Here is a 56,483-nt window from a genome sequence, read left to right as displayed (position 1 = left end):
CGTAGTGGGCCACCGGTTCGAGGCGGCCGTTGACCACCTCGACGTCCATCGAACTGGCGCCGAGGTCGACGGCGGCGAAGCGCAGCTTCGGGTTCAGCTCGACCAGAGTCGAGCGACGCCCGCCTCGGGATGCGGCCAGCCCGGCCTCGGCCACGTAACCCAACGCCACCAGACGATCCAGCTCGGCCAGCATGCGCGGTCGGGGCATCTGGAGCCGGTCGCCCAGCTCGGCCCGGGAGACAGCGCCCTCATCGCGGAGCAGCCGTAACAGGCGCACGTGCAGGGGGTCGACGGTGCGCACCCGGGCCCCCTCTTCATTGGCAGCGTTCACATCGACGCAATGTCGGTGTGTTGTGTCCGACACAGTAGGAGCGGTCGGATCGCCTGTCCAGAGCTTCGGCTGTTCCGACGCTAACTTTTGCTCAAACGGACAGAAGTTTCGGTCGCGCTTGCGACGGGATGGATCGGTTTCGCTGCGCACCCCGCCGCACCGACGCCCGCCGAGCGGGTGCGGCGAGCGCCGAGAAGCCCCGACCGCGCCGCCGCGCCGCCGCGCCGCCGGGCTCCGGGAGTGCCCGACCGGCGAGCGCGAATCTCCATCGATGGCCATCGGTACGTCGGCACCGACGCGCTCAAGCAGCGATTACGCGACCGAGGCGGGTGCCCGCGACACGCCAAATCAACGACTGCGACGTCGCCATAATTGGAAGGGACGTTGACAGTCGTCTACATGGTCGTTAACGTTCCTCAGCATCGACAGCTACGGGGCGAGTCGCGCACCGCAATTCTCCAATCGCGATGACCTTCCGTTCTTTCGTGCCCGAATACCCCGACGGGAAGGACCCCAATGAAACGACCGACGCGCTTTATCGCGGCCATGTCCGCAGTAGCGTTCGTCGCGCTGTTCTCACCATCGGCAGCCCAGGCGGCACCGTCCTCGACCAGCTCTGACGTGGGCATTGCCGCTGCGGCACCCGTCCGGCAGGCTGCTTCCAGCACTGCCGAGGGCGACTTCGGCACCCTCGGAAACTGCACCGCGGGGATTTTCTGCGGCGAGGTGAAGAACCGCCTCGGCCGATCCATCAAACTTTCGGGCAACTGGCCGACCAACAGCAAGACGATGTGGCTTCCAGCCGGCCAGGGCAGCGCATCCGATTCGAGGTACTACTACGAATTCCGGGACACTGACGGTTTCCAGGTGCCGAGCGGATACATTTACTACGACAGCGTGGGTAACAAGTATTACCCCGGCTGGCACAAGGTGAACGACCTCCAGGTGGTCACGCTCAACGGCTGGTGCCTCACCACCGCCTGTAGCTGACGCTCAACTCCTGACAATGGTCGTCAGTGGCTGTCGGACCCGTGATGGGTCCGACAGCCACTGACGCGTCGCCTCAACCGGCCGCACCGCGCTGGTTGCGCTTCTTCTTGAGCTTGCGGTCGTCGCGCAGCTCCACGTACGGCTCGTCGTCCACCGAGTGGCCGGCCGCGATGGCCCGGCCACGCTCCAACTCCGCGTCGAACTCCGCCCCGAGCAGGATCGCGATGTTGCTCAGCCAGAGCCAGACCAGGAAGACGATCACCCCAGCGAGGGTCCCGTACGTCTTGTCGTACGAACCGAAGTTGCTCACGTAGAAGGCGAACAGGCCGGAGATCACCAACCAGATCACCACGGCCAGCACTCCGCCCGGACTGACCCAGCGGAAGCCTCCGTGCCGCGCGTTCGGTGAGGCCCAGTAGAGAATCGCGAACATCAGACTGACCAGGATCAGCAGCACCGGCCACTTGGCGATGTCCCAGACCGCGACCGCCGTCGAGCCGAGCCCGATCACGTCGCCCACCGCCTCGGCGAGGCGGCCGGTGAAGACCACGATCACCGCGCAGACCAGCAGCAGCACGCCGATCACCGCTGTCACGCCGGCCCGGATGGGCAGCGTCTTCCAGATCGGCCGGCCCTCCGGCACGTCGTAGATGGTGTTGGACGCGCGCATGAACGCGCCGACGTAACCGGACGCGGACCAGAACGCGGCCAACAGACCGATGATCGCCGCGATGCTGGCCAGGCCGCCGTTCTTGTCCGCGACGCCGATCGCGTCCGTGATGATCTGCTGAATGCTGTCGTTCGGCACCGCCTGGTTGACGGTGTCCTTGACGCCTTCGGTGGCGCTCTCGCCGAGCAGACCGAGGATCGAGATCAGCACCAGCAGGCCGGGGAAGATCGACAGCACCCCGTAATAGGTGAGCGCAGCCGCCCAGTCGGTCAGGCTGTCGTCCTGGAATTCGGTGATCGTCCGCCGCAGCGCCGCCTTCCAGCCGCTGCCGGGCAGGTCGGTCGGGCTGTCCGGCCCCGCGTCGGGCCCGACCGGTGTGGTGGCGGGATCACGGTCACGCTCCCGCTGGGCGGAAGACTCGTTCGAGGCCATCGCCCCTCCTCTTCGTCGGCGGTGTCACCTCCGGCTCTTCGTCGGCGGTGTCACCTCCGGACATGCCCCGTCGACGGGCGCGGATAACCCCTACCTGTAGAGCAACCTCGCCATCCGGCGCGAGGCCACCAGCAGGCCGAACGCCATCATCGCCAGCAGGTAGAGCACGTCGAGCAGCCAGACCCAGCCACCGCTGCCCAGCGTGACCCCCCGGATCAGGTGCACCGACCGGTACAGCGGGGTGACCTCGACGAGCCAGTGCAGCAGCGGCGGATAGGCCTGCGCCGGTACGAAGGTGCCGGAGAAGAGGAAGAGCGTGAACTGCGCGGAGGCCATCAGGTCGAAATCCTGCCAACTGCGCATGAAGGTGGAGATCGTCATGCCGAGTGCCCCGAACGCGAAACCGACAAGCACCGCCGCCGGGAGAGCGGTCAACGCCCGGGTGACGCTGGTCAGGTCCAGCGCGACCATCACCCCGAGGAACGCGGCCGAGTAGGCGCTGCCCCGCAGCATCGCCCACGCCAACTCGCCCACGGCGATCTCGAACGGCCGTACCGGGGTGGCGATCATCCCGTCGTACAGCTTCATGTATTTCATCTTGCCGAAGAAGTTGAAGGTCGTTTCCGAGAGCGCCCCGGTCATCGCCGAGGAGGCGAGCATCGCCGGAGCCACGAACGCGGCGTACGCGACCAGCCGCCCGTCGGGCAGCGGCAGATCGCCGACCAGCGCACCGACGCCCACCCCGATGGAGAGCAGGTAGAGCAGCGGCTCCACGAAGCCGGAGAGCAACAGCAGCCAGTAGGCCGGCTTCAACGCCGCGACGTTGCGCCCAACCACCGACGCCGACCGCCGGGACGCGGCGGAGACGTCGACCAGGCGGGGCAGGATCAGCGTGACCACGACACCCTCTCTGCTTGCTGTCGGGAAGACGAGCCGCTGCTCAGACGACGAGCTTGCGACGGAACGCGCGCACCGCCAGCAACCAGCCGGCGACCGCCCAGGCGGCCAGGTAGAGCAGGTGCCCCACGACCGACCACTGTGGGGCTACGCCGAGCGTGGCCGCGCGGCACAGGTCGACGGCGTGCCACAGCGGCGTCGCGTACGCCAGCCAGCGCAGCGGGTCGGGCAACGACTCGACCGGGAAGAACACCCCGGCGAAGAGCGTCATCGGGATGACCGCGAACCGGAACAGCATCGCCAGCCAGTTGTCGCCCGACACCGACGCGGAGTACGCGAAGGTCGGCGCGGCGACGGCCAGCGCGAGCAGGGCGACCACCGGCAGGGTGGCCACCGCCCACGGCGACCGCAACGCCCCGAACAGGCCGGTGACCAGCAGGAACGCCACAATCGTGGTGAGCACCCGGAACAGCACGAAGGCCAGGTGCCCGGCCACGATGTCACCCACCCGCAGCGGCGACGCGCCCTGCGCGAAGTAGGTCCTGACCCACTGGAAGTTACTGAACACCGGCCAGGTCGAGTCACCGACCGTCACCTGGAGCGCGGTCGAGGCGATCAGCCCGGGGACCAACCAGTCGAGGTAACGCACCCCGCCGACGCCCTGGTCGATGTAGGCGCCGACGCCCAGCCCGAACCCGACGACGGTCAGCAGCGGCAGCAGGAACGACGAGAACACCCCGGCCCGCCAGGTGCGCCGCAGACCCACCAGGTAGTGCTCGAACACCGCATACGCCGGCACCCAGGGAAACCGCGCCGACCCCGTCGCACTCACCCGATCACCCCGCCCACCGCGCCGACCACCACGACCTGTCTACCCAACGGGTACGACAGACCGCCGGTCACCCTACGACGACCCCGCCGACGTGTCGCCCGGGTTTCGCCGCGTCCCCCTGGGCCCCGCTCGTTGATCGACCCGGTTGTTGATCGACTCGGTTTTCAGGAAGCCGCGGTGTCAGAGCCGCCCCAACACCCCGACTTCCTGGAGAGCGGGGTGGGTTCGTGATCACCGCACCAACTAGCGGCGGACGGCGTCGGACCCGACGAACGCGCGCCACGTGTCGGGCGCGAAGACCAGCACGGGGCCGGTCGGGTCCTTGGAGTCCCGGACGGCCACCACCCCAGGCAGGTTGCCGGCAACCTCTACACAGTTGCCGCCATCTGGGCCACTACGAATGCTCTTGCGCCACCGGGCACCGGTTAAATCCATGTCTCCGCCACTTCCGCCATGAGATCGAGAGATTGCCCGTGCGATAGTGCCTCACCGCGGATCGACTCCCATACCTCGACCATCTGACGGACGTAGTCGGCCCGGTCGATGACCTGCCCGTGACGCTGTCCAGCGAGGTAGACAAGGTCCTCCCCCTGCGACGAGCTTGCGATCACGAAAGGCCCTCCGAGGCCAGCGTAAGCACCGGCGGGAGTCGGCACTACCTGGATCCGGACCCTCGGGAACGCCGTGCCAACCTTCACGAGGTGCTGAATCTGCTCGCGCATGACGTCCGGCCCACCAACACATCGGCGCAGCACGTGCTCGTCGATCACGGCAGTGAGCAGCGGAGGCCGGTCTCGGGTGAGCAGTCTCTGACGGTCCAGCCGGGTTGCCACCTGCTGCTCGACTTCGTCCGCCGCGAACAAGCCGCCGCCGGCCAGTAGCGCGCGGGCGTACCCCTCGGTTTGCAAGAGGCCCGGCACGCACAGCGGCTCGAACGAGCGCAGCGCTGTGGTTTCCTGCTCGATGCCGGCCAGTCGCGGAACCACGGCACCACCGCCTCCCGGCTGATCCGTCGCTGGATGCGCTCGAACCGACCGTCGGCTGCGAACACGGCGTCACACCGGCGGGCGAAGTCCAGACTCGGGCGGCGCTCGGATGTCTCCACCTTGGCGACCAACGCCCCGGAATAGCTCAACGCCTCGGCCAGCGCGGCCTGTGACATCCCGTTGGCGGCCCGGGCCAGTCGCAGCTCCTCGGCGAAGTGCTCCAGCATGGACGAACTCTCCACGGACACCCTCCGTACATTCCCGTACCGTGCCGGGCCGATTGCCGTACGCGCTGGTCGTCGGCGTGCAGAACCTCCCACAGTAGTCGGGTCCTCAGCAGACTGTCACGCAGCGGGACCGCTCACGGGATCCAGACGGCGGGCGGAACCAGGCCGGGAGCGCCCCGTGACCCCCGATCCGGGGCGCTCCCCACCCACCCGATGGAGGTTCTCTCCCGTGCGACTCACCTGGTCGGCTCACGACGGCGGCAGGCTGTGATGCCGCGGTACCGCCCGCACGTAGCGGCCCGCCCGTCCTGGCGCTGCCGGGTCTGCGGCGCGGCGTGGCCCTGCTCACCGGCCCGGCTGGCGCTGCTGGGCGAGTACCGGGAGGACCGGATCGGTCTGCTCATGTTCCTCGCCACGGTGATGTCCGAGGCGGCCGGGGACCTCGCCGGCCAGGCCGGTCAGGACCGGTTGACCGATCGGTTCATCACCTGGGCCAGAGCCCGTTGAGCGGTCATCGTTGGCAGCTCAGCAGCTCGACACGCCGGAACGGTTGCTGCTGAGCTGCCAACGATCGGACGGTTGAACCGTGGTCGGACCGGCTGCTCAGTGGGCCGAGTCCGAGGTGTCGACGGGCGGGCGGCCCCGACCTCGGCGAGCTGTGCCGGTCAGGCCGGCCGGTAGCCGCGGATCAACGCCTGCACGGCGTAACCGAGCAGCAGCACTCCCGCGCCGACGCCGACCACCAGACCGGCGGAGACCGCCGAGGCGAGGCCGGTGACGAGGCCCGCCACCGCCACCAGGCACAGCGCGGCACCGAGCGGGCGGAGCAGCGGATCCCGCAGGAGCGGGGCAAGCGGGAAGAAGTGCAGACCGACCACCAGGCAGACCAGCACCGGAACGTACTCGGACCAGTTGGCGGCGACCAGCACGGCCGCACCCAGCCCGGCGGCGGCGAACTCGGCCAGGACGATGAGCAGGTACGGGCGGTCGGCGGCCCGGTCTCGAGGGCTGGCGGCCCCCCGCAGTCGGGCGGACAGCACACCGCCCAGCACGGCGGTGAGCAGTGCGACGAGGCTGCCCACCACGAGCAGGGCCCGCAGCGGCTGCTCCGCCGCCGGCACACTGAACCACACCATCGCGAAGACACCCAGGTAGAGGGCGGTCAGCCCGGCCTGACGTCGGTTGGCGGTCACCAGCTCAGACATGAAACTCCCCCGGGGAACGACAGACGGCCGTCACCCTACGGTCCTGGCCGCTGCGTGATCGACTCGGGTTTCAGGAAGTCGCGGTGTCAGAGCCGCCGTATGACCCCGACTTGCAGGAAACCGAGTGGATCAGTCGATCAGGGTGCGGCCGGTCAGGTGCAGGAAGACATCCTCCAGGCCGCTGCGCCGGACCAGCACGTTAGCCGGCTGGAGCCCCAGCGCGGTGACCTCGGTGACCGCCGTGTCGCCGTCGGGCACGTAGAGCAGGACCCGGTCGGGCAGCACCTCGACCCGCTCCCCCAGCCCGGCGAGCTTGCCGGCGTTGGGCTCCTGCGACTCGGCGGCGAAGCGCAGCTCGACCACCTCACGGGTCGAGTGCTGCTCGATCAACGCGCGGGGCGAGCCCTCGGCGACGATCCGGCCGCCGTCCATCACCACCAGCCGGTCACAGAGCTGCTCGGCCTCGTCCATGTAGTGGGTGGTGAGCACCAACGTGACGCCCTGCCGCTTGAGCCGGAACAGCCGCTCCCACACCAGGTGCCGGGCCTGCGGGTCGAGCCCGGTGGTCGGCTCGTCGAGCAGCACGATCTCCGGATCGTTCACCAGCGCGCGGGCGATGGTCAGTCGACGCTTCATGCCACCGGACAGCGGCTCGACCTTGCTGTCGGCCCGCTCGGTGAGCTGGACGAAGTCGAGCAGCTCGGCGGCGCGCTCCCGGGCCGCCCGGCGGGAGATGCCGAAGTAGCGGGCGTAGACGGTCAGGTTTTCCCGGACGGTCAGCTCCGGATCGAGATTGTCCAGCTGGGGGCAGACCCCGAGGCGCGCCCGGATGGCCGGCCCGTCAGCCACCGGATCCAGGTCGAGGATGCGCAGCTCACCCGAGCTCGGTGGGGAGATGCAGCCGATCATCCGCATGGTGGACGACTTGCCCGCGCCGTTGGGCCCGAGGAAGCCGAACGCCTCACCCGGGCGAACCTCGACGTCGATGCCGTCCACGGCGGTGAAATGGCCGAACCGCTTCACCAGCCCGCGAGCCTGAATGAGTGGTCGCCCCGCAGTCACCGCCCGACCCTAACCGCCCGGTCCGACACCCCTGCACGCATTTATTCGCCGGCGGCCGGCCGATCACCCCGGTTTCCGGACCACCGGCGGCGAAACGCCGATCGATGCCCCACCCGTCAGCCAATCGACGTGTATCGTCCTTTTGTGCCGCCCATCAGCTCGCCCGATGGTTCACAGTCACGTGCCCTACCAGCCAACTCCTCCGTCGACGGGCCCGCAGCGAGCCCCGCCGGGCCGCCCCGACCGCGACCTGACGCCGACCCGAGCGACCCGACCGACCCGACCGACCCGACCGACCCGACCGACCCGACCGACCCGACCGACCCGACCCACCCGACCCACCCGACCCACCCGAGCGTCGCCGAGCAGGCGACTCGGGACCTGGCCGCCCAGTTCGAGGACGAGAAACCAGGGCGGGTCCTCTCCGGGCCGGCGGGTCTGCTCCTCACCGGGGCGGCGCTGGCGGTCGGCGCTCTCGCCCTCTGGCAGGTGTTCCGCCCCCTGTCGCAGGGCAGCAAGTATTACCTGATCATCTTCCTGGCCGGCGTACTCCCGCTGGTCTTCCTCGCCTACCCGGCCGACCTGCGGCTGCCGGCCCGCCTACGCGCCCGACGACCACGCGCCCGACCACCACGCGCCAACCGGGCCGAGGCCACTGGGAGCGACAGCGACAGCCGCGTCCCGGCACCCGCGTCGACGCGGCCCACCGTGACCGACTGGGCGCTGAGCGCCCTGGCGGTCGCGGCCTGCCTCTACCCCGTCCTGCCGATCCGGATCGGCAGCGGTGGCGGCGGCTACAACGCGTTCCTCGATCGGCAGGGTCTGCTGGCGGCGACGGATCTGGTGCTGGGCACCGTCCTGCTGCTCCTGCTGCTCGAAGCGTGCCGACGTGCCACCGGTTGGATCCTGCCGGCGGTCTGCCTGCTGTTCCTCGGCTACGGCTACTACGGCGGGTTGTTGCCGCAGTCCTGGCCGGTCGCGCACGCCGGGCTCGACTTCAGTCAACTGGTCGACGCGTTCTACAACTCCGACAGCGGGTTCTACGGCACGCCGCTCGACGTGGCCGCCTCGTACATCGTGCTGTTCACCATCTACGGCGCGGTGCTGGAGTTGTCCGGGGCCGGGCGGTTCTTCGTCGAGTTGTCGGCCGCGGCCTTCCGACGTTCCCGGACCGCCGCCGGCCGGACGGCGGTGGCCTCGGGTTTTCTGCTCGGCACCGTCTCCGGCTCCGGCGCGGCGACGACGGTGAGCATCGGCGCGGTCACCTGGCCGCTGCTGCGCCGCGCCGGCTACCCGCCGGAGCGGGCCGGCGGCATGTTGGCCGCGGCCGGGGTGGGCGCCATCCTCTCCCCGCCGACCCTGGGCGCGGCGGCGTTCATCATCGCCGAGTACCTGGGCGTGTCGTACCTCCAGGTGCTGGGCTGGGCGACGGTGCCGACGGTGCTCTACTACCTCGGCATCCTGCTGGCGGTGGAGATCGACGCCCGCCGCTCCGGCGTACGCCCGGTGGTGATCGACGTCGGCTCGCCCTGGCGGCTGCTGGCCCGGTTCGGCTACCACTTCGCCTCCCTGATCGCCATCATCGTGTTCCTCGCCATCGGTGTGTCCGCGACGCGCGCCGTCGTGTTCGCCATCGTCCTCGCCGTCGTGCTCTCCTACCTGGACCGCACGCACCGACTCACCCCGGGCCGGCTGGTGACCGCGCTCGTCACCGGCGTACGCGGCGTCCTCGCCGTCACCGCGGTCTGCGCCGCCGCCGGCATCATCACGGCGACCACCACGAAGACCGGCCTCGGCCCGCAGGCGGCGGCGCTGCTGATCGGCGGGGCGCAGGCGGCCACGTCGGACCCGACCCTGGTGCTGGTGCTCACCGCGCTGCTCGCCGCCGTCGCGCTCAGCCTGCTGGGCCTGGCCGTGCCGGTCACCGCGTCGTTCGTGATCGGTTGGGTGATCGTCGGTCCGGCCCTGCTCGACCTGGGCGTCACCGCGCCGGCGGCGGCCATGTTCGTCTTCTACTTCGCGGTGCTGTCCGAGGTGTCCCCACCGACCGCGCTCGCCGCGGTGGCCGCCGCCGCGGTCACCGGCGGCCGACTGGTGCCGACCATGTGGCAGACCCTGCGGTACGCGCTGCCGGCCTACCTGACCCCGATCGCGTTCGTCATCACGCCGGCCGGGCTCGGTCTGCTCGGCATCGGTGGCGTCCAACGGATCGCCTTCGCCGCCGGCATCACCGCGCTCAGCGTGGCGGTGCTCGCCGTCGCCGCCGGCGGTTGGCTGCCCGGTGTGGGCCCGGCCGGCGTGCCGGAGCGGGTGCTGGGCGCGCTCGCCGGCGTCACATTGCTCTGGCTCGAACCCGTGCCGGTCACGGTCGGCACGGCGCTGGCCGCCGTGGCGGCGGTGGGTGTCCTCGTCCGACGCGGATCCGCCAGCCGTTCATCGTCCGATCCTGTGGAGGAACAACTGTGAGACGAATCGACGTACGGCTCGCGGCGGGCCTGGGGGTGCTCGCCCTCGTCGCGGGTTGCGGAGGTCAGCAGGGCGGCGCGGCCACCGACGACACGGCCAGCGAGGTCACCTGCGAGGTGACCAAGGAGACCCGCGTGGGCATCGCCACCGGCAACGCGACGGGCGTCTACTACGTGGTCGGCAACGCCCTGGCCGGGCAGTTGTCCGGGGCGACCGGCGGCAAGCTCACCGGCACCGCCGCCGAGACCGGCGCCTCGGTGCAGAACGTCGAGCAACTGGTCGGTGGCCAGTACGACGTGGCGTTCTCACTGTTCGACACGGCGGTCAACGCGGTGGAGGGCACGGGCAGCTTCACCGCGCCACAGCCGGTGCAGGCGCTGACCCGCATCTACGACAACTACACGCAGGTGGTGGTCCGCAACGACTCGCAGATCACCTCGGTGGCCGGCATGCGCGGCAAGCGGATCTCCACCGGCTCACCGAAGTCCGGCACGGAGGTGATCGCGAACCGGCTGTTGCAGGCCGCCGGTCTGGACCCGGCGAAGGACATCCGGGCGCAGCGACTGGACCTCACCAAGACTGTCGAGGGGATCAAGGACGGCAGCGTCGACGGCTTCTTCTGGTCCGGTGGTCTGCCGACCGGTGGCATCACCGACCTGTTCACCACGGCCGGGGGCTCGGTGAAGTTCGTCGACATCTCGCCGTTGCTGCCCAAGATGACCGTGCTGAGCCCCGGCTACCAGGAAGGCACGATCGGCCGGGACGCGTACAAGACGGCGAGCGACACCCCGACCATCGTCGTACCCAACGTGCTGCTGGTCCGCAAGGATCTGGACGCCAACGTGGCCTGCGCTATCACCAGGACGGTGTTCGACAAGCGCGACGCTCTGGCCCAGGCCAACCCGGCGGCCAAGGGGATCTCGCTGGAAAAGGCCCGCAGGACGCTGCCGGTGCCGCTGCACCGGGGCGCCGAGAAGGCGTTGAAGGACCTGGGCGCGAACTGACCCGACCGGTCAGCCGTCGGCCGGCGCGGTGGCGGCGCGGGCCACACCGACCAGCCGGTCGGTGTCGGCGAGCACGGCCTCGTCGTCGGTCGGGGTGCCGGCGTCGAGTCGGACCGTCCAGGTCAGACCGTCGACCCCGGCCACGCGTCGGGCCGCGACCCGCGCCGCGCCGCCGGGCACCGGCTGGTGCTCGGTGTACGCGACCGAACGGGTCACCCGGGCCCGCACCTGGTGCGGCAACTCCCCCGGGTCGAGCAGCAGGTACGTCTCGGCCGGCCCGTCGGCGACCACGGTGTAGCCGTCGCGCTCGACGACGGGCTCGGCGGGGGTGACCGTCAACTCCCGGCCGGACCAGACCGCCTTGAGGATGGTGTGCCAACCGAACCGGTGCCCTCGACCGGGCAGCCACAACCCGAGGTTGGTGGCGACCACCACCCCGTCGCCCTCGCCGTTTCCGGCGGCGGCCCAGGCGAGCACCCGCTCGTCGGCGTCCAGCGGCGGCCGGTCGGCCGGCGGCAGCTTCGGCTTGCGGCTGAACAGTCCCATCTAGAGGCCTCCCGCAGCCTGCTCGCGCAACGCCCGGGCGTGCTGCTCCAGGGACAGCAGCTCACCGAACGCGGCGAAGTACTCGTCCTTGTTGTTGACCGGGTTGATCCGCTGGATGCGTGACTTGAGGTCGCGGACCCGGGCGGTCACCGACCCGAACTGCACCCGGGCCATGGTGATCGACACGTAGCGCGGGTCCGGTTCGCCGTCGATCCGCAGTGGTTCGACGGCCAACTCACCGACCAGCGCCGCGGCCGCCAGGTCGTCGCAGGCGTCGCGGACCGACTCGATCCAGACCGCGCCGCCGGTCGCCGACGCGGCACCACCGGCCGCCGCGATGGCCGTACGCACCGCGACGTGCACCGGGTGGCGGTATTCGGTGGCCTCGACCGTGTCGAACATCGGCCCGGCCAGGACCGGTTGCTGGAGGGCGAGTTTGAGCGCCTCCCGCTCGACCATCGACTGCGGGCTGTCCACCGCCGGCTCGGGGCGGGCCGGGGTCGGCCGGGCGGCGGGGGTGGCCTCGCGGGTGCCGGACGGCGCGGTGTTGCCGGCGGCGAGCACCGCCCGCTGCACCGGCTCGATCTCCATGCCGAGGTCCATGGCGAGCTTGCGGACGTACTCCGGGCGCTTCTCCCGGTCCTTCAGGCGCGCGACCAGCGGCGCGGCGTGGCGCATCGCCTCGACCCGGCCGTCGACGGTGTCCAGGTCGAAGCGGCTGATCACGTGCCGCAGCGCGAAGTCGACGAGCGGCTCGCGGCGGGCGACCAGGTCACGGACCGCCAGGTCGCCCTTGGCCAGCCGCAGGTCGCACGGGTCCATGTTGTCGGGGCTGACCGCGATGAACGTGCGCCCGACGAAGCGCTGGTCGTCTTCGAAGGCGCGCAGCGCGGCCTTCTGCCCGGCGGCGTCACCGTCGAAGGTGAAGATGATCTCGCCGGCCACCTCGTCGCTGTCGAACAGGAGCCGGCGCAGGACGGAGATGTGGTCCGCGGCGAAGGCGGTGCCGCAGGTCGCCACCGCGGTGGTCACCCCGGCCAGGTGGCAGGCCATCACGTCGGTGTAACCCTCGACGATCACCGCCCGACCCTGCTTGGCGATCTCCCGCTTGGCCTGGTCGATGCCGTAGAGCACCTGCGACTTCTTGTAGATCGGCGTCTCGGGGGTGTTCAGGTACTTCGGGCCGTCGTCGTCGTCGAAGAGCTTGCGCGCGCCGAAACCGATCACGTCGCCGGCCAGGTCGCGGATCGGCCAGAGCAGCCGGCGGCGGAACCGGTCGATCAGCGAGCCCGAGCGGGCCTCCCGGGACAGCCCGGCGGTGACCAACTCCTGGTGGGTGAAGCCCTGCTGGCGCAGGTGCTTGGTGAGCGGGTCCCACCCCTCCGGCGCGAATCCACAGCCGTAGCGCTCGGCGGCGGCCCGGTCGAAGCCCCGGCGGGCCAGGAACTCCCGTGCCGGCCGCGCGCCGGCGGTGCTCAGTTGCGCGCTGTAGAACGCGACGGCGGCGGCGTGCGCGGCGACCAGGCGCTGCCGCTGGCCCTGCTGTGGTCGGGGGCGCGGGGCGCCCTTGTCGTCCTCGATGTAGCGCAGTTGGATGCCGGCACGACCGGCCAGCCGCTCGACGGACTCCACGAAGCTGAGATGGTCGGCGTCCATCAGGAACTTGATCGCGTCCCCGCCGGCCCCGCAGCCGAAGCAGTACCAGACGTTGCGGGCCGGGGACACGTTGAACGACGGACTCTTCTCGTCGTGGAACGGGCACAGGCCCTTGAGGTTGCCGCCGCCGGCGGACTTCAGGGTGACCGTCTCGGAGATCACATCCCCGATCGAGGTGCGTTCCCGGACCAGTGCGATGTCCTCGTCCCGGATCCGCCCAGCCATGCGCCACCCCCTCGCCGTACATCCTGCCCTGCCGGACCGACGACACGCCGGCCGGGGGACGCCGGTGTGGCGGCGGCCGCTACCGGCTGGGCGGTTCCGGCCCGCCGGCCGGGTCCGCGCGGGGACCATGACCAGATGCGCCGGGTCCGCAGCCAAGCCCCCCGCCTGCCGAGATGGCTGGCCGGCCGGGTCGGGCTACCCGATCAGACCCCGGGCGCGGACGAGGCCGGACACCGCCACGCCACCTGGCTGGAGCTCTTCCTCGACCTCATCTTCGTGTACGCGCTGGCGGCGGTGGTGGCGCGGCTGGGTGACGAGCCGAGCCCGTCACCGACCGACGTACTGGCCGTGACCGGGCTCTTCGTGGTGATCCAGTGGGCCTGGATGGGACAGGTCTACTACGACACCCGGTTCGACCCGGACGACGCGCTGCACCGGGTGCTGGTGCTCGTCGCGCTCGTGGGCGCGGGCGCGATGACGCTCGGGGTCGACGAGGTTCCGGAGAGCGTCCTCCTGCCCATCGGGTACCTGATCGTGCGGGGTGTGCTGCTCCTGCTGTACCTACGTGCCCGTTCCACCAGCCCGATGGCCCGGATGGTGACGACCATCTACCTGATCGGCTTCGGGTCGGGCTGGTTGATCTGGTTGGTGTCGCTGATCGTGCCCACCGAGCTGCGGCCCGTCCTGTGGATCGTCGCGATGCTGATCGAACTGGCGACGCCCTGGGTCGGGGCGCGTTGGCTCAACCGCTGGCCGGTGGACAACAGGCACCTGCCGGAACGGATCGGGCAGTTCACCATCATCGTGCTGGGTAGCGCGCTGGCCAGCCTGCTCTTCGCCGTGCCGGACCATCCCCCGCCCCACATGATCCTCACCGCCGCGTTGGCCTTCCTGATCCCGGCGGCCGTCTGGTGGGTCTACACCACCTTCGTCACCACCCGCCTGCTCCAGCCCCGGCTGCGCGGCGGCCAGGCGTACAGCTACCTGCACATTCCGCTGGGCGGTGCGCTGCTGCTGCTCGGCTGGTCGCTCGGGCAGGTGGTCCGGCTGGTCGACGACAACGCCGACCACCTGCCGTTGGAGTTGCGGCTGCTACTCGGCGCGTCGATGGTGATCTGGACGCTCTGCGGGCTCGCCCTCTACTGGCTCTGGGCCCGGCCGAGCGCCGCCCGGTTCGCGATCGCCGTCTACGGGGTGGTCTCGGTCTCGCTGGTCACCGCGACGGTGCACCAGCCGAGGCTGATGCTGTCGCTGCTCTCCCTGGCCGTCGTCGGGTACGCCGTCCTGGTCAGCCGACGACTGGCCAAGGCCGGCCAGGCGAACCAGACGCCCGAGGGATGAGCGGCGCTCAGGCCACCCCGGCCGGCTCGGCGACGCTCGTCTCCTCGGCCGCCACCTGCTGGTTCCACTCGGCTTTGGTGGAACGCCAGCCCTCGTCGTCCATGCCACGCCGCCAGTAACCGGAGATGGAGAGCCGGTCGAGGGGTACGCCCCGCTCGCCGCGCAACAGCCGGCGCAACTCCCGGACGAAGGCGGCCTCACCGTGCACGAACGCGTGCACCTGGCCAGCCGGGAACTCCAACGCGCGGACCGCCGCGACCAGCGCCTCGCCGACCGGGCGTCCGCCGCGGTGCACCCAGGTCACCTCGACCGCCCCCGGGCTGAGCAGCTTCTGCTCCTCCGCCGGGTCGGCGATCTCCACGAAGACGTGGGCCGGGGCGCCCAGCGGAAGGCGCTCCAGCGCGGCGGCGATCGCCGGCAGGGCGCTCTCGTCACCGACCAGCAGGTGCCAGTCCGCGTCCGGGTCCGGGGCGTACGCGCCGCCGGGGCCGACGAAGTGCACCGGATCGCCGGCACGCAGCGCGGCGGCCCACGGGCCGGCCAACCCCTCGTCGCCGTGGTGCACCACGTCGACGGTCAGCTCCCCGGCCAGCGGATCCCAGCGCCGCACCGTGTACGCGCGCAGCCGCGGCCACTGCTCCCGGGGCAGGTCCCGCCGGATCGCGGCGAGGTCCAACGGTTGCGGGTACGCGACGTTCGGCTGCGGGAACACCACCTTGATGTAGTGGTCGGTGAACTCGCCCACCGGCAGGCCGACCAGTTCGTCCCCACCGAGGACGAGCCGGATCAGGTGCGGGGTGGGCCGCTCGGTGCGCAGCACCCGGGCCGAGGTGACGTTCCTGGGGCGTTCCGTCATGTCGGTTAGGTTAGCCTAACTTGGCTCGTGGTCGGCCGGGGGTGTCCCCTTGCCGACCAGGCGGGTGTGCCAGGTCACCGCCGCCGGGTCGGTGAGCGAGGCGACCTGGTCGATCACCACCCGCAGTCTGGCCCGGTCGTCCGGGGCGGCCCGCCACAGCGGGACGAAGATCGGGTCGAGCCCCTCCGGGGCACGCCGGACCAGCGCGGCGACCAACTCCGCGAGCATCGTCCGCTGCTGCTCGTAGCGGCCCCGGAAGCCGCTGCGACGCATCACGTACCGCAGCGCGATGCCCTTGAGCAGCGCGCACTGCGCCCGCACCAGGCGGGGCACGACCAGGTCGGCGGCGTAGCGGCGGTGCGGGCCCGGACCGAAGCGCTCCTCCGTCGCCGCCACCGCGGCGGACACGAACAGCCCGGTCACCCCGCTGGTGGTGGCCTTCAACGCGACCTGCGCGCGATGGCTGCCGTCGTAGCCGGCGAGCGGGGCGAGCAGCGGACCGGCCAGCAGATCGACGAGCACCTCGGCCAGGTCCGCCGCCGACTCCCCGGAGTAGGCGGCGGCCACGTCGGCGCAGAGCGCCGCCCGCTCGTCGGCGTCGGTGAGCAGCGGGTGCAACGTGACATAACCACCGTGGATGCCGTCCTCCACGTCGTGCACCGAGTACGCGACGTCGTCGGCCCAGTCCATCACCTGGGCCTCCAGGCACCGCCGGTCGCCGGGTGCGCCGGCCCGGATCCAGTCGAAGACGGCCGCGTCGTCGGCGTACACCCCGAACTTGCGCTCCCCCGGCCGGCGCGGCCAGGGGTACTTGCCGATCGCGTCCAGCGACGCCCGGGTCAGGTTCAGCCCGGCGGACGAGCCGTCCGGGGCGAGCACCTTCGCCTCCAGGCGGGTCAACACCCGCAGGGTCTGCGCGTTGCCCTCGAAGCCGCCGCACGGCGTGGCGAGCAGATCCAGCGCGGCCTCGCCGTTGTGCCCGAACGGCGGGTGCCCGAGGTCGTGCGCGAGCCCCGCGACGTCCACCACGTCCGGGTCGCAGCCCAGCCGGGAACCCATCTCCCGGGCGATCTGGGCCACCTCCAACGAGTGGGTCAGCCGGGTACGCAGGAAGTCGTCGGTGCCGGCGGTGTGCACCTGGGTCTTGGTGGCCAGCCGGCGAAACGCCGCCGAGTGCAGCACCCGGGCCCGGTCGCGCTCGTACGGCGACCGGCGATGCCCGGTGTCCTTGGGCGGCTCCTCGACCAACCGGGCTTCCGCCGCCCCCGGCTCACTTCCCACGCAGGACGCAGAACTCGTTGCCCTCGGGGTCGGCCAGCACCGTCCACTCGACGTCGCCCTGGCCGATGTCGACGTGCCGGGCGCCCATGTCGACCAGGCGCTCGACCTCAGCCTCCAGATCGGCGGGGCGCAGGTCGAGGTGCAGCCGGTTCTTGCGCTCCTTGCCCTCGGTCACCGGCACGAAGACCAGGCCGGGCAGGCGGTCGGCGGACTGGCGGATCTCCACCTCGTCGGGCTTCTCGGTGACGACCTGATAGCCGAGCGCCTCGGCCCACCAACGGGCCAGTCGGGCCGGATCGCGGGCGTCGACAGTCAGGCTCTCCCAGACACTCGTCATGCAGTCACCTCTTCCCGTTCGACGCGGCGCCCAATCGGCCGTGTGCGAGCGAGCCAAGGTTACGCCCGCCACCACTGCCCGACCCGCTCACGACGCATCGACGAACGGCACACAACCACCGATTGGCCCCCAGTTGCCGACCGATCGCCGAGGGTTACGGTCTCGCGGACGGAAGTCGCCACCGGTAGCGTTCCCAGCGCGGAACGTGACGAGCCGACTGACACGCAGAGCCAACCGGTGAGGGGTAACGCTCGTGGACGCAGACACGGTGGTGGGACCGGAGCTACGCGGGCTGCGCCAGCGCCGACCCGACATCGCCGGCACGGTGCTCGCGGGCACCGACGGCCTGCTCATCTCCAGCGACCTACCGAGCACCGACGCCACCCATCTCGCCGCGCTCGCCGCCGCGAGTTTCGGGCTCGGGCACCGGGTCGCCGACACCGTCCGGCGTGGTGAGTTCCGGGAATCGGTCGTGTGCACCACAGCGGGCTGTGTGGTCACCTATCCGGCCGGGCGCAGCGCCCTGCTGACCCTCGTCACCGCATCGGCGGCGGACGACCTGGAGGCGCTGCACGCGGAGGCGCGGGCGGTGGCCCGTCGGGCAGGGTCGTTCCTGGACATTCGCGGTGGGGGCATCGGCGCGACAGCCGTACCGGACGCGCACGCCCCGCTGGCCACGCGTACCCCGATGGCGACCCTGCCGGCGCAGTTGCGCCGATCGTCCCGACCGACCTGGCGTCGTCCGCCGATCTGAGCGCCGGCGGCGGCCGGGTGACCGGGCCGCCGCCGGCGTGGCGTCAGCGGCTGTCCGACCCGCCGGTCTCCACGACTGCCCGACCGGCCTCCAGCCGGGCCACCGGCACCCGGAAGGGCGAACAGGACACGTAGTCCAGGCCGACCTCGTGGAAGAAGTGCACCGAGTCCGGGTCACCGCCGTGCTCACCGCAGACACCGAGCTTGAGGCCGGGGCGGGCGGCCCGGCCCTCCTCGGCGGCGATCCGCACCAACCGGCCGACACCGTCCCGGTCGATCGACTCGAACGGCGAGATGCCGAAGATGCCCAACTCCAGGTAGCGCCAGAAGAACGCGCCCTCGACGTCGTCGCGGGAGAAGCCCCAGCCCATCTGGGTCAGGTCGTTGGTGCCGAAGGAGAAGAACTCGGCGGCCTCGGCGATCTGACCGGCGGTCAGGGCCGCCCGGGGCACCTCGATCATGGTGCCGATCAGCACCTCGACGCCGCTGTCCCCGACCACCTCGGCGATGATCTTCTCGGCCTCGGCGCGAACCGTCTCCAGCTCCTGCACCGCCCCGACCAGCGGCACCATGATCTCCGGGCAGGCGGCGCCACCCGCGCGGGTGACCGCGACCGCCGCCTCGGCGATGGCGCGGACCTGCATCGCGAACAGGCCGGGGATGACCAGGCCGAGGCGGACGCCCCGCAGCCCGAGCATCGGGTTCTCCTCGTGCATCCGCCGGACGGCGGCCAGCAGCGCCTCCTCCTTGGCCACGTCCTCGCCGCGTTCCTGCGCGACCGCCACGTTGACGGCAAGCTGCTCCAACGGCGGCAGGAACTCGTGCAACGGCGGGTCGATGAGCCGAACGGTGACCGGCAGGCCGTCCATCTCGCGGAAGATCTCCTCGAAGTCGGCCCGCTGCAACGGCAGCAGCGCCGCCAGCGCCGCCTCCCGCTCACCCGGAGCCCGGGCCAGGATCAGCCGCTCGACCAGCTCCCGTCGGTCACCGAGGAACATGTGCTCGGTGCGGCACAACCCGATGCCCTCGGCACCGAAGCGCCGGGCCCGGGCGGCGTCCGCGCCGGTGTCGGCGTTCGTGCGGACCGCCAGCCGCCGCTTGCCGTCGGCGTGCGTCATGATCCGGTGTACGGCCCGGACCAGCGCGTTGTCGACGTGCTCGGGGTCGAGGCTGCCCTCGAAGTACTGCACGACCTCGGAGGGCATGACCGGCACCTCGCCGAGGTAGACCTTGCCGGTGGTGCCGTCGATGGACACCACGTCGCCCTCGGCGACGGTCTGGCCGGCGACCGTGAACCGCTTCGCCGGCACGTTCACCTCGATCTCGTCGGCACCGGAGACGCAGGTCTTGCCCATGCCCCGGGCCACCACCGCGGCGTGACTGGTCTTGCCGCCGCGCGAGGTGAGGATGCCCTTCGCGGCGATCATGCCGTTGAGGTCGTCCGGGTTGGTCTCCCGGCGCACCAGGATCACCGACTTCCCCTCGGCGGCCAGCTCGACGGCCCGCGCGGAGGTGAAGACCACGGTGCCGGACGCCGCACCCGGCGACGCGCCGATGCCCGTGGCGACCGGCTGGAACTCGTGGTCGAGTTGGAAGCGCGGGAACATCAGCTGGGCCAGTTGCGCGCCGTTGACCCGGTGCAGCGCCTCGTCCAGGTCGATCAGGCCCTCGTCGACGAGCTGCCCGGCGATGACGAACGCGGCGGCGGCGGTGCGCTTGCCGACCCGGGTCTGCAACATCCACAGCTTGCCGCGTTCGATGGTGAACTCGATGTCGCAGAGATCCCGGTAGTGCTCCTCCAGCCGGGCCATGATCCCGAGCAGCTCGTCGTAGGACGCCTTGTCGAGCTGCTCCAACTCCTGCAACGGCACCGTGTTGCGGATGCCGGCGACCACGTCCTCACCCTGGGCGTTGGCCAGGTAGTCGCCGTAGATGCCCTGCGCGCCGCTGGCCGGGTCACGGGTGAACGCGACACCGGTGCCGGAATCGGGCCCGAGGTTGCCGAAGACCATCGTCACCACGTTGACCGCGGTGCCCAGCTCGGCCGGGATGCGCTCCTGGCGGCGGTAGAGCACGGCGCGCTCGGCGTTCCACGACTCGAAGACCGCCCGGATGGCCAGGTCGAGCTGTTCGCGCGGCTGCTGCGGGAACTCCCGGCCGGTGTGCTTCAAAAAGATCTTCTTGTACGCGTCGACCAGCCCACGCAGGTCGTCGGCATCGAGATCCAGGTCGTTGTGGGTGCCCTTGGCGTTCTTGGCCTCGTCGAGCGCGTGCTCGAACTCCTCACCCGGCACCTCGCAGACGGTCTTGCCGAACATCTGGATCAGTCGCCGGTAGGAGTCCCAGGCGAACCGCTCGTTGTTGCCGGCCTGGGCTGCGAGTCCGTCGACGCTCTGATCGTTGAGGCCGACGTTGAGGACGGTCTCCATCATGCCGGGCATGGAAAACTTGGCACCGGAGCGGACGGAGACCAGCAGTGGGTCCTGCGGGTCACCGAGGCGCTTGCCCATCGCGCGCTCCAGCGACTCCAGGTGCGCCTCGATCTGGTCGGCGAGCCCGTCCGGCTCCCGTCCGGTGGCGAGGTACGCCTGGCACGCCTCGGTGGTGATGGTGAAGCCGGGCGGAACGGGAAGCCCCAGGTTGGTCATCTCGGCGAGGTTCGCCCCCTTGCCGCCGAGCAACTCCTTGAGCTCCTTGTTGCCCTCGGAGAAGTCGTAGACGTACTTGTGATCGACGGTCTCTTGCGCTGCCACCAGAGCCTCCACAACACACGCGCCGGATTGACACTTAACGAAGGTTCAGTTTTCTTCTTCCCCGGGACGGACCGCCGGTAATCCCGGGGTCGACGTCGATCGGTGGGCGAAGGTTAAGCGACCATCGAGTGACCTGGGACCGTTCGGTGACAATTGGCACAGCTATCACGACTATCCGTGTTCGTACCGGTTTTTGGGAACGCTTCCATGCGCACCATCACGCATCCCGGCCGAGCGTCGTACGCTTGACGCCACGCCAGCCGGTGAACCTCACTTTTGCCATAACCGACGCGAATACACCCCCGGAGTCGCCGCCGTGTCGACCACCTCCTCCCCCGGCCCCACCGCCGTCCCCGCGCCCCGGTCGACGGGAGAGCCGGACGCGGCCACGCTGGCCCGCACGGCCGAGCAGACCGCGGGCGCCCTGCTGGCCCCGGCGGCCCCCCACCGGCTGACCGACGTCGTGCCCGCCCCACAGCAGGTCCAGCCGGACCCGACCGCCGACTGGGCGCTGCACGCCGAAGCCGTCATCGTGTCCAGCGCCGACCCCGCCGCGTTGGCGGTCGCCGAGCAGCTCGCCCAGCTCCTGCGCCCGGCCACCGGCTACCCGCTGCCGGTCACCGACGCCACCACGCCGGAGCCCGCCGGTGGCATCGCGCTGGTGCTCGACGACCGCGCCGACCTCGGCGCGGAGGGCTACCGCCTCGACATCGCCACCGACGGGGTGAACGTCACCGCAGCCACCGCAGCCGGCCTCCATCACGGCGTACAGACGCTGCGCCAACTGTTGCCAGCGGCGATCGAGAGCCCGACTCCGGTCACCGAACGGTGGGTGCTGCCCGGCGGGACCATCACCGACGCACCCCGGTTCCCCTACCGGGGCGCGATGCTCGACGTCGCGCGGCACTTCTTCGCCGTCGAGGACGTGTTGCGGGTGGTCGACCACCTGGCCCGCTACAAGCTCAACCACCTGCACCTGCACCTCACCGACGACCAGGGCTGGCGGATCACCGTCGACTCCTGGCCCAAGCTGACCAGCATCGGCGGCACGACCGAGGTCGGCGGCGGCCCCGGCGGGCACTACACGAAGGCCGACTACGCGCGGATCGTCGCCTACGCGGCAGCCCGCCACATCACCGTCGTCCCGGAGATCGACCTCCCGGGGCACACCAACTCGGCCCTGGTCGCGTACCCGGAGCTGGCACCGGACAAGATCGCCCCGCCGCCGTACACCGGCACCGAGGTCGGCTTCAGCTACGTCGACCCCGCCGACGAGCGCACGTACGACTTCGTCGCCGACGTGCTGGGCGAGGTGGCCGCGCTCACCCCCGGCCCCTGGCTGCACATCGGCGGCGACGAGGCGTTCAAGGTCAAGGGCGAGGTCTACACCGGCTTCGTCGAGCGGGTCCAGCGCATCGTGGCCGACCTCGGCAAGACCGTCGTCGGCTGGCACCAACTCGCGCCGGCCGCCCACCTCGACGGGCGGGTTCTGCAGTGGTGGGGCACGAACGGCGAAGACCCCACCACCCTCGACGCCGTCCGCCGGGGCGCCCGGCTGATCGTCTCCCCCGGCAACCACGCCTACCTGGACATGAAGTACGCCTCGGACACCCCGATCGGGCACGACTGGGCCGGCCTCATCGACGTGCGGAAGGCGTACGACTGGGATCCGGGCACGCAGGTCGCCGGCGTACCCACCGAGGCGGTCCTCGGTGTGGAGGCCCCGCTCTGGACCGAATCGGTCACCTCGCTGGCCGACATCGAACTGCTGCTCCTGCCCCGCCTCCCGGCCATCGCCGAGTTGGGCTGGTCACCCCGGGCACGCCACGACTGGGTCGACTTCCGCGACCGCCTGGCCGGCCAGGGCGCGCGCTGGGCAACGGCCGGGATCACCTTCCACCGCGCACCCGAGATCCCCTGGCCCACCACGCCGGCACTTCCCGCACCACGCGACGCGAACCTCAAAACCACGTCCGATCGCTAGACGAGCAGCAGGTCCGTCAGCCCCACTCGGAGCGGCGGGCGTGGTCCATCACGCCCGCCGCGTCCCGCCCGAAGGGCGGATCTCCGGCCGCACTCGCGCGATCAGCCGGCGGCGAGGTCGGCGATCCGTTCCGGGGCGAGCGTGGAGGTCCAGATCCGTACGTCGTCGACGACACCACCGAGCCGCGAGTGCCGGCTCCCGCTGGTCTCCCCAACGCAGCCGATCAGGGTGGGGCCGGGGGCCATCCAGGGAGTGACCGGGCCGTCGACCTCACCCTGCGCGACGCCGTCGACGTACAGGCGGACCTTGCCGGCGCCGAGGTCGTAGACACCGGCGAGGTGCGTCCACTTGCCGAGCGCCGGTGGCTGCTGCGACTCCGAGTTGCGCCAGACGGCATCCCTCGCGGGCGAGTCCGGCATTCCGAAGTGCCAGCGATTGACGCCCGGGTGGTAGCCGAGATAGAAGGGGGTATTACCACTGGATATCTGCGACATCACCGTGTGGTGCCCGGTGGCCTTTTCGAGCAGCACCCACGCGGTCAGGGTGAACGAGGCGTCGGTACGCACGAGCGGACCCGGAGCCTCCGCGCAGGAGTTCTCGGCCAACTCCAGGCCCAGGGCCCCGTCGCGACCGAAGCCCCGATCGCGGGCCCAGGCGTACGGGCCGGTGATGGTCAGGTCGCGGCCGTTGCCGGACGTGTCGGTCAGGTAGGTCGGCGTGTCGCTGGCCGGGCCGTCCAGCGGCCACAGACCCTCCAGCTTCACCCCCGGGTTGCCTCCGTGCGCGGCGGCCACCTGGGCGGCGGTGAGGGCTCCCTGCCAGGCCTGCACGCCACTGACCGACCCCACGACGTGGTCCACCGGAATACCCGTGTACCTCGCACAGCCGATGGTGACCGGCCCGTTGGCCTGCCAGGGTGTCGCCAGCCTGGGGGCCGACGAGGCCAGGACACCGTTGACATACAGACTGATCCGCTGGGCTGTGGCGTCGTAGACGCCAGTCAGATGGGTCCACCTACCCACGTCGGCGGCCATGCCGGCGGGGGATCTCGCCCACGGCGCCGAGGAATCGTCAGCATCGACGTCGAACATCAGGAAGCCCCAGTGGTGGGTGCCGTCCAACACCCGCGTGCCGAGATACCAGCCGCTCTGACGTTCGCCGTCCTGACCGATGACCGTCTGGTTGCCCAGGCCCTTGTCGTCCACCTTGACCCACGTCGCGATCGTGAATGACTCGTCGGTTCGCACCGCGGGCCCGCTCGTCGTCGCGCACTGTTGCCGGCCGTTCAGTTGGAGTGCGGACGCGACCCGGCCGTGCTGGTCCTCGACCCACGGCACGTCCTCCGGCACCACCGCGTCGGAGGATCGGCCTGTGCTTTCGGCACCACTACCGCGCAGTTGCCAGTCGCCGACCAGGCCGGCGGGCAGTTCGGTGGCGGCGCGGGCGATCTGTTCGTCGGAGAGCAGGCCCTGCCAGACGCCGACGTGGTCGATCCCGCCGATCAGGTGGTACAACTCCGAATTCGCGCTCCCGAAGCAACCGACAAGGAATTGGCTCGTCGCGTTCCACGGCGTGAACGGAATCTCACCCTCGGACGCGAACTGCCCATTCACGTACAGCCGCATGATCCGCGCCACCGGGTCGACGGTGGCCGCCACATGCTGCCACTGCCCCAGCGGCGTCGACGTCGGCGCGAAGACGCTGACGAAGGGCGACCCGTCGAAGTCGCCGCCGGTCACGACCAACTCCCAACGATCCTGTACGTGGTGGTAGAGCAGGTAGAACGAGGGCCGCGCCGTACCGACCTGAGCGAAAACGGTACGCAGGGAAGACTTGTCGGCCAGGTTCACCCAACCGGAGACGGTGTACTCCGCGTCGGTGCGAACCGTGGGCGCGCTCTTCGCGCAACCCGCACCGTTCATGGCGAGCGCGGCACCCGGCACGCCTTTGCGATCGGCGCCATAGCTGACCCCACTGCCGAGGGTCAGATCGCGTCCCTGTCCCGAGTCGTCGAATCCGTCCCCATCGAGCCTCCAGGTGGCCTGCGGCTGGGCCTGGGTGATCCGGCCGGTAAAGAAGTTGAACGCGGTCCGCGCCGAGTAGTTGCCGGCATTGTCCTGCGCCCAGACATAGACGACAGTCCGGCCGACCTCCGGAGTGAAGGTGACGGTCGTCGTGCCGCTGGACGCCTGGAAGGCCTGCATCGCGTCGGTGCCGATGCCGTAGGCGAACTGCTTGACGCCGGACATGGCGTCAGCGGCGGTGAAGCTGAGTGTCACGGGCGCGCCTGCGACCGGGGTGCCCGAGACGCGGGTGACCACGGGCGTGGTGGGGGCGGTGTGGTCGACCCGGAAGTAGCAGTACCCCGTCCAGCCGGTGCCCTCGCCGGCCACGTCGTCATAACCCTGTACCCGCCAGTTGTAAGCACCGTCGACAAGAGCGGGGGCGGTCCAGCCACGCTCGACGCCGGAGGTGGTCCATGCCGAGGTGTGATCAGGGGGGTTGGTCGGACCGTTGATGTCGAACTGCACCTTCACCGAGCCGTCGCCGTCGTTGGCCTTGCCGTAGAGAGTCGGAGTGGGGACGTTGACCCATGGCCCCGGTGACGACGTGCTGCAGTTGCCTCCGGGCGAGGTGCGGATCGCCACCGGAGAGGAGGGCCGGGACTGGTACGTCGCCTTCAATCTGACGTTGGCCGGATCGAACTTCGCCCAGTGTCCACCACTCTCGTTAACCATCCTGAGGCCGAAGGTTATCGAGGCAGCGCCCGCATTCGCGTGCCGCTGGACGTGGTAGCCGACGTTTCCTCCGTTGAAACTCTGCCAATTGGCCGACTGACCGCAGTTGGCCCCGACGGTCTTTGTCTGCAGCGGCCCGCCGTGCAGCCACGTACCGGCCATGCCATTCCAGCTGGGTGTGTTGCTGGCCAATGAATTCGTCTGCCAGATGCCCAGGGACTCATTACAGTTGCCCGTGTGCACCAGGTACGCGTCGACACTCGTCGTGTTCACGAGGCGCCGGCCCGACATCGCCGAGATGTCGAAGTAGAAATGCGACCGCCAGATGTCCCCATGGTTGTCCCAATTTGAGCCGACGCGGGCCACCTCGCGCGGCCAGGAACTACCAGAGGTCCACTGGGTGCCTGCGTTGGAATCGTTCACGGGGGCCCACCTGGCCCACTTCATGTCATAGCTCGGGTCGATGAAGACCGGAAACTGGCTGCCGCTCAGCACCGCCGGGTCCACGGCCACCGTGAGTGATCCTTCGTCGACACGGACGTCGACCCGAGCCACAGCAGCGGCGTCGGACGGACCGTTGACACTGGAACGGGTCACGGCGCGTTCCCCGCTGCGGTCGAGGGTCCCGGCACCCCGTTTCCCGGCGGAGGGCTCACCAGTCGCCGGCGTCGAGTCCCATGCCATCGCCGGCGGGGCAGCCGCGAACAACCCACCCGGACCGGAGATGGTGACGCGATTGTCGGTCACCGCCACGTCGGCCGATCCGCCGAGAACGAACCGCGTCTCCCGGACTGCCGGGTTCTTCGCCGCCACAGCGCTCTTGACCACCAGCAGGTGCGAGAAACCGCCGCGTTCGGCCCGTACCACCAGGTCGACGTCCGGATAGACGTTCGGATAGGTGATCGCGTCACCCTTGATGACGCCCTGCGGCAGCGCGCTCGGCCACCCGAGCGAGAAGTCCGCGCCAGCGCCGGTCATGGAGGCGAACGGGCCTTGCCCGCCCTGGGAGAAGACCACGTCGGCCGTGGAGGCGACCGGACGGACGCGACCGTCGCCGCCGACCACCAGCGTCGTATCGATCCCCCGCCAACGACCACCCACCTTCGCCCACTGCGGCTCGGCCCATGACTCCAGGGTCAGCTCACCGGAGGGTTGCGCGAAGACCCTCGTGGTCTCCGAGGCTGCCGCCAGCACTTCGACCGCCGTGTCGCAGGTACGCGCGAGCGAGATCGCCGCATCCTCGGACGGCGCCATCACCGCATCACCGGTGGCGGCTGCGGAACAACGGTCCGATTCGGGGGCAGCGGCGGCCTGACCGCTCGTCCCGACAACCGCTATCGCGCCCGCCAAAAGTGCGCCGGCCGTAATATTTGCCAGCCCGGCATGACGAAGTAGAACCACAGCCGCACACCCCCGTAGAGCAGCCCAAGAAGTCTTGCGGCAGACAATACATAGATCCACTGTGTTTAACCATACGCAGTTTCGGCAACACATATTAAGGCCGAATCCAGAGTAGATCGACCATTTTGGCCGGTTGGCGGCGATGGTCAAGGCTCGGCGGCTGGCGCTCCGCAGTAAGCGCCCACAGTAAGAATCGCTCGAATTCGACCGTTTCCGACGGCCTGGCGCGTGACGCGGCGAAACGTGTTCCGGCAGCGGAACAGTGTCGGATACGCAAATTGGTCGCGCCCCACGTCGCGTGGCGCAATCCGCTGTCGCCCGCACCAATGGGACCAATTCGCACATCAGGAAGGGCTCCGTCACGGCTGGCTGCCCGAGACCGACCCGCCCACACGGCACCCTGCCCCCGTGCTGGCCCGACCCGGCCAGCGATGACACGGGCCGACATGGCCGACCAATTCACGTTGGCGCACCCGCGATGCCCCCTGATGGGCGATGCCCCCTGGCCATGCCGTCGGGACGCCCCTTGGCACGCGTACTTTCAGGACCCTGAGTTGATTACCTCAGCTCGCTCGGCGGGTCCGTGTCGCCCACTTGACGAGGACCGCCGTTTGTCCGGTTTGATGCTTGATGCCGGGTGGTTGGGGCCACTCTGGCGGCGGAATCGTGGGCCAGGCCGGGTCGTTATACCTGGCAGACCACCGCAGCAGCCCGTTTCAACTCCGAGCCGGGGCCTGACGGAACAGCCGCCGGGAACACCTGGCAGCCCGCCCCGGTTACACCCCCGATCGACCAGGCAACGGCAGCCACCGGGAACACCCGGCGGGCCGCCCGGGTTACACCCCCGAACGGCCGAGCACCACGACGGCTGACCCCCTCGCGGGTAGGCGGAATGACCTGCCACCGCGAACGGTTACACCACGTCCCGACGCCGACCCGTAGCTGGGTCGCCGGGCAGACGAACTTTCCCCGCATCACCAACTACCCCCGGGTGTGGTGTGGGTTTCCCCCAAGGCAGAGGAGCACGCCATCATGCGTACCGATCTGATCCGTAAGACCGCCCTGACCGCCGCCGGCCTCGCCTTCACCGGTGGCGCCATCGCCGGACCCGTCACCACCGCGTTCGCCGCCCCGAGCACCGGCAAGCCGGCGTCGCAGGCGCAGACCGACCGCAAGGGTCACGGTGAGCGTCAGCTCGGCGTCCGCTACGAGGCGCAGCCGAACTTCTACTACTGCGGCCCCGCCGCCGCCCGCAACGCCCTGTCCGTCCAGGGCAAGGACATCAGCGTGGACGCCATGGCCAAGGAGATGGGCACCACCGAGGCCGGCACCAACTCCATCAACGACATCACCCCGGTGCTGAACAAGGAGACCGGCAAGAAGGACGCCTACCGCTCCGTCGAGATCAGCACGCCCAAGGCCGACGAGAAGCAGACCGACAAGCTGCGCGCCGACGTCGTCAAGACGGTCGACGACGGCCGGGCCGTGGTTGCCAACATCGCCGGCACCACCACCGACACCGACGGTGGTATCCACTCCTTCGAGGGTGGGCACTACATCAGCGTCGTCGGCTACCGCGACAACGGCAACATCGTCAAGATCGCCGACTCCGCCGACCCGAACACCGCCTCGTACGAGGTCACCATCGAGCACCTCGCGGACTGGATCGCCACCCGCGGTTACGCCACCAGCTGAGCACCACCCACCGCCGAAGGGCCGGACCCCACCAAGGGTTCGGCCCTTCCGCATGCCCAGGTCCGCGCCCCGCGCCCCGCGCCCCGCGCCCCGCGCCCCGCGCCCCGCGCCCCGCGCCCCGCGCCCCGCGCCCCGCGCCCCGCGCCCCGCGCCCAAGATCCTCACAACATCCCCGATACTGCTGCCTCCGACACGCACGGAGACACCAACATCCCTGATATTGCGCGGATCTCGGCGCCGAGTACCCGGCGGGGGTCCCTTGGTTGCGTCACGGGTCCTTTGGAGCTGATGTCGTAAATGAATCAGCGTCGCCACGGCAGCGGTGAAGGAACGTCGCAATGCGACTACAGGGCAACCCGGTGCGGCACCTGCAGGGCAACTCGCCACGGCAACCACAGGGCAATACGGTGACGGCAACACGATGGTGGCCACCACAGAGCAACACGGTGACGGCAACACGATGGTGGCCACCACAGAGCAACACGGTGACGGCAACACGATGGTGGCCACCACAGAGCAGCAATGGCGTGGTAGCAACCGCCGGGCGGTGCGAGTCAGTGGCACCGCGAAGGGCGCACGGCCGAGCCCCCAGGTCATGACTCGTTTACGACATCAGCTCGATAGCGTGCCGCACCCCTACGTCCGCCCCCTGCTCCCGGCCGGAGCTGGGCCGGAGCTGGGCCGACACTAGGCCGGAGCTGGGCCGACACTGGGCCGGAGCTGGGCCGACACTAGGCCGGAGCTAGGCCGACACAGGACCGGAGCTAGGCCGACACAGGACCGGAGCTAGGCCGACACAGGACCGGCACCCTGCGAAGAAGCTCCGACGGCGACGACCCCACGTAGGGTCGAGGACTCAGCCGCCCGAGTCGTCCATCTCGGCGCCCTCGGGGACGGTGTCGTCGTCCCGGCTGGCCAGCCAGCCCTCTGGCAGGAAGACCTTGCCGGGCGAGTTGGTGCGCCCGCGCGGCTGCCCGAGGGCGGTCATCGGGAACGGCTCCGCCGGGTCGAGCTTGCCGAGCAGGTCGTCGAGCTGGGCCAGGCTTTCGATCATCGCCAGCGAGCGCCGCAGCTCGCCCCCGACCGGGAAGCCCTTGAGGTACCAGGCAACGTGCTTGCGGAAGTCGGTGCAGCCGTCCCGTTCACCGCGGGCCGGATTGCGGGCGCCGGCCGTGAACTGGTCGACCAGCAGCTCGGCGTGCCGGCGCATGGTCACGGCCACCTCGCCGAGGGTGGGCAGCCGGCGCTCCGGCCGACCGTTGAAGGCGGCCTCCAGGTCGGCGAAGAGCCACGGTCGGCCCAGGCAGCCGCGCCCGATGACCACGCCGTCGACACCGGTGTGGGCCACCATGCGCAGCGCGTCGTCGGCCTCCCAGATGTCGCCGTTGCCGAGAACCGGCACATCGAGTGCCTGCTTCAGGGTGGCGATCGCGTCCCAGTCGGCGGTGCCCGAGTAGCGCTGCGAGGCAGTGCGCCCGTGCAGGGCCACCGCTGCCACGCCGGCCTCCTGGGCGGCGAGCCCAGCCTCGACGTACGTCAGGTGGTCGTCGTCGATGCCCTTGCGCATTTTGACAGTGACCGGCACGCCGGACGGTGCCGCGGCGGCCACCGCGGCCCGCACCAGTCTCGCGAAGAGCCGCCGCCGCCACGGCAGCGCCGCGCCGCCGCCGCGCCGGGTGACCTTCGGAACGGGGCAGCCGAAGTTGAGGTCGATGTGATCGGCCAGGTTGCGCTCGACGACGATCCGCACGGCGGCGGCGGTGATCTCCGGATCGGTGCCGTAGAGCTGGAGACTGCGGGGCTTCTCGTCGTCGCCGAACGCGATCATGCGCAGCGTCTTCGGGTTGCGCTCGACGAGCGCCCGAGTGGTGATCATCTCGCAGACGTAGATGCCGCCGCCCTGCTCGCGACAGAGCCGACGGAACCCGACGTTGGTGATCCCCGCCATCGGCGCGAGCACGACCGGCGGCCACACCTGGTGGGGGCCGAGGGTCAACGGGCGCAGCGCGGGCAGGGTTGGGGCGGTCACCGCCCAAGTGTACGGGGCCCCGACCGGACGGTCAGGGCCCCGTGACCAGCGTCAGCAGCCGGGGAGGCGCTCGATCAGGTAGCGCTCGACCTGGTCCAGGGAGACCCGCTCCTGGGCCATGGTGTCCCGGTTGCGCACCGTCACCGCGTTGTCGTCCAGGGTGTCGAAGTCGACGGTGACGCAGAACGGGGTGCCGATCTCGTCCTGCCGGCGGTAGCGACGCCCGATCGCCTGCGAGTCGTCGAACTCCACCACCCAGCGCTTGCGCAGCAGGGTCGCGAGGTCCTTGGCCTTGGGCGACAGGGCCTCGTTGCGGGACAGCGGCAGCACCGCCACCTTGACCGGGGCGAGCCTCGGGTCGAACCGCATCACGGTGCGCTTGTCCACGCCGCCCTTGGTGTTGGGCGCCTCGTCCTCGTCGTACGCCTCCAGCAGGAAGGCGAGCACCGCGCGGGTCAGACCCGCGGCCGGCTCGATGACGTACGGCATCCAGCGCTCACTCTTGCTCTGGTCGAAGTACGACAGGTCGACGCCGGAGTGCTTGCTGTGCGTGGAGAGGTCGAAGTCGGTGCGGTTGGCGACACCCTCAAGCTCGGCGAACTCGGTGCCACCGAACTGGAAGCGGTACTCGATGTCCACGGTCCGCTTCGAGTAGTGCGACAGCTTCTCCTTGGGGTGCTCGAACAGGCGCAGATTGTCCGCCGAGAGGCCAAGGTCGAGGTACCAGTTCCAGCGCTCCTGGAGCCAGTACTCGTGCCACTGCTCGTCGGTGCCCGGCTCGACGAAGAACTCCATCTCCATCTGCTCGAACTCGCGGGTCCGGAAGATGAAGTTGCCCGGGGTGATCTCGTTGCGGAACGACTTGCCGGTCTGCGCGATGCCGAACGGGGGCTTCTTGCGAGCGACCGTCTCGACGTTCTTGTAGTTGACGAAGATGCCCTGCGCGGTCTCCGGGCGCAGGTAGTGCAGCCCTTCGTCGCTCTCCACCGGGCCCAGGTAGGTCTTCATCAGGCCGTTGAACATCTTCGGCTCGGTGAAGGTGCCCTTGTTGCCGCAGTTGGGGCAGTTCAGCTCGGCCAGCGAGGTGAGCGGCTTGCCGTGCTTCTCGGCGTACGCCTCTTCCAGGTGGTCCGCCCGGAACCGCTTGTGACAGAACTGGCACTCGGTGAGCGGGTCGACGAACTCGGCGATGTGGCCGGACGCCTCCCACACCTTGCGGGACAGGATCACCGCGGAGTCCAGGCCGACGACGTCGTCGCGCTGCTGGACCATCGTCTTCCACCACTGCCGGCGGACGTTCTCCTTGAGCTCCACGCCGAGCGGACCGTAGTCCCACGCCGATCGGGTGCCTCCGTAGATCTCACTGGAGGGGAAGACGAAGCCTCGGCGCTTGGCGAGGCTGACGACGGCGTCGATACGGTCGGCTGGCATGTTTCCTCCTACGCCGGCTGGCGGTCGGCGGGGGCGAGATGTGGACTGAACGGTCGGTTCGGGACAACGGTACGACCACCGTCGCCCCGAGCCCAGCAGAATACCGGGGACGGGTCAGCTGACCTCGCAGACCTCCACGCCACCGGTCTGCCCGTCCTGCCCGAGGCTGACCTGTTGCCGCTCCCGTTCGCCGCCGTCGAGGGTCACGTCGACGGGCACGGTCAGGTAGGTGGTGTCCACCTCGCCCACCCGGAACGCTGTCACCTGCGGTTCGGCGGCGGCGCGCCGTTCGAACTCCGGCCGGGACTCCCGCCGCTGCGCGTCGTCGCAGAGCTGGTCGTACGCCCGCCCGTAGTTCCGCTCGACCAGCGCCTGGTAGTAGTCGCCGGTCACGGTGCGGGCCTGTTCGCGGATGGCCTGGACTCCGCTGACGGCCAGGCCGACGACGGCGGTGCCACCACCGCCGCAGCAGAGCACCACGGCGAGCGCGCCGACGCCGAGGCCGATCCAGAGCCGGGTCCGGCGGCCCTCGGTGGGCGGCGCGGCGAACGGCGGAGCCACCCCGGGACCGGGTGGCGGGGCGGGTGCGGTCATAGGAGCAGCGTAGTGTCCGGCGGCTCAGCGGTAAGGACCCGCAGCCCGATCACTCTCGGCGACGACCACGGCCCCGCCGGGGGCGGCGGTGGCCAGCGCCTCGTACGCGGAGGGCTCGTCGACGGACTCGGCCAGCAGCGGCACGGCGCTGACCTTGACCTCGAAGCCGCCCAGCGCCCGCCGGTAGGTGCCGACCGACTCCCACTCGGTGACCAGTGACCAGTGCCGGGGGTCGTCCAGCGCCCGGACCAGTTGGCCGCGAAGGTAGCCGGGCCGGGCGGCCAGCGCGGTGAGGGCGGCGTGCGCCCGTTCGGTGAAGCCGTCGGCGGCATCGACGTCGACCACGAACCGGTTGGTCACCAGCACCGGGGGTTCCTCCTCGTAGAGTCTGTGGGATGCAGCGTACGCAGCGCCCTCTGCTCGCCCGGTTGGCCGGGGCGAACCCGACGTCGGTGTTCCTGCTCACCCTGGTGGTGGTGCTGGTGGCGTTCTTCACGCCCGGGGTGATCGGCGGGCTGCTCACGCTCGCGCTCGCCGGGGTCCTGATCGCCCTGTTGGCGACGACCTGGGCGGTTCAGGCGCCGCGGACCCGGCTGATCCGACTGCTGATGTTGACCCTGCTGGTGACGGTGGGCCTCGCGAAGCTGCTCTGAAATGAAATCATGCGTTCATGCGTTTTTGACAATCATTATCGTTGCCACGGACAGTTGATGACATGAACAACCGCGCCCCGTACCGTGTCCTGGCCGCCGCGACCGCCCTGCTCGCCCTGGGCGCCGGGGCCGGCTGCTCCACCGGTGACTCCGCCGGCGCCGACCCCCAGCGAGTCGACGTGGTGGCCGCGTTCTACCCCCTCCAGTTCCTGGCCGAACGGATCGGCGGCGACGCGGTCCGGGTCACCAACCTGGCCAAGCCCGGCGCCGAGCCGCACGACCTGGAGCTCAACCCGAGCCAGGTCGGTCAGGTCAGCGACGCTGAGCTGATCGTCTACCTCAAGGGATTCCAGCCGGCCGTGGACGACGCCGTGGCCCAGAACGGCGGCGACCGGGCGTTCGACGTGACGAGCGTGCAGCCGCTGTTGGACGCGTCCGCCGGCGGGCACAACCACGAGGGCGAGGAGGAGGGGCACGCCGAGGAGGGCGGCGGCAAGGACCCGCACGTCTGGCTCGACCCGACCCGGCTGGCCGGCATCGGTGACCAGCTCGCCCAGCGGCTCGGCAAGGCCGACCCGGATAACGCCGCCGACTACACCGCCCGGGCGACTGCCCTGCGCGCCGACCTGACGACACTGGACGGCGAGTTCAAGCACGGTCTGGCGACCTGCCAGCGGCGGGAGATCGTGACCAGCCACGCCGCGTTCGGCTACCTCGCCGACCGCTACCAGCTCGACCAGGTCGGCATCACCGGGCTGAGCCCGGACGTCGAGCCCTCGCCGCAGCGCCTCGCGCACGTGATCGAGGAGGCCAAGGAGCACCAGGCCACCACGATCTTCTTCGAGACCCTGGTCAGCCCCAAGGTGGCCGAGACCATCGCCGGTCAGGTCGGCGCGAAGACCGCCGTGCTCGACCCGATCGAAGGGCTCGCCGCCGGCAGCAACGGGGACTACCTTTCGGTGATGCGCACCAACCTGCGGACCCTGCAGACGGCCTTGAGCTGCTCGTGACCTCACCTGTCATCACCGTCGAGCACGGGGTGGTCGGCTACGACGGCCGCCCCGTGCTCGGGGACATCTCGCTCACCGTGACCGCCGGCGAGGTGGTCGCGATCCTCGGCGCCAACGGCTCGGGCAAGTCCACCCTGATCCGCGCCGTGCTCGGGCTGGTGCCGATCAGCGCCGGCTCGGTCACCCTCTTCGACCGGCCGTTGCGCCGGTTCCGGCAGTGGGCACGCATCGGGTACGTCCCGCAACGCCTGGGCGCCGGCGGCGGCGTACCGGCGACCGTCCGGGAGGTGGTGGCCTCCGGCCGGCTGGCCCGTCGGGGGGTGCTTCGTCCGCCGGGCCGAGCCGACCGGGCCGCCGTCGACGCCGCGCTGGGCGCGGTCGGGCTCGCCGACCGGGCCGCTGACCCGGTGTCCACGCTCTCCGGCGGCCAGCAGCAGCGCACCCTGATCGCCCGCGCTCTGGCCGGCAAACCGGAGCTGCTGGTCCTCGACGAGCCCACCGCCGGGGTGGACGCGGCCAGCCAGGAGGCCTTCGCCGGCGCGCTGCGCGACTTCGTCGGCGACGGCGGAACGGTGCTGCTCGTCGCCCACGAGCTGGGCCCGCTGCGACCGGTGATCAGCCGGGCCGTCGTCGTCCACGAGGGTCGCATCGCCCACGACGGCGCGGTGCCGGACCCGGCGGGCCACCACGCGGAACCCGACCACGACCACGTGCACCCGCACTGCTACGACGAGCCCGCCGGGCTGTGGAGCAACTGACCCATGGAACTCTTCCAGTACCCCTACATGCAGCGCGCCCTGATCGGGGCGCTGATCATCGGGCTGGCCGCGCCGGCGCTCGGCATCTACCTGGTGCAGCGCCGGCTGGCGTTGATCGGCGACGGGGTGGGGCACGTGGCGCTGACCGGCGTCGGCGCGGGGTTGCTGCTCAACCGCTCGCCGGTGCTGGTCGCGGTGATCGCCGCCACCATCGGCGCGATCGCCATCGAGATCGTCCGGGCCCGTGGGCGTACCTCCGGTGATCTGGCTCTGGCTCTGCTCTTCTACGGCGGCATCGCGGGCGGCGTACTCCTGGTCGGCCTCTCCGACGCGACCAGCGCGAACCTCAACGCCTACCTGTTCGGGTCGCTGACCACCATCTCGCCGGCCGACCTGACCACCATCGCGGTGCTCGGCGCGGCGATCCTGGTCACGATGATCGCGTTGCGGCCGGCGCTCTTCGCGGTCAGCCACGACGAGGAGTACGCCCGGGTCTCCGGCCTGCCGGTCCGTACGCTGAACCTGCTGATCGCGGTCGCCACGGCGATCACCGTGACCATCGCCATGCGGGCCGTCGGCGTGCTGCTGATCAGCGCGTTGATGGTGGTGCCGGTCGCCACCGCCCAGCAGGTCACCCGGGGCTTCCGCAGCACGATGGCCGCCGCGATGGCGCTCGGGCTCTTCGCCGCCGGCTCGGGTGTCTGGGTGGCGGCCACGGCGGACACCGCGCCGGGCGCCTCGGTGGTGCTGGTGGCGATCGCCTCGTTCCTGGTGGTGGCCGTGGCCGGCGCGGTCTGGCGGGTCGTACGCCGTCGGAGGACGCCGGCCGCCGCACCGACGCCGGAACCTCACGAGGTCGTGCTGAGCTGATCCTGGTCGGCGCGACGTCGGTGGTATTGGTTACCGTTGCAGGATGACCAGCGCGACGGGCTACGACGGGTTCGACGGGGCCAGCGAACTGCTCCGCGCCCTGTCCGCTCCCATTCGGCTGGCCATCGTCAGCGAGCTGGCCGACGGCGAGCGGTGCGTGCACGAGTTGGTGGAGAAGCTCGGCGCGGCGCAACCACTGGTCTCCCAGCACCTGCGGGTGTTGCGCGGAGCGGGCGTGGTGCGCGGCTCCCGCCGAGGCCGGGAGATCGCCTACAGCCTGGTCGACGAGCACGTCGCGCACATCGTGGCGGACGCGGTCAGCCACGCCGGGGAGGGATCATGAGCGAGAGCAGCGCCGCGGTGCGCAACACCCGGCAGCGTTCGGCGGTGAGCGCGCTGCTGGGCGAGATGGAGGGCTTCCACAGCGCCCAGGACCTGCACGCGATGCTGCGGCAGCGCGGCGAGCGGGTCGGCCTGACCACCGTCTACCGCACCCTCCAGGGGCTCGCCGACGCCGGTGAGATCGACGTGATGCGTCCGCCGGGCGGCGAGCACCTCTACCGCCGGTGCAGCGAGGGGCACCACCACCACCTGGTCTGCCGGGTGTGCGGGCGTACGGTCGAGGTGGCCGGACCGGCCGTGGAGAGCTGGGCCGATCGGGTCGCCGCGCAGCACGGCTACGCCGACGTCAGCCACACCCTGGAGATCTTCGGCACCTGCCCGACCTGCCCACGCTGATCCGCCAGCCCGGTCGATCGCGATCCGGGCTCACATCACGGCTACACCGCGCGACACGTTCGTGGCACGCTGACCAGCGTGAAGATCTATGCCGATCGGTTTCCGACCGCCGCCCGTCAGTTGCTCACCGACCTGCTCGTCGTCGCCTGGGTGTACGCGGCGATCCGCGGCGCGCTGTGGCTGCACGACCTGGTGCAGAAGCTCGCCGTACCCGGACAGAAGCTGGAGGGCGCGGGCAGCGGCCTCGCCGACAACCTCGCCGACGCCGGCGGGAAGGTCCGCCGGGTGCCACTGGTCGGCGACGAGCTGACCGCCCCGTTCCGGCAGGCCGCCGACGCGGCCCGAGGGCTGGCCGACGCCGGCCGCGACCAGCAGCACCTGGTCGATCAGCTCGCCCTCGCCCTCGCCATCGCGGTGCTGATCTTCCCGCTCGGCATCGTGCTCCTCGGTTGGTTGCCGCTGCGGCTGCGGTGGATGCGCCGAGCCGGGTCGGCCGCGAAGCTGGCCGTCGGGCCGGCCGGCCGGGACCTGCTCGCCCTGCGCGCCCTGGCCACCCAGCCGCTGGGCAAACTGAGCCGGATCGGCCCGGACGTCGCCGAGGCGTGGCGGCGCGGCGACGACGCGACAGTCGACGCCCTGGCCGCCCTGGAGCTGCGCCAACTCGGTCTACGCGGCCGGGGCCGCTAAGGTCGTCGGGTGTTCTACTTCCTCGTCGTCATCGCCGTCCTGCTGCTCGGCTACGCCGCTGTCCTGGTCTCCTTCCTGCGCCGGGGCAAGAAGATCCCACCCGCGGCATACCTGGCCCTGGCCGGGCTCAACGGTCTGATCCTGGCGGGGGTGCTGGCCTGGGCAGTGGCCCGCTGACCGAAGCTCCCGACCCGCACCCCGGCCGACCTAGTGCGGGGTTTACGGCTTCGGCGGGATGCGGCGGCGGACATCCTCGGAGGTGGACGGACCGGGCGACCAGCGGGCCACCCAGGGCAGTTCCTCGGACGGGGTGAGCACGCCCTCCTCCAGGCTCGCGTAGCGGCCGGCGAGGATGCGCTTGGCGGCAGCGGTGTCGACCGAGTCGGTGTTGTCCCAGAGGCCGGCGAACAGGGCGTCCACCCGCACCCGCGCCTGCCGGCAGAACAGGTCGGCCAGCTCGATGTTCTCCGGGCGGCTGTCGCGCTCGGCGGAGGCCCGGACGCAGACCGCGGACATCGCGAACAACTCGGCGCCGATGTCCACCACCCGGCCGAGGAACGCCTGCTTACGCTCCATCTTTCCCTGCCAGCGGGACATCGCGTAGAACGTCGACCGGGCCAGCTTGCGCGACGACCGTTCCACCTGGCGCAGGTGCGCGGCGAGCGGGCCGAACTCGGCGTACGCCGAAGGGCTCTGCCCGCGGCCGACGGCGAGCGTGGGCAGCCACTTCGCGTAGAAGGCGCCCGCTCGCGCACCGGCTCGGGCCTTGCGGCCCAGCCCCGCGTCCGGGTCGATGATGTCGCCGGCCACCGACAGGTGGGCGTCGACCGCCTCCCGTGCGATCAGCAGGTGCATGATCTCGGTGGAACCCTCGAAGATCCGGTTGATCCGCAGGTCGCGCAGCATCTGCTCGACGGCGGCCGGGCGTTCGCCGCGGGCGGCCAGTGAGTCGGCCGTCTCGTAGCCGCGCCCACCGCGGATCTGGACCAGCTCGTCGGCGATCTTCCAGGCCATCTCGCTGGCGTACAGCTTGACCAGTGCCGCCTCGATCCGGATGTCGTTGCGGTCGTCGTCGGCGAGGAGGCAGCAGAGGTCGAGCATCGTCTCCATGCCGTACGTGGTGGCGGCGATGAAGGAGAGTTTCTGCGCGACCGCCTCGTGCTCGCCCACCGGCCGTCCCCACTGGACCCGGTCGGCGGCCCACCCTCGGGCCACGTTCAACGCCCACTTGCCGGCGCCCACGCACATGGCCGGCAGTGAGAGCCGGCCGGTGTTCAGAGTGGTCAGGGCGATCTTCAGCCCCTTGCCCTCTCCGCCGATGACGTTCTCGGCGGGGACGATCACGTCGTGGAACCGGGTCAGGCTGTTCTCCAGGCCGCGCAGGCCGATGAACTCGTTGCGCCGCTCGACGGTGATGCCGGGGCTGTCGCCGTCCACCACGAACGCGGTGATGCCGCCTCGACGTCCCTGCGTGGCCGGCACCCGCGCCATCACCACCAGCAGGGTGGCCACGATGCCGTTGGTGGCCCAGAGCTTCACCCCGTTGAGCCGGTAACCGGTGCCGTCCTCGGTGGGCTCCGCGATGGTGGCCAGCCGGGCCGGGTCGGAGCCGACGTCCGGCTCGGTGAGCAGGAAGGCGGACACCTCACCGGCGGCGAGCCGGGGCAGGAAGCGTTGTTTCTGCTCGGGGGTGCCGAACATCTTCAGTGGCTGCGGCACCCCGATCGACTGGTGCGCCGAGAGCAGCGCGCCGATGGCCGGGCTGACCGAGCCGGCCAGCATGAGCGCTCGGCAGTAGTGCAGGTTGCTCAGCCCGAGCCCGCCGTACTTCCGGTCGATCTTCATGCCGAACGCGCCGAGGTCGGCCAGGCCGTGGAACACCGAGTCGGGTATGGACGCGTCCCGCTCGATGGCCTCACCATCCACCTCGGAGGTCAGGAAGGCGCGGAACCGACCAAGGAACTCCTCCGCGCGAGCCACGTCGTCCGGGTCGGATCGGGGCCACGGGTCGATCAGGTCGAGCCGGAACCGGCCGAGGAACAGCTCCTTGCCGAAGCTGGGCCGGTCCCAGGTGGATTCGCGGGCGGCCTCGGCGACCTGCCGGGCTTCCTTCTCGGTGACCTGCCCGGCTTCGGCGGGCAGCGGCGCGGCGGCGCCGGCCGTGGTTTCGGAGTCGGGGCCGTCCGGTGCCGGTCGGCCGTTCTGCGTCGTGGTCACGGCTGCCCCCTCGAAGCTCGGTGCGGCTGCGTCGACGTGCGCGACTACCACCACGCTACCCCCGGTTGTTACCCAGGGGTAGCGCAGCGTGAAGATCGACGCGCTCAGCGGCCGATGGTCGTGTCCGGGTCGTCGTCATCGTCGTCGATGTCGTCCTCACCCCAGTTGCGCCGGGCGAACGGCAGCAGCATCCAGAAGGTGAGGAACCAGAGCCCGGTCAGGGCGCTGAGCAGGAAGGCGATCGGCCGGTCCAGCACGAAGTCGGTGATCAGCAGCACCGCGCTGACCATCGCGATCAGCATGAAGGCGAGCCCACCGGTCGCCATCCGGTGCGCGAAACGAACCAGCTCCGGTTTGCGCCCCTGCCGGAACAACGCCCGGTGGAACGCCACCGGCGAGATGATCATCGCGGTGGCGGCGGCCGCCGCCAGCAACGCCACGATGTAGACGTCGCGCTGGAACTCCGTGGTCTCGGTGAACCCGTTACTGAACGGCAGGGTGAGCAGGAAGGCGAAGAGAATCTGCACGCCGGTCTGGGCGACCCGCAACTCCTGCAGCAGGTCGGCGAAGTTGCGCTGCCAGCGCTGCTTCTCGGTCTCCTTGGACACGCGCTACCTCCGGTGAGACGCTACTGCCGGCGGTCCCGCCCGCCGGCAGCAACGCCAATGCCCCACCCGGCCGAGCGCGAAACAGGTTCACGACACCTGGCGTTCATCTCGGCGACGCATGTCGGCCGCCGGCGGCGTCAGGACCCGCGCCGGATCCGGCCCGCGTACCGCGCTTCCAACTCGTTGTTGTGCGCGTCGCCGTCGGGGATGTTCGCCGACAGGTAGACCGGGGGCCGCTCCCCCGCCGCCAGCAACCGCGCCACCACCTCCACTGTCACCTGCTGCGCCAGCAGCGCCGCGGTGATCGAGGAGACCGCGCCGACCGCGCCACCACCGGGCAGGGGCAGCGTCGCGTCGCCGTACGGCGCGCCGTTGTCGAGCACCACGTCGGCGATCTCGCTCAGCTTGCGCCCGGACGGGTGCCGGGAGGCCATCTGGCCGGAGTGCCGCGCCGAGGTGATGGCCACCAACCCGTGCCCGTGCTCCTTCACCAGCGTGGCGAACTCCACCATCGCGCCGTTGACCCCGGAGTTCGAGGCGAGCACGAAGACATCGGTGGGGCGCACCGGGGCCAGCTCGTAGAGGCGGTGCGCGACGGCCGGGTCCCGTTCCAGCAGTGGGCCCAGCCGGTCGGCCGGTTCACCGCCGAGCAGCACCAGGTCGCGGAGCGCGATCCGGTTGGTCGGCACCAGACCGCCCGCCCGTCCGGCGATCTCCATGGCGAGGGCCTCCGAGTGCCCGGTGCCGAACGCGTGCACCACGCCGTCGGCGCGGACGGCCTCGGCGATCAGGTCGGCGGCCCGCCCCACCGCCTCCCGCTGGGTGTCGGCCACCCGGCCGATCGTCTCGGTCACCACGGCCAGGTAGTCCTCGGCACTCACCGTCATACGTCCTCCGTCGTTCGATCGCGGGCCAGCCAGCCCGTTGCTGTCCACTGCTCAGGCCGTCCCGCCGGCTCGGGCCAGGATCGCCTCGGCGAGCGGGGCCGGCGCGGCGTCCGGGATCCAGTGACTCACCCCGGGCAGCTGCACGAAGCGGTAGTCGCCGGTGACGTTGGGCGCGCACGCCTCGGCGGCGGTCCGGCCGATGGCGACGTCCCGGTCACTCCAGACGTACGTGGTGGGCACCGCGACCGGGCCGACGCCGGCCAGGTCGGCGCGGGACATCGCCCGGTACCAGTTCAGCGCGGCCGTCAGCGCACCCGGCTCACGCATCGGGTCGGCGTACCGGTTCACCCGGGACGTGTCGCCCACCCCGCCGAGCAGCTTGCGCAGCGCGGTGGCGTGCCACGCCAGCAGGACCTTCTCCGCCTTGTCGGGCTTGCGGAACAGGGTGATGTACGACGAGCGGGCCTTCTGTTGGGCGTCGCTGCTCAGGGCGTGCGCCATGGCCGCCGGATGCGGTACGGACACGGCGGTCAGCGTGTGGACCCGCTCGGGGTGCCGGGCGGCAACCGCCCAGGCCACGATCGCGCCCCAGTCGTGGCCGACCAGGTGCACGGCGTCCAGACCGAGCGCGTCGAGCACCGCCACCACGTCGGTGACGAGTTCGGGGATCCGGTAGTCGGCCACCACCGTGGGCCGCGCGCCGGGCGAGTAACCGCGCTGGTCCAGCGCGTACGTGCGCAGTCCGCCCTCGTGCAGCGTCGGCACCACGTCGTCCCACTCGCCGCTGTGCTGCGGGAAACCGTGCAGCAGCAGGACGGGTACGCCGTCCGTCGGACCACCGACGGTCACCTCGAACGTGAAGCCTCGCGCGTCAACCCGCATGATCGGAAGCGTACCCAGCCGGCGGTCGGCCACTCGCTCCCGCAGGTCAGGCGGATGCCCTGCTGGGCCCGCGCCCCTGGTCGGTGTTAGCGTCAGCGAGACAACTTCATATCCGACAGGGGAGCGCACAGCGCTGAGAGTGCGGGCACGCCCGCAGACCCTCGAACCTGATCTGGGTAATGCCAGCGCAGGGAGTTCGGTCGACCTCCAGCCGCGCCGCAGTCCGGTGCCACCGGACGCGGCGTGCGTCTTCTCCTGGTTCGCACTCACGAACTGGGAGCACCACATGACATCCACCACCGACACACACCGTTGGCGCACCATCGACATCGTGGTCGCCTCGGTGATCGCGGTCGCCTTCGGCGTCATCTTCTGGGCCTGGGGCCTGGTCTGGAGCGCCACCGAGGGCGCGTTCGCCTTCTTCCCGCCGGCGCAGACGCTGCTCTACGGCGTCTGGCTGATGCCGGCGGTGATCGGTGGGCTGGTCATCCGCAAGCCCGGCGCCGCGCTCTACTGCGAGACCGTGGCCGCGGTCCTGTCCGCGCTGCTGGGCAGCCAGTGGGCCGGCACGGTCATTCCGCAGGGCATCGTGCAGGGCATCGGTGCCGAGCTGGCGTTCGCCGCCTTCCGGTACCGGTCGTTCCGCCTGCCGACCGCGGTGTTCGCGGGCGCCCTGACCGGCCTCAGCGCGGCGCTGTTCGACTTCTTCGTCTGGAACGTCGACTACGCGCTGACCGACTACCGCATCCCGTACGCGCTGCTCACCATCGTCAGCGCCACGGTGATCGCCGGCCTGGGCGGCTGGCTGCTCACCCAGGCCCTGGCCAACACCGGCGTCCTGGACCGCTTCCCGGCCGGCCGCAACCGAGCCCTGATCTGACCCCCACCACCTCGCGTCGATCATGAGGTTGACGGGCGGACGGATCTCCACATCCACCGTCAACCTCATGATCGACCGTGCAGGGTGGAGCGGGGGCGCGCGGCTGGAGGGGGTGGTTTGGTGGGCGGGGTACTGCTGCGGGGGTTCGGGTGGCGGCACGCTGGGCGGCGCGCCTGGGCCGTGCGGGGAGTTGACCTGCGGATTGAGGCTGGGGAGCGAGTTCTGCTTCTCGGGCCGTCCGGGGCCGGCAAGAGCACCTTGCTCAGCGCATTGGCGGGGCTGCTGCCGGAGGACTCGGGCGAGCAGGAGGGCACCGTCGAGATCGACGGGCTCGACCCCCGCAAGGGGCGGGAGCGGGTCGGCCTCGTCTTCCAGGACCCGGAGACCCAACTGGTGATGGCGCGCTGCGGCGACGACGTCGCGTTCGGGCTGGAGAACCGGGGCGTACCGGCCGACGAGATCTGGCCCCGGGTCGACGAGGCGCTGCACCGGGTCGGCTTCCCGTACTCCCGGGACCGCCACACCGCCGCGCTCTCCGGCGGCGAGCAGCAACGCCTCGCGCTGGCCGGCGCGCTGGCCCTGCGCCCCGCTCTGCTGCTGCTCGACGAGCCGACGGCCAACCTCGACCCGGCCGGGGCCGAGCTGGTCCGGCACGCGGTGGCCGGCGCGCTGGACGCCGACACCACGCTGATCCTGGTCGAGCACCGGGTCGCCGAGGCACTGCCACTTGTCGACCGGGTGGTCGTCCTGGAACCGGGTGGCGGCGTCCGCGCGGACGGCCCGCCCGAGGCGGTCTTCGCCGCCCACGGCGCCGCCCTGGCCGCCGAGGGGGTCTGGGTGCCCGGTCACCCCATCGCGCCCCGACCGGTCACCGCCGGGCCCGGGGAGCTGTTGCTCACCGCCGACCGGCTCGGCCTGCCGCCCCGGCTGGGCCTTACCGACCTGGCGGTACGCGCCGGTGAGGCACTCGCCGTACGCGGACCCAACGGTGCCGGCAAGTCCACGCTGGCGTTGCTGCTCGGCGGTCTGCTCCGGCCGGGCATCGGGCAGGTCACCGCGACCGCCGAGTTGGCCGGCGCGGACCACCGCACTCCCCCGCACCGGTGGCGGGCACCCGCGCTGGCCCGACGCATCGGGTCGGTCTTCCAGGACCCGGAGCACCAGTTCGTCACCAGCACCGTCTTCGACGAGCTAGCGCTGGGCCCGCGCCGCACCGGTCAACCCGAGGCCGCGGTCAAGGAGACCGTGGCCGGGCTGCTGGAACGGCTACGGCTGGCCCGACTCGCCGCCGCCAACCCGTACACCCTCTCGGGTGGTGAGGCGCGGCGGCTGAGCGTGGCGACCGCCCTCGCCACCGCGCCACGCCTGCTGATCTGCGACGAACCCACCTTCGGTCAGGACCGGCGAACCTGGCGGGAGCTGGTAGACCTCTTCGCCGACCTGCGCGACGCCGGGCACGCCGTGGTCACCGTCACCCACGACGCGGACTTCGTCAGCGCGCTCGCCGACCGCAGCGTCACCCTGCACCGAACCCCGGACGACCACCGATGATCAGCATCGAGCCGGTCGCCGCGCCGAATGCGCCGCTGGCCCGCCGCAACCCGGTGGCGAAGGTCGCCGCCGCACTGCTCTTCTCGTTCACCCTGCTGGCGACCCTGGACCCGGTGGCCCCGGCGATCGCCATCGCCCTCGAACTGGCCGTCCTGCCGCTGTTCGGCATCCGCTACCGGGTGCTGGCCCGGCGGGCCCTGCCGCTGCTGCTCAGCGCCATCGGCATCCTGGTCACCCTGGTACTGTTCGCCGCCGACCGGTCCGGCCGGGTCCTGCTGGACGTGGGACCGGTGCTGGTGAGCACCGGCGTCCTGCTCACCGCGCTCGGCCTGGTGCTGCGGGTGTTCGCGGTCGCCCTGCCCGGTGTGATCGTCTTCGCGACCACCGACCCCACCGACCTGGCCGACGCGTTGATCCAGAACGCGAAGGCGCCGGCCCGGTTCGCCATCGGTGCGCTGGCCGCGTTCCGGCTGGTGCCGCTGCTCGGTCAGGAGTGGCAGATGATCAGCATGGCGCGACGCGCCCGGGGCGTCGACGCGGGACGCAACCCGGTGGCGAAGCTGCGACTCTTCGCCTCCACCGCGTTCGCGCTGCTGGTCGGGGCCATCCGCCGCGGCACCCGACTGGCGGTGGCGATGGACGCGCGCGGCTTCGACGCCGGCACACCCCGTACCGTCGCCCGCCAGCAGCACTTCACCCGCGCCGATGTCCTCCTCATCGCCGGAGCTGCCGTACTCGCCGCGGCCGCCCTGACCACGAGCGTCGTCCTGGGCACCTTCCGCCCCCTCATCAGCTGAGACCCGCGCCACGCGCCCGCCCCCTCACCGCCGTCTGCTACCCGCCGGCCCGCGGCCCGCCGTCTGCCGACAAGCAGCCCGCCGTCTCCCGGCAAGCAGCCCGCCACCAGCCGCCCATTGCCGACAGCGAGCCGCCCCCTGCCCGCCGACCCGCCGACCCGGTGCTCACCGCCCGCTGCCGGCGGCCCGCCGACCCTTGCCCGCTGCCCCTTGCCCGCAGGCAAGATCCGCACAACATCAGGGATGTAGTGGCCTCCATCGCCAGCGAAGCCACTACATCCCTGATGTTGTTGTCACCGCCCGGAACGCCCACGCGCATCCCCCGCCGATCTTGCGAATTCTGTCGTCGATTCGTCTATTTATGCCGGTTATGCGAGGACAGAAAGTGCAAGATCGCGGGGCGGGGCGGGGCGGGGCGGGCGGGCCGGGTGGGGCGCGTGGGCGGCGCGGGTGGGGTGGGGCGGTGGGAGTGGGTGGGGGGTCAGCTTCGGCGGAAGGCGTAGCGGCGGGCCTGGCCGGCCTGCTGGCTGCGGCCGCCGCCGGAGCGGTTGCCGCCGCCCTGTGGCGGCCCGGCCGTCGGTGCTTTCGGTCGGCCGCTCGGCTTCGGTAGATCACTAACGGCGGGCGCGTCGACGACCGCCGGCACATCGACCACTGCCGGCACCTCGTCCGGCAGCGCCACCTCGTCCAGTGCGGCCGGCAACGTCGACTCAGCCCGCAGCGCCACCTCCACCAGGGCGGCCGGCAGCGCCGACTCCACCAATGCCGCCGGCAGCGCCGACTCCACCAGCACAGCCGGCAGCGCCGACTCCACTAGGGCGGCCGGCAGCGCCGGCTCCACCGCTGCCACCGGCAGCACCGGCCCAGCCCGTAGCGCCGGCTCCACGAGCGGCGCCGGCAGGGCTGGTTCGACCGCGAGGTCGAGGGCCGGGATGGTGGTTGGCAGCGGGCCGCGGCCGGCCGCCGGGTCGACGCCGAGCGGCGTCGCTTCGGGGGTACGGGTCTTCTTCGGGTTACGCCTGGCAGGCATCCGGGTCTCCTTCAATGCCGACCGGCACGGCCGGTCCCGCGTTGCGGCGGTCGGTCGGATCGGCTGGTGACCGTCGTTGCGCGACGGTCGAGTGGGGAAGGGACTGCTCACCGGGCCAGGCAGGGCCATCGCCGCCGAACGGCGGGGAGGGGATGCGGGACGCCCGGGAGCGCACGGACCGCGACGCGGGACGGCGGGCCGGCTCGGAAGTGGGGCGTCAGTTACGCATGTTCGTACCGTAGCCACCGCCCGACCGACGCGCATCCGGTTTTACTGGCACGATCGGCAGATGCTGATCGCGTTCTCGATCACCCCGCTCGGCGGTGACGACTCCGTGGGTGACCTGGTCGCCGAGGCGGTGCGGGTGGTTCGTGCGTCCGGGCTGCCCAACCGGACCGATGCCATGTTCACCACCGTCGAGGGCGAGTGGGACGAGGTGATGGCGGTGGTGAAGCAGGCGGTCGACGTGGTCGCCGCGCGGGCGCCCCGGGTGAGTGTGGTGCTCAAGGCCGATGTCCGGCCCGGGGTCACCGACGCGCTGACCGGGAAGATCGCCCGAATCGAAGCCCGTCTCGTCGAAGGCTGACGCGTGCGGCGCGAAATGACGACACGTTTCCCGGCGCGAGGCTCACCGACCAGCGCCGAGAGGCCCAGCCGCCAGGGGCAACGTCCACATCACGTGCAGTAACGGGACGTCGATCACTGGTCCGTATCGGCTCACATCACGGTAAGTTTCCAAGCGCTGATAGTGGTGTGACGAGAGGTGGCGGCACGAATGGCTGATCAGGCGAGGGCACAGATCGGTGTGACCGGGCTGGCGGTGATGGGTCGCAATGTGGCCCGCAACCTGGCCCGCAACGGCTTCACGGTGGCAGTGCACAACCGCTCGCCGGAGCGCACCCGCAGCCTGGTTGCCGAGCACGGCGACGAGGGCACGTTCCTGCCGGGCGAGACGATGGCCGATTTCGTGGCGTCACTGGAACGACCCCGCGCGGTCATCGTGATGGTGAAGGCCGGCGCGCCTACCGACGCGGTGATCGACGAGTTGGTGCCGCTGCTCGACGAGGGCGACATCATCGTCGACTGTGGCAACGCCCACTTCGCCGACACCCGTCGCCGTGAGGAGGCGCTGCGGGCCCAGGGGTTGCACTTCAGCGGCACCGGCGTCTCCGGCGGCGAGGAGGGCGCGCTGCGCGGGCCGAGCATCATGCCGGGCGGCTCCGCCGAGTCGTACGCGAAGCTCGGGCCGATGTTCGAGAAGATCGCCGCTCAGGTGGACGGCGTGCCGTGCTGCATGCACGTCGGGCCGGACGGTGCCGGGCACTTCGTCAAGATGGTGCACAACGGCATCGAGTACGCCGACATGCAGCTCATCGCGGAGGCGTACGACCTGCTTCGGGCCGGCCTGGACGCGACGCCGGCGGAGATCGCGGAGATCTTCCGGGAGTGGAACAACGGCGAGCTGGAGTCGTTCCTCATCGAGATCACCGCCGACGTGCTCGCGCACACCGACGCGGCGACCGGCCGGTCGTTCGTGGACATTGTGCAGGACCGGGCGGAGCAGAAGGGCACCGGTCGGTGGACCGTGCAGAGTGCCCTGGACCTGGGCATCCCGATCACCGGGATCGCCGAGGCGACCTTCGCCCGTTCGCTCTCCGGGCACGTCGACCAGCGCGAGGCGGCCCGCCGGGCGTTCCCCGACGCGGGTGAGAAGTGGCAGGTGACCGACCGGGAGACCTTCGTCGAGGACGTCCGCCGGGCGCTGCTCGCCTCCAAGATCGTCGCGTACGCGCAGGGCTTCGACCACATCCGCGCGGGCAGCCAGGAATACAACTGGGACATCGACCTTGGCGGCACCGCGACGATCTGGCGGGGCGGCTGCATCATCCGGGCCCGCTTCCTCAACCGGATCCGTGAGGCGTACGACGAGCAGCCCGACCTGCCGACGCTGCTGGTGGCGCCGTACTTCGCCGAGGCGGTCAGCGCTGGCGTGCCGAGCTGGCGGCGGGTGGTGGCCGACGCGACCCGGGCCGGCGTGCCGACGCCCGCGTTCTCGTCGTCGCTGGCGTACTTCGACGCGTTGCGCGCGGAGCGGCTGCCCGCGGCGCTGATCCAGGGTCTGCGGGACAACTTCGGCGCGCACACCTACCAGCGGGTGGACCGCGAGGGTTCGTTCCACACCACCTGGGCCGCCGACCGCACCGAGTCGCCGGCGTAGTCGCGCCGCACCACCGCACCACCGCATGATCGTGCTCGATCCTTGATGTAGTGGCCTTCCCGAGGTGGGAGGCCACTACATCCATGTTCGAGCGTGATCTGGGGAGACGGCAGGTGCGAACCGGTAGCGGTCAGGCGACCGTGGCGTGCATCTCCCAGACGAGGATCTCGGCGGGTTCGTCGGCGCTCACCCGCCGGCCGCCGGTCATGGTGAGCCGGGCGGCGTCACCGCTGCCGAGCGGACCACTGCCCTCCAGGGTCACGGTGCCGTTGGGCACGTAGAGGTGCACGTAGGGCGCGTCCGGAATGGTGACCTCGTCGCCGGGGGCGAGACGGGCGGCGTGCAGGGTCGCGTACCGGTTGCGGATCCGGATCGCGGACGCGCCGTCGTAGCGGTCCATCCCGGACGCGATCGGCACCAGGCCCCCGCGGAGCAGCTCGTCCTCGATCTCCAACTGCTCGTAGCCGGGGTCTACGCCCTGCTCGTCGGGGAGCACCCACATCTGCACGAAGTGCACCGGGTCGGTGTGCGGCTCCTGGTTGTTGAGCCGCCAGGCGTCGTTCTTCTCCGAGTGCAGGATGCCGGTGCCGGCGCTCATCCGCTGGGCCAGACCCGGGTAGATCACCCCGGAGTGCCCGGTGGAGTCCTGGTGCACCAGGGAACCGCGCAGCACCCAGGTCACGATCTCCATGTCCTGGTGCGGGTGCGTCTCGAAGCCGGCGCCCGGTCGGACCACGTCGTCGTTGTTGACCAGCAGCAGGCCATGGTGGGTGTTGGCCGGGTCGTAGTGCCGGGAGAACGAGAAGGAGTGCTTGGAGTCCAGCCAGGAGATCCGGGTGGCGAAGCGATCATCGGCACGGCGGATGTCGACGGCGGGCGCCGGTGCGGTCACCAGGCACGCTGCCCGGCGTCAGGGGCGGACGGCGCCCAGGTCAGGGCCGGCTCGCCGCTGGCCAGTTCGGCGATCTCACCGGTGCGCAGCTGGGGCGTGTGGCCGAATTCGGCGCAGTGCTGCTCGGCGATCTCGGCGCAGATCTCGGCTACCTGCTCGCAGATCGGGTCGCCCAGGTCGGCGGCGTTCAACGCCATGATCATCTTGAAGCGGAGATCCCGCATCTGGCCCCCAACCGCCGTCGTCCCACCACCTCCGGACCCTACCCGGCGCTCCTGCACGGCACCCCGAAACAGCCGCACGGGGCACAGATGGGGTGGCGCCGCCCGCACGGGGGTGCGGGCGGCGCCGGGGACGGGTGGGGACGGTCAGAAGAAGCGGCGGCGCTTGGCCTTCTGCGGACGGATCAGGTCCGCGCCCTTGGTCAGCAGCCGAGTCGCCCCGGAGGGACCACGCCGGGCCTCCAGGGTGTGGCTGAGTCGGCGGGCACCGGCCGCGGCCAGCGGCACCGCGACCGCCATCACCGCCCACTGGGCAATGCGCTTCTGGATCATGTGGGTTCACCTCCGTCAGTGGCTTCTGACGTCTCTGATACCCAGAGTGACGTGCGGGTAAGCGCGTCGGCTCAGATAACCGGGGCGACCGGGTTGGGCAGCGCGCCGCCGAAGCGTCGGTCCCGCTGGGCGTAGAGCTCGCACGCGTACCAGAGGTGGCGGCGGTCGAAGTCGGGCCAGAGCGTGTCCAGGAAGACCAACTCGGCGTACGCGGTCTGCCAGAGCAGGAAGTTGGAGATCCGTTCCTCACCGGAAGGGCGCAGGAACAGGTCGACCTCCGGGATCTCCGGGTGGTAGAGGTACTTCGCCACGGTCTTCTCGGTGACCTTCGCCGGATCCAGTCGGCCGGCCGCCACGTCCCGTGCGATCGCCGCGGCGGCGTCACCGATCTCGGCCTGCCCGCCGTAGTTGACGCAGAACTGCAGAGTCAGCGTCGAGTTGTCGCGGGACATCTCCTCGGCGGTCTGCAACTCGGTGATGACGCTCTTCCACAGCCGACCGGGTCGGCCCGACCACACCACCCGTACGCCCAGGTCGACCAGTTGGTCACGGCGGCGACGGATCACGTCCCGGTTGAACCCCATCAGGAACCGGACCTCGTCGGGCGAACGCCGCCAGTTCTCGGTGGAGAACGCATACGCCGACAGGTACGGGATGCCCATCTCGATGGCGCCCTCGATGGTGTCGAAAAGGCTGTGCTCCCCCGCCGCGTGCCCCTTGGTGCGGGGCAGCCCGCGGTCCTTGGCCCAGCGGCCGTTGCCGTCCATCACCACCGCCACGTGCTGGGGCACCGCGTCGGTGGGCAGCGCCGGCGGTCGGGCCCCGGACGGGTGTGGCACCGGCGGGGTCGGCTCGCGCCGGTCGGCCTTCTTCGATCGGATCACTCGGTCACTCCCTGTTCGCGCCGTCCGCCCCGGCCTCGACGTCGCCGCGTGGCCGGAGCACCACGGCCCCGGTGCCTTCCGGCGGAGGGGCCGTGCCGGCCGCCGAGGAACCCCGGTCGACCAGCGGCAGCGAGCGTAGCGCGCGCTCCAGGTGCCACTGCAGGTGAGCCGCGACCAACCCACTGCACTCCCGACGTACGGCGGCGTCGGTGGCGTCGGCGATCACCCAGTCGCCGGAGGTCAGCGCGGACATCAGATCGATGGTGGCCGGGGCGGGATGAGCCGCCCCGGGGGGCCGACAGTCCGGACAGACCGCGCCGCCGGCCGGAACCGAGAACGCCCGGTGCCGCCCGGGCGTGCCGCAGACCGCGCAGGCGACCAGCGCCGGCGCCCAGCCGGCCAGGGACATCCCGCGCAGCAGGTACGCGTCGAGCACCAGGGTGGTGGCGTGCTCGCCCCGGGACAGCGCCTTCAGCGCGCCGATGGTGAGCTGGAACAGCCGCAGCGACGGCTCCCGCTCCACCGGGGTCAGCCGCTCGGCGGTCTCGGCGATCGCGCTGGCCGCCGTGTAGCGCGGATAGTCGCCCAGGAACCGTTTGCCGTACAGGTCGATGCCCTCGACCTGACTCACGGTGTGCAGTGAACTGCCGTGGTTGCCCTTCGGGTCGCCGGCGAGCTGGAGGTCGACGTGGCCGAACGGCTCCAGCCGGGCACCGAACTTGCTGGTGGTGCGGCGGATCCCTCTCGCCACCGCGCGTAGCCGGCCGTGCCGGCGGGTGAGCAGGGTGATGATCCGGTCGGACTCGCCGAGTTTCTGCACACGCAGCACCACCGCGTCGTCGCGGTAGAGCTGTCGGCGATACCCGGCCATCGGGCCATTCTCCCTCGGGGTGCGAAATCAGGGTTGGTTCGGGGTGCAAGCGCGGTTGAACCCCGATGCGGCGGCCTCGTGCCCGGCCGTAGCGTGCTGGCCATGGCCCTGCACCTGACCACCCCCGCCCGCCGTCGGCGCGTCGCCGCTCCCGTCGCGCTGGGGCTCACCACCACCCTCATCGTGCTCGCCGGGTGCGACAACCTGTCGTTCCGCCGGCTCGACTACGACAACACCGAGGCGGCCCGGATCACCACGGTCCGAGTCTCCGGGGGTTCGGGCGACGTGGTGGTCCGCGGCACCGGCACCGCGTCCGAGGTGCGGATCAAGCGAGTGGTTCGCTACCAGGGCGGCGAACCGGACAACACCCGCTACGAGATCAAGGGCAGCGAGTTGGTGCTGGACACCAACTGTGGCTCGCGATGCAGCATCTCCTACGAGGTGACGGTGCCGGAGGGTGTGGCGGTGCGGGGCGAGACCAGCTCCGGCAACGTCGAGCTGAGCCGGGTCGGCACCGTGGAGCTACAGGTCAGCTCGGGCGACGTGCGGATCTCCGGTGCGTCGGGCGCGGTCGGCGTGGAGGCCCAGTCGGGCAACATCGAGGTGAGCGAGGCCGCCGCGGCGGTACGGCTGCGCGCCTCGTCGGGCGACATCACCGCACGCCGGCTGGGCGGCACTGTCGACGCCGAGGCCAGCTCGGGCAATGTCAACGTGGAGCTGGACAAGCCCGCCTCGGCCCGGGTCCACGCGTCCAGCGGTGACGTCACGCTGGTGGTGCCGCAGGGCAGCTACCGGGTCCGGTCCAACGCCGACTCCGGCGACGAGACCGTCACCGTCGCGGACAACCCGGCCGCGTCCCTGGTGCTCGACGGTTCGGCCAACAGCGGCAACCTCACGATCAGCGAGCGTTGATCTCGACGTCGGCCGCCTCCCCGGCCGTCCGCTGGGCCGGCACCACCGCTCGTGCGTCGGTCGCCCCGGCTTCGGCGCCCGGCCGGGCTGCCGGCTCGGCGGACGGCCCCGGGCCACCGGGGATCAGCTCCGGACGGCGGCGGGCCGCGACGTCCTCTACCCAGCCGACGGCCAGGGTGACCAGCCCGACCAGGGCGAAGACCAGCAGCACCCGGATGGCCAGGCCCACCGGGTCCTGGTGGGACCAGCCCACCACGTCGACCAGTGGAGTGAGCGCCACCACGAACGGCATGTGCCAGAGGTAGACGGTGAGCGCCCGCCGGTTGAGCACCGTCACCGCCCGGTCGGCCGGTCGGCTCCGGCTCAGCCAGGCCACCCCGGCCGGCGCCCGGCCCAGCACGATCAGGATGAACGCGGCCGACCAGAGGGCGTTGCCCAGGGGGTTGTCGTTCAGGTCGTACCCACGCGGACCGGGATGCTCGACGATCCAGGCGCCGCCGGCGACGGCGAGGGCGAGCGCCACCGGGTAGAGCAGCCGGCCGGAGAGTCGGCGCAGCATCCCGGCGTGGTGGGCGAAGCCGAGCAGCCACGCGCCGAAATAGAGCCCGAAGTCGCGCAGCACCGGCGGTGCCGGGTAGATCCCCACCTCGATGGTCACCAGCAGGAGGTACGGGGTGAGCAGTGTCATCAGCGGGGCACGCCGGAACAGCCAGAACGCGATCGGCGAGGCGAGCACGAACCAGAGGTAGTCGCGCAGATACCAGATGGTGCTCAGCGCCAGCGCGCCCCAGTGGTTGGCCGGCGGGTCGGCGATCGGGAACAGCCACAGCAACACCCGAGGGCTCAGCGACAAACCGCTGAACAGCATGGCCGGCACGAAGACCACCGCGAGCACCCACAGCGACGGCAGCAGCCGACGCAGCCGATGCCCGACCGCCGCCGGGCCGACCCGGGTCAGCGACGCGGCCATCAGCGAGCCTGCCAGCGCGAACATCACCGACATGGCGGGGAAGACGAGGGTGAGGGTCGCCCATCCGGTGACGTGGTAGACGACCACTCGAATGATGGCCAGGGCACGGAGGAGGTCGAGGTACCTGTTGCGCATCAGCCTGCATCTCGGTCGGGGACGCGGGGCACGACTCTCCTACCCTGCGTGGCGCCCGTACCAAACGACCGCTGTCCCGCCGGTCGGGCACCGACGACGAGGTGGGTCAGAAGCCCAGCTTGCGCAGTTGCCTCGGGTCGCGCTGCCAGTCCTTCGCGACCCGCACGTGCAGGTCGAGGTAGACCCGACCGCCGAGCAGCTCCTCGATCTGCTTGCGGGCGGTGGTGCCGACCTCCTTGAGCCGACTCGCCTTGTGCCCGAGCACGATGGCCTTCTGGCTGGGCCGCTCCACGTACAGGTCGGCGTAGATCTTCATGACCTGCCCCTCGGGGATCATCTCCTCCACCACCACGGCGATGGAGTGCGGCAGCTCGTCGCGGACCCCCTCCAGGGCGGCCTCCCGGATCAGCTCGGCGACCAGCACCTGCTCGGGATCGTCGGTGAGCATGTCGTCCGGGTAGAGCTGCGGCGACGGCGGCAGGTACTTGGTCATCACGTCGACGAGGGTGTCCACCTGGTGCCCGGACACCGCGCTCACCGGCACGATCTCGGCGAACTCCCCCATCTTGCTGACCGCCAGCAACTGCTCCGCCAGTTGACGCTTGTCCACCAGGTCGGTCTTGGTGACCACCGCCAGCACAGTCGCCTTCAACTCGGCCAGCTCGCCGGTGATGAACTTGTCGCCGCGCCCGACCGGCTCGTTCGCCGGGATGCAGAGGCCGATCACGTCGACCTCGGTCCAGGTGGACCGGACCAAGTCGTTGAGACGTTCGCCGAGCAGCGTACGGGGGCGGTGCAGGCCCGGCGTGTCGACGAGGACCAGCTGCGACTCCGGTCGGTGCAGCACCGCCCGGATGACGTGCCGGGTGGTCTGCGGCTTGTTGGAGGTGATGGCGATCTTGGTGCCGACGATGGCGTTGGTCAACGTCGACTTGCCGGCGTTGGGGCGACCGACGAAACAGCCGAACCCTGCCCGGTACGGACGCGCCTGCGGATCCTGCACCGGGCTCACTGGGTCACCGTGCCGAGGACCGTGCCGTCCGGAGCGGCCACGTGGACCGGCGCGTCCGCCGCGAGGTCTCGTACCGCCGCGTGCCCGGCACCGTCCAGCGTCGACGCCTCGGTCACCACCACCGCCGCCTCCAACCGACTCGCCCCGGCCGCCACGGCCGACGCCACCGCCAGCTGCAACGCGGTGAGCGTCAGCGACGGCAGCGCGACGCTGGCCGCCGCGTACGTCCGGCCGTCCTGGTCGCGGACCGCGGCGCCCTCAACGGCACCGACCCGCGCGCGGGCTCCCCGGGCCAGGACGACGAGCTTGCCGTCCTCGGCGCTCAGCGCGCCCGACGCGGTGGGGGTGGGCCGGGCGGCAGGCGCGGCAGGGGTGTCAGGCATCGGCGGATTGCCTCTCGTCGTCTCGATGGTTGTCCGTGTCGTCCCCGGGGCCGGCGTGCTCGCCGCGCCCCGCGGTGTCCTGCTCGTCGCCCGGCTCCACCCGACTGACCAGGACGGTGTCGATCCGGTTGCGCCGGCCGGTGGTGCCCTCGGCGACCAGGCGGAGACCGGCGACCTCGACCTCGGCCCCCGGGATCGGCACCCGCCCCAGCGACTGGGCGAGCAGGCCGCCGACCGTCTCCACCTCGTCGGTGGGCAGGTCGGTGTCGAACAACTCGCCGAGATTCTCCACCGGTAGGCGAGCGGTCACCCGCACCGAGGAGTCCGCCAGGCGTTCGACGGGCGGGCGCTCAACATCGTACTCGTCGGTGATCTCACCGACGATCTCCTCGAGGATGTCCTCGATGGTGACCAGACCGCCGGTGCCGCCGTACTCGTCGACCACGATGACCAGGTGGTTGCGGGCCGCCTGCATCTCGGACAGCAGGTCGTCGACCGGCTTGGACTCCGGTACGAAGGTCGCCGGGCGCATCAGCTCGGCCACCGGCAACTGCTCGGCCCTCGGGTCCCCGCCGCGGGAGCGCCGGATCAGGTCCTTGAGGTAGAGCACCCCCAGCACGTCGTCGACGCTCTCGCCGATCACCGGGATGCGGGAGAACCCGGAGCGGAGGAAGAGCACCAGCGCCTGCGCGAGCGTCTTGCCCTCCTCGATCCACACCATCTCGGTACGCGGCACCATCACCTCACGGGCGATGGTGTCGCCGAGCGCGAAGACGGAGTGGATCATCTGGCGTTCGCCGTGCTCGACGACGCCGCGCTGCTCGGCCAGGTCGACCAGCTCCCGCAGCTCCACCTGGGTGGCGAACGGACCTTCCCGGAAGCCGCGCCCCGGGGTGACCGCGTTGCCGATCAGGATCAGCAGCGACGCGAGCGGGTTGAGCGCCCGGCCCAGCCAGCGGACCAGCGGTGCCACCGCACGACCCACGGCGTAGGCGTGCTGCCGGCCGATGGTGCGCGGGGCGACGCCCACCACCACGAAGCTGACCACTGTCATCGCGCCGGCGGTCACCAGCGCGGCCCGCCAGCCGGCGCCGAAGCTGTCCACCGCCACGAGCGCCACCAGTGTGGTGGCGGTCAGCTCGGCGAGCAGCCGCAACAGCAGGAGCAGGTTGAGGTGCCGGACGACGTCGCCGGCCACGACCTGGAGGGTACGGGCGCCGCGCACGCCGTCGCGGGCCAGCTCGGCGGCTCGGGCCGGTGAGACCGCGGCGAGGGCCGCCTCGGTCATCGCGATCAGGCCGGCCAGCACCACCAGACCGGCGGCGAAGACGATCAGCTGAAGGTCGGGGAGGCCGGCGGTGG

Annotated in this window: 54 protein-coding genes, 2 pseudogenes and 1 riboswitch (2 of these 57 only partly in view); of the genes and pseudogenes, 22 read left to right on the top strand and 34 right to left on the bottom strand. The window is 71.0% G+C overall.

Annotated features, from left to right (window positions below):
- Positions 1-301 carry the start of an ROK family protein gene (locus tag ACZ6NZ_RS29900; RefSeq protein WP_465861213.1) on the bottom strand. It extends 878 nt beyond the left edge of the window, so 301 of the gene's 1,179 nt are visible here — the first part of the coding sequence; it begins with the start codon at positions 299-301; its stop codon lies beyond the left edge, outside the window.
- A gap of 546 nt (positions 302-847) precedes the next feature.
- On the opposite strand from ACZ6NZ_RS29900, the gene ACZ6NZ_RS29895 reads away from it, so the two are divergent.
- A complete protein-coding gene (locus tag ACZ6NZ_RS29895; RefSeq protein WP_366612015.1) occupies positions 848-1,321 on the top strand; it encodes a hypothetical protein in 474 nt (157 codons plus the stop codon).
- Between the two features lie 73 nt (positions 1,322-1,394).
- Here the strand turns inward: ACZ6NZ_RS29895 and ACZ6NZ_RS29890 are convergent, their stop codons facing one another.
- From ACZ6NZ_RS29890 to ACZ6NZ_RS29865, 6 genes and pseudogenes are all read right to left on the bottom strand, one after another.
- Positions 1,395-2,423, bottom strand: a complete 1,029-nt coding sequence (locus ACZ6NZ_RS29890; RefSeq protein ID WP_366612013.1) for a YihY/virulence factor BrkB family protein — start codon at positions 2,421-2,423, stop codon at positions 1,395-1,397.
- A gap of 90 nt (positions 2,424-2,513) precedes the next feature.
- The gene (locus tag ACZ6NZ_RS29885; RefSeq protein WP_366612011.1) at positions 2,514-3,323 is read right to left on the bottom strand and encodes an ABC transporter permease; all 810 of its coding nucleotides are present in this window, start codon (positions 3,321-3,323) and stop codon (positions 2,514-2,516) included.
- Positions 3,324-3,363: 40 nt separating this feature from the next.
- Positions 3,364-4,152 (bottom strand): ABC transporter permease, encoded by a 789-nt coding sequence (locus ACZ6NZ_RS29880; protein WP_465861212.1) that lies wholly within the window; start codon positions 4,150-4,152, stop codon positions 3,364-3,366.
- A gap of 243 nt (positions 4,153-4,395) precedes the next feature.
- The gene (locus tag ACZ6NZ_RS29875) at positions 4,396-4,587 is read right to left on the bottom strand and encodes a DUF397 domain-containing protein (RefSeq protein WP_366612008.1); all 192 of its coding nucleotides are present in this window, start codon (positions 4,585-4,587) and stop codon (positions 4,396-4,398) included.
- Complete coding sequence (locus tag ACZ6NZ_RS29870; protein WP_465861211.1) at positions 4,578-5,138, bottom strand: DUF5753 domain-containing protein; 561 nt, start codon at positions 5,136-5,138, stop codon at positions 4,578-4,580. The genes ACZ6NZ_RS29875 and ACZ6NZ_RS29870 overlap by 10 nt, the downstream gene beginning before the upstream one ends.
- 107 nt (positions 5,139-5,245) lie before the next feature.
- Positions 5,246-5,314, bottom strand: a pseudogene (locus tag ACZ6NZ_RS29865) (hypothetical protein); the annotation flags it as partial.
- A 321-nt stretch (positions 5,315-5,635) separates the two neighbouring features.
- Here ACZ6NZ_RS29865 and ACZ6NZ_RS29860 point away from each other — a divergent pair.
- The gene (locus ACZ6NZ_RS29860) at positions 5,636-5,872 is read left to right on the top strand and encodes a flavin reductase (RefSeq protein WP_465861210.1); all 237 of its coding nucleotides are present in this window, start codon (positions 5,636-5,638) and stop codon (positions 5,870-5,872) included.
- Between the two features lie 158 nt (positions 5,873-6,030).
- On the opposite strand, the gene ACZ6NZ_RS29855 is transcribed toward ACZ6NZ_RS29860, so the two are convergent.
- Entirely contained in the window at positions 6,031-6,570 is a 540-nt protein-coding gene (locus ACZ6NZ_RS29855) for a hypothetical protein (protein WP_465861209.1), read from the bottom strand.
- A 129-nt stretch (positions 6,571-6,699) separates the two neighbouring features.
- A complete protein-coding gene (locus ACZ6NZ_RS29850; protein ID WP_465861208.1) occupies positions 6,700-7,632 on the bottom strand; it encodes an ABC transporter ATP-binding protein in 933 nt (310 codons plus the stop codon).
- A gap of 144 nt (positions 7,633-7,776) precedes the next feature.
- Between ACZ6NZ_RS29850 and ACZ6NZ_RS29845 the strand changes: the two genes are divergently transcribed.
- Both ACZ6NZ_RS29845 and ACZ6NZ_RS29840 read left to right on the top strand, forming a co-directional pair.
- Positions 7,777-10,098 carry a TRAP transporter permease gene (locus tag ACZ6NZ_RS29845; protein ID WP_465861207.1) on the top strand — a complete coding sequence of 774 codons (2,322 nt, stop codon included), beginning with the start codon at positions 7,777-7,779 and terminating at the stop codon, positions 10,096-10,098.
- On the top strand, positions 10,095-11,102 hold the full coding sequence (locus tag ACZ6NZ_RS29840; RefSeq protein ID WP_465861206.1) for a TAXI family TRAP transporter solute-binding subunit: 1,008 nt from the start codon (positions 10,095-10,097) through the stop codon (positions 11,100-11,102). Before ACZ6NZ_RS29845 ends, ACZ6NZ_RS29840 begins: the two co-directional genes overlap by 4 nt.
- Before the next feature lie 9 nt (positions 11,103-11,111).
- Here the strand turns inward: ACZ6NZ_RS29840 and ACZ6NZ_RS29835 are convergent, their stop codons facing one another.
- Both ACZ6NZ_RS29835 and dnaG read right to left on the bottom strand, forming a co-directional pair.
- Entirely contained in the window at positions 11,112-11,648 is a 537-nt protein-coding gene (locus tag ACZ6NZ_RS29835) for a hypothetical protein (protein WP_465861205.1), read from the bottom strand.
- Positions 11,649-13,551 (bottom strand): annotated as a pseudogene (gene dnaG / locus ACZ6NZ_RS29830) (DNA primase).
- 113 nt (positions 13,552-13,664) lie between these two features.
- Here dnaG and ACZ6NZ_RS29825 point away from each other — a divergent pair.
- Positions 13,665-14,870: a low temperature requirement protein A gene (locus ACZ6NZ_RS29825; RefSeq protein ID WP_465861204.1), complete on the top strand. Its 1,206-nt coding sequence runs from the start codon at positions 13,665-13,667 to the stop codon at positions 14,868-14,870.
- Between the two features lie 7 nt (positions 14,871-14,877).
- Here ACZ6NZ_RS29825 and ACZ6NZ_RS29820 read toward each other — a convergent pair whose 3' ends face one another.
- From ACZ6NZ_RS29820 to ACZ6NZ_RS29810, 3 genes are read right to left on the bottom strand one after another with little or no spacing between them, the layout of a single operon-like run.
- Positions 14,878-15,726, bottom strand: a complete 849-nt coding sequence (locus ACZ6NZ_RS29820; RefSeq protein WP_465861203.1) for a siderophore-interacting protein — start codon at positions 15,724-15,726, stop codon at positions 14,878-14,880.
- A gap of 15 nt (positions 15,727-15,741) precedes the next feature.
- The gene (locus ACZ6NZ_RS29815) at positions 15,742-17,007 is read right to left on the bottom strand and encodes a deoxyguanosinetriphosphate triphosphohydrolase (protein WP_465861202.1); all 1,266 of its coding nucleotides are present in this window, start codon (positions 17,005-17,007) and stop codon (positions 15,742-15,744) included.
- Complete coding sequence (locus ACZ6NZ_RS29810) at positions 16,997-17,344, bottom strand: VOC family protein (RefSeq protein WP_465861201.1); 348 nt, start codon at positions 17,342-17,344, stop codon at positions 16,997-16,999. The genes ACZ6NZ_RS29815 and ACZ6NZ_RS29810 overlap by 11 nt, the downstream gene beginning before the upstream one ends.
- A gap of 253 nt (positions 17,345-17,597) precedes the next feature.
- On the opposite strand from ACZ6NZ_RS29810, the gene ACZ6NZ_RS29805 reads away from it, so the two are divergent.
- On the top strand, positions 17,598-18,098 hold the full coding sequence (locus tag ACZ6NZ_RS29805; protein WP_366611988.1) for a roadblock/LC7 domain-containing protein: 501 nt from the start codon (positions 17,598-17,600) through the stop codon (positions 18,096-18,098).
- A 43-nt stretch (positions 18,099-18,141) separates the two neighbouring features.
- On the opposite strand, the gene ppdK is transcribed toward ACZ6NZ_RS29805, so the two are convergent.
- Positions 18,142-20,850, bottom strand: coding sequence for a pyruvate, phosphate dikinase (gene ppdK / locus ACZ6NZ_RS29800; protein ID WP_465861200.1), 2,709 nt, complete (start codon positions 20,848-20,850; stop codon positions 18,142-18,144).
- A 223-nt stretch (positions 20,851-21,073) separates the two neighbouring features.
- Between ppdK and ACZ6NZ_RS29795 the strand changes: the two genes are divergently transcribed.
- On the top strand, positions 21,074-22,834 hold the full coding sequence (locus tag ACZ6NZ_RS29795) for a beta-N-acetylhexosaminidase (protein ID WP_465861356.1): 1,761 nt from the start codon (positions 21,074-21,076) through the stop codon (positions 22,832-22,834).
- Positions 22,835-22,935: 101 nt separating this feature from the next.
- On the opposite strand, the gene ACZ6NZ_RS29790 is transcribed toward ACZ6NZ_RS29795, so the two are convergent.
- Entirely contained in the window at positions 22,936-26,973 is a 4,038-nt protein-coding gene (locus ACZ6NZ_RS29790) for a LamG-like jellyroll fold domain-containing protein (protein WP_465861199.1), read from the bottom strand.
- Positions 26,974-28,005: 1,032 nt separating this feature from the next.
- On the opposite strand from ACZ6NZ_RS29790, the gene ACZ6NZ_RS29785 reads away from it, so the two are divergent.
- On the top strand, positions 28,006-28,668 hold the full coding sequence (locus tag ACZ6NZ_RS29785; protein WP_465861198.1) for a C39 family peptidase: 663 nt from the start codon (positions 28,006-28,008) through the stop codon (positions 28,666-28,668).
- An 856-nt stretch (positions 28,669-29,524) separates the two neighbouring features.
- On the opposite strand, the gene dusB is transcribed toward ACZ6NZ_RS29785, so the two are convergent.
- From dusB to ACZ6NZ_RS29765, 4 genes are all read right to left on the bottom strand, one after another.
- Positions 29,525-30,697: a tRNA dihydrouridine synthase DusB gene (gene dusB / locus ACZ6NZ_RS29780; RefSeq protein WP_465861197.1), complete on the bottom strand. Its 1,173-nt coding sequence runs from the start codon at positions 30,695-30,697 to the stop codon at positions 29,525-29,527.
- Positions 30,698-30,748: 51 nt separating this feature from the next.
- Positions 30,749-32,128: a glycine--tRNA ligase gene (locus ACZ6NZ_RS29775; RefSeq protein ID WP_091409675.1), complete on the bottom strand. Its 1,380-nt coding sequence runs from the start codon at positions 32,126-32,128 to the stop codon at positions 30,749-30,751.
- Between the two features lie 114 nt (positions 32,129-32,242).
- Complete coding sequence (locus tag ACZ6NZ_RS29770) at positions 32,243-32,722, bottom strand: hypothetical protein (protein WP_465861196.1); 480 nt, start codon at positions 32,720-32,722, stop codon at positions 32,243-32,245.
- 24 nt (positions 32,723-32,746) lie between these two features.
- Complete coding sequence (locus tag ACZ6NZ_RS29765) at positions 32,747-33,088, bottom strand: antibiotic biosynthesis monooxygenase family protein (RefSeq protein ID WP_366611971.1); 342 nt, start codon at positions 33,086-33,088, stop codon at positions 32,747-32,749.
- A gap of 29 nt (positions 33,089-33,117) precedes the next feature.
- Between ACZ6NZ_RS29765 and ACZ6NZ_RS29760 the strand changes: the two genes are divergently transcribed.
- From ACZ6NZ_RS29760 to ACZ6NZ_RS29725, 8 genes are all read left to right on the top strand, one after another.
- Positions 33,118-33,375, top strand: coding sequence for a hypothetical protein (locus ACZ6NZ_RS29760; protein ID WP_465861195.1), 258 nt, complete (start codon positions 33,118-33,120; stop codon positions 33,373-33,375).
- 62 nt (positions 33,376-33,437) lie between these two features.
- On the top strand, positions 33,438-34,385 hold the full coding sequence (locus ACZ6NZ_RS29755) for a metal ABC transporter substrate-binding protein (RefSeq protein WP_465861194.1): 948 nt from the start codon (positions 33,438-33,440) through the stop codon (positions 34,383-34,385).
- Positions 34,382-35,143, top strand: a complete 762-nt coding sequence (locus ACZ6NZ_RS29750) for a metal ABC transporter ATP-binding protein (protein WP_465861193.1) — start codon at positions 34,382-34,384, stop codon at positions 35,141-35,143. The genes ACZ6NZ_RS29755 and ACZ6NZ_RS29750 overlap by 4 nt, the downstream gene beginning before the upstream one ends.
- A gap of 3 nt (positions 35,144-35,146) precedes the next feature.
- Positions 35,147-36,013 carry a metal ABC transporter permease gene (locus tag ACZ6NZ_RS29745; protein WP_465861192.1) on the top strand — a complete coding sequence of 289 codons (867 nt, stop codon included), beginning with the start codon at positions 35,147-35,149 and terminating at the stop codon, positions 36,011-36,013.
- A 43-nt stretch (positions 36,014-36,056) separates the two neighbouring features.
- Complete coding sequence (locus ACZ6NZ_RS29740; protein WP_088988100.1) at positions 36,057-36,356, top strand: ArsR/SmtB family transcription factor; 300 nt, start codon at positions 36,057-36,059, stop codon at positions 36,354-36,356.
- Positions 36,353-36,751 carry a Fur family transcriptional regulator gene (locus ACZ6NZ_RS29735; protein WP_091409697.1) on the top strand — a complete coding sequence of 133 codons (399 nt, stop codon included), beginning with the start codon at positions 36,353-36,355 and terminating at the stop codon, positions 36,749-36,751. Before ACZ6NZ_RS29740 ends, ACZ6NZ_RS29735 begins: the two co-directional genes overlap by 4 nt.
- Before the next feature lie 78 nt (positions 36,752-36,829).
- Positions 36,830-37,438: a hypothetical protein gene (locus ACZ6NZ_RS29730; protein WP_366611965.1), complete on the top strand. Its 609-nt coding sequence runs from the start codon at positions 36,830-36,832 to the stop codon at positions 37,436-37,438.
- Between the two features lie 9 nt (positions 37,439-37,447).
- The gene (locus tag ACZ6NZ_RS29725; RefSeq protein ID WP_355009250.1) at positions 37,448-37,615 is read left to right on the top strand and encodes a hypothetical protein; all 168 of its coding nucleotides are present in this window, start codon (positions 37,448-37,450) and stop codon (positions 37,613-37,615) included.
- A 42-nt stretch (positions 37,616-37,657) separates the two neighbouring features.
- Here the strand turns inward: ACZ6NZ_RS29725 and ACZ6NZ_RS29720 are convergent, their stop codons facing one another.
- The 4 genes from ACZ6NZ_RS29720 to ACZ6NZ_RS29705 form a co-directional block, all read right to left on the bottom strand.
- Positions 37,658-39,655 (bottom strand): acyl-CoA dehydrogenase family protein, encoded by a 1,998-nt coding sequence (locus ACZ6NZ_RS29720; RefSeq protein ID WP_465861191.1) that lies wholly within the window; start codon positions 39,653-39,655, stop codon positions 37,658-37,660.
- A gap of 104 nt (positions 39,656-39,759) precedes the next feature.
- A complete protein-coding gene (locus ACZ6NZ_RS29715) occupies positions 39,760-40,263 on the bottom strand; it encodes a DUF6328 family protein (protein WP_366611962.1) in 504 nt (167 codons plus the stop codon).
- 137 nt (positions 40,264-40,400) lie between these two features.
- Positions 40,401-41,150 carry a sugar isomerase domain-containing protein gene (locus ACZ6NZ_RS29710; protein WP_465861190.1) on the bottom strand — a complete coding sequence of 250 codons (750 nt, stop codon included), beginning with the start codon at positions 41,148-41,150 and terminating at the stop codon, positions 40,401-40,403.
- A gap of 51 nt (positions 41,151-41,201) precedes the next feature.
- Positions 41,202-42,032 (bottom strand): alpha/beta fold hydrolase, encoded by an 831-nt coding sequence (locus ACZ6NZ_RS29705; protein ID WP_465861189.1) that lies wholly within the window; start codon positions 42,030-42,032, stop codon positions 41,202-41,204.
- Between the two features lie 107 nt (positions 42,033-42,139).
- Positions 42,140-42,244, top strand: a riboswitch (TPP riboswitch).
- A 74-nt stretch (positions 42,245-42,318) separates the two neighbouring features.
- Here ACZ6NZ_RS29705 and ACZ6NZ_RS29700 point away from each other — a divergent pair.
- The 3 genes from ACZ6NZ_RS29700 (at position 42,319) to ACZ6NZ_RS29690 (ending at position 45,260) form a co-directional block, all read left to right on the top strand.
- The gene (locus ACZ6NZ_RS29700; RefSeq protein WP_366611957.1) at positions 42,319-42,912 is read left to right on the top strand and encodes an ECF transporter S component; all 594 of its coding nucleotides are present in this window, start codon (positions 42,319-42,321) and stop codon (positions 42,910-42,912) included.
- Between the two features lie 120 nt (positions 42,913-43,032).
- The gene (locus tag ACZ6NZ_RS29695) at positions 43,033-44,463 is read left to right on the top strand and encodes an ABC transporter ATP-binding protein (protein WP_465861188.1); all 1,431 of its coding nucleotides are present in this window, start codon (positions 43,033-43,035) and stop codon (positions 44,461-44,463) included.
- Positions 44,460-45,260 (top strand): energy-coupling factor transporter transmembrane component T family protein, encoded by an 801-nt coding sequence (locus ACZ6NZ_RS29690; protein ID WP_465861187.1) that lies wholly within the window; start codon positions 44,460-44,462, stop codon positions 45,258-45,260. The genes ACZ6NZ_RS29695 and ACZ6NZ_RS29690 overlap by 4 nt, the downstream gene beginning before the upstream one ends.
- A gap of 481 nt (positions 45,261-45,741) precedes the next feature.
- Here ACZ6NZ_RS29690 and ACZ6NZ_RS29685 read toward each other — a convergent pair whose 3' ends face one another.
- Positions 45,742-46,290 (bottom strand): hypothetical protein, encoded by a 549-nt coding sequence (locus tag ACZ6NZ_RS29685; RefSeq protein WP_465861186.1) that lies wholly within the window; start codon positions 46,288-46,290, stop codon positions 45,742-45,744.
- Positions 46,291-46,579: 289 nt separating this feature from the next.
- On the opposite strand from ACZ6NZ_RS29685, the gene ACZ6NZ_RS29680 reads away from it, so the two are divergent.
- Positions 46,580-46,876: a thiamine-binding protein gene (locus tag ACZ6NZ_RS29680; RefSeq protein ID WP_465861185.1), complete on the top strand. Its 297-nt coding sequence runs from the start codon at positions 46,580-46,582 to the stop codon at positions 46,874-46,876.
- 189 nt (positions 46,877-47,065) lie between these two features.
- Complete coding sequence (gene gndA, locus ACZ6NZ_RS29675; protein ID WP_357207810.1) at positions 47,066-48,508, top strand: NADP-dependent phosphogluconate dehydrogenase; 1,443 nt, start codon at positions 47,066-47,068, stop codon at positions 48,506-48,508.
- A gap of 130 nt (positions 48,509-48,638) precedes the next feature.
- Here the strand turns inward: gndA and ACZ6NZ_RS29670 are convergent, their stop codons facing one another.
- The 5 genes from ACZ6NZ_RS29670 to recO form a co-directional block, all read right to left on the bottom strand.
- On the bottom strand, positions 48,639-49,400 hold the full coding sequence (locus ACZ6NZ_RS29670) for a pirin family protein (RefSeq protein ID WP_366611953.1): 762 nt from the start codon (positions 49,398-49,400) through the stop codon (positions 48,639-48,641).
- Positions 49,397-49,624, bottom strand: coding sequence for a thioredoxin reductase (locus ACZ6NZ_RS29665; protein WP_465861184.1), 228 nt, complete (start codon positions 49,622-49,624; stop codon positions 49,397-49,399). Before ACZ6NZ_RS29665 ends, ACZ6NZ_RS29670 begins: the two co-directional genes overlap by 4 nt.
- A gap of 144 nt (positions 49,625-49,768) precedes the next feature.
- Complete coding sequence (locus ACZ6NZ_RS29660; protein ID WP_030491795.1) at positions 49,769-49,954, bottom strand: hypothetical protein; 186 nt, start codon at positions 49,952-49,954, stop codon at positions 49,769-49,771.
- Positions 49,955-50,025: 71 nt separating this feature from the next.
- Positions 50,026-50,838, bottom strand: coding sequence for an isoprenyl transferase (locus ACZ6NZ_RS29655; protein WP_465861183.1), 813 nt, complete (start codon positions 50,836-50,838; stop codon positions 50,026-50,028).
- 4 nt (positions 50,839-50,842) lie between these two features.
- A complete protein-coding gene (gene recO / locus ACZ6NZ_RS29650) occupies positions 50,843-51,709 on the bottom strand; it encodes a DNA repair protein RecO (RefSeq protein WP_091409749.1) in 867 nt (288 codons plus the stop codon).
- Between the two features lie 102 nt (positions 51,710-51,811).
- Here recO and ACZ6NZ_RS29645 point away from each other — a divergent pair, with 102 nt between their 5' ends.
- Complete coding sequence (locus tag ACZ6NZ_RS29645; protein ID WP_465861182.1) at positions 51,812-52,621, top strand: DUF4097 family beta strand repeat-containing protein; 810 nt, start codon at positions 51,812-51,814, stop codon at positions 52,619-52,621.
- Here the strand turns inward: ACZ6NZ_RS29645 and ACZ6NZ_RS29640 are convergent.
- From ACZ6NZ_RS29640 to ACZ6NZ_RS29625, 4 genes are all read right to left on the bottom strand, one after another.
- On the bottom strand, positions 52,608-53,726 hold the full coding sequence (locus tag ACZ6NZ_RS29640) for an acyltransferase family protein (RefSeq protein WP_465861181.1): 1,119 nt from the start codon (positions 53,724-53,726) through the stop codon (positions 52,608-52,610). The two genes, ACZ6NZ_RS29645 and ACZ6NZ_RS29640, sit on opposite strands and share 14 nt — an antisense overlap.
- A gap of 106 nt (positions 53,727-53,832) precedes the next feature.
- Positions 53,833-54,729, bottom strand: coding sequence for a GTPase Era (era, locus tag ACZ6NZ_RS29635; RefSeq protein ID WP_396791605.1), 897 nt, complete (start codon positions 54,727-54,729; stop codon positions 53,833-53,835).
- 5 nt (positions 54,730-54,734) lie between these two features.
- Positions 54,735-55,121 carry a cytidine deaminase gene (locus ACZ6NZ_RS29630; RefSeq protein ID WP_112619633.1) on the bottom strand — a complete coding sequence of 129 codons (387 nt, stop codon included), beginning with the start codon at positions 55,119-55,121 and terminating at the stop codon, positions 54,735-54,737.
- Positions 55,114-56,483: the 3' portion of a hemolysin family protein gene (locus tag ACZ6NZ_RS29625; RefSeq protein WP_465861355.1), read on the bottom strand. 55 nt of this gene lie beyond the right edge of the window; the window shows 1,370 of its 1,425 coding nt (coding positions 56-1,425); its start codon lies beyond the right edge, outside the window; the stop codon is at positions 55,114-55,116. The genes ACZ6NZ_RS29630 and ACZ6NZ_RS29625 overlap by 8 nt, the downstream gene beginning before the upstream one ends.

This window comes from Micromonospora sp. NPDC047756, assembly GCF_055587245.1.
This window is presented reverse-complemented; position numbering and strand designations above follow the sequence as displayed.

Coding starts and splice junctions, on each gene's coding strand:
- ACZ6NZ_RS29810 (WP_465861201.1), bottom strand. CDS start 17,344: ATGACGAGTGTCTGGGAGAGCCTGACTGTCGACGCCCGCGATCCGGCC.
- ACZ6NZ_RS29770 (WP_465861196.1), bottom strand. CDS start 32,722: ATGACCGCACCCGCCCCGCCACCCGGTCCCGGGGTGGCTCCGCCGTTC.
- ACZ6NZ_RS29755 (WP_465861194.1), top strand. CDS start 33,438: ATGAACAACCGCGCCCCGTACCGTGTCCTGGCCGCCGCGACCGCCCTG.
- ACZ6NZ_RS29855 (WP_465861209.1), bottom strand. CDS start 6,570: ATGTCTGAGCTGGTGACCGCCAACCGACGTCAGGCCGGGCTGACCGCC.
- ACZ6NZ_RS29700 (WP_366611957.1), top strand. CDS start 42,319: ATGACATCCACCACCGACACACACCGTTGGCGCACCATCGACATCGTG.
- ACZ6NZ_RS29705 (WP_465861189.1), bottom strand. CDS start 42,032: ATGCGGGTTGACGCGCGAGGCTTCACGTTCGAGGTGACCGTCGGTGGT.
- ACZ6NZ_RS29835 (WP_465861205.1), bottom strand. CDS start 11,648: ATGGGACTGTTCAGCCGCAAGCCGAAGCTGCCGCCGGCCGACCGGCCG.
- ACZ6NZ_RS29690 (WP_465861187.1), top strand. CDS start 44,460: ATGATCAGCATCGAGCCGGTCGCCGCGCCGAATGCGCCGCTGGCCCGC.
- ACZ6NZ_RS29860 (WP_465861210.1), top strand. CDS start 5,636: ATGCCGCGGTACCGCCCGCACGTAGCGGCCCGCCCGTCCTGGCGCTGC.
- ACZ6NZ_RS29735 (WP_091409697.1), top strand. CDS start 36,353: ATGAGCGAGAGCAGCGCCGCGGTGCGCAACACCCGGCAGCGTTCGGCG.
- ACZ6NZ_RS29660 (WP_030491795.1), bottom strand. CDS start 49,954: ATGATCCAGAAGCGCATTGCCCAGTGGGCGGTGATGGCGGTCGCGGTG.
- ACZ6NZ_RS29665 (WP_465861184.1), bottom strand. CDS start 49,624: ATGCGGGATCTCCGCTTCAAGATGATCATGGCGTTGAACGCCGCCGAC.
- ACZ6NZ_RS29745 (WP_465861192.1), top strand. CDS start 35,147: ATGGAACTCTTCCAGTACCCCTACATGCAGCGCGCCCTGATCGGGGCG.
- ACZ6NZ_RS29640 (WP_465861181.1), bottom strand. CDS start 53,726: ATGCGCAACAGGTACCTCGACCTCCTCCGTGCCCTGGCCATCATTCGA.
- recO (WP_091409749.1), bottom strand. CDS start 51,709: ATGGCCGGGTATCGCCGACAGCTCTACCGCGACGACGCGGTGGTGCTG.
- ACZ6NZ_RS29645 (WP_465861182.1), top strand. CDS start 51,812: ATGGCCCTGCACCTGACCACCCCCGCCCGCCGTCGGCGCGTCGCCGCT.
- ACZ6NZ_RS29680 (WP_465861185.1), top strand. CDS start 46,580: ATGCTGATCGCGTTCTCGATCACCCCGCTCGGCGGTGACGACTCCGTG.
- ACZ6NZ_RS29710 (WP_465861190.1), bottom strand. CDS start 41,150: ATGACGGTGAGTGCCGAGGACTACCTGGCCGTGGTGACCGAGACGATC.
- ACZ6NZ_RS29895 (WP_366612015.1), top strand. CDS start 848: ATGAAACGACCGACGCGCTTTATCGCGGCCATGTCCGCAGTAGCGTTC.
- ACZ6NZ_RS29825 (WP_465861204.1), top strand. CDS start 13,665: ATGCGCCGGGTCCGCAGCCAAGCCCCCCGCCTGCCGAGATGGCTGGCC.
- ACZ6NZ_RS29785 (WP_465861198.1), top strand. CDS start 28,006: ATGCGTACCGATCTGATCCGTAAGACCGCCCTGACCGCCGCCGGCCTC.
- ACZ6NZ_RS29890 (WP_366612013.1), bottom strand. CDS start 2,423: ATGGCCTCGAACGAGTCTTCCGCCCAGCGGGAGCGTGACCGTGATCCC.
- ACZ6NZ_RS29875 (WP_366612008.1), bottom strand. CDS start 4,587: ATGGATTTAACCGGTGCCCGGTGGCGCAAGAGCATTCGTAGTGGCCCA.
- ACZ6NZ_RS29685 (WP_465861186.1), bottom strand. CDS start 46,290: ATGCCTGCCAGGCGTAACCCGAAGAAGACCCGTACCCCCGAAGCGACG.
- ACZ6NZ_RS29630 (WP_112619633.1), bottom strand. CDS start 55,121: ATGCCTGACACCCCTGCCGCGCCTGCCGCCCGGCCCACCCCCACCGCG.
- ACZ6NZ_RS29820 (WP_465861203.1), bottom strand. CDS start 15,726: ATGACGGAACGCCCCAGGAACGTCACCTCGGCCCGGGTGCTGCGCACC.
- gndA (WP_357207810.1), top strand. CDS start 47,066: ATGGCTGATCAGGCGAGGGCACAGATCGGTGTGACCGGGCTGGCGGTG.
- ACZ6NZ_RS29775 (WP_091409675.1), bottom strand. CDS start 32,128: ATGCCAGCCGACCGTATCGACGCCGTCGTCAGCCTCGCCAAGCGCCGA.
- ACZ6NZ_RS29760 (WP_465861195.1), top strand. CDS start 33,118: ATGCAGCGTACGCAGCGCCCTCTGCTCGCCCGGTTGGCCGGGGCGAAC.
- ACZ6NZ_RS29740 (WP_088988100.1), top strand. CDS start 36,057: ATGACCAGCGCGACGGGCTACGACGGGTTCGACGGGGCCAGCGAACTG.